71 protein-coding genes (2 of these 71 running past the window's edge) are annotated in these 52,475 nt (G+C 55.9%); 44 read left to right on the top strand and 27 right to left on the bottom strand.

What is annotated here, in order from left to right; genetic code table 11:
• Positions 1–346 carry the 5' portion of a type IV pilin gene (locus WCX19_RS04585; protein ID WP_373005601.1) on the bottom strand. 47 nt of this gene lie to the left of the window's left edge, so 346 of the gene's 393 nt are visible here — the first part of the coding sequence; it begins with the start codon at positions 344–346; its stop codon lies off the left edge, out of view.
• A gap of 15 nt (positions 347–361) precedes the next feature.
• On the bottom strand, positions 362–751 hold the full coding sequence (locus WCX19_RS04580) for a type IV pilin (protein WP_373005599.1): 390 nt from the start codon (positions 749–751) through the stop codon (positions 362–364).
• A gap of 1,155 nt (positions 752–1,906) precedes the next feature.
• Here WCX19_RS04580 and WCX19_RS04575 point away from each other — a divergent pair.
• Positions 1,907–2,269, top strand: coding sequence for a metal-dependent hydrolase (locus WCX19_RS04575; RefSeq protein ID WP_373005597.1), 363 nt, complete (start codon positions 1,907–1,909; stop codon positions 2,267–2,269).
• A gap of 161 nt (positions 2,270–2,430) precedes the next feature.
• On the opposite strand, the gene WCX19_RS04570 is transcribed toward WCX19_RS04575, so the two are convergent.
• From WCX19_RS04570 to fhcD, 10 genes are all read right to left on the bottom strand, one after another.
• Complete coding sequence (locus WCX19_RS04570; RefSeq protein ID WP_373005595.1) at positions 2,431–3,399, bottom strand: isocitrate/isopropylmalate dehydrogenase family protein; 969 nt, start codon at positions 3,397–3,399, stop codon at positions 2,431–2,433.
• Positions 3,396–4,196, bottom strand: a complete 801-nt coding sequence (locus WCX19_RS04565; RefSeq protein ID WP_373005593.1) for a hypothetical protein — start codon at positions 4,194–4,196, stop codon at positions 3,396–3,398. Before WCX19_RS04565 ends, WCX19_RS04570 begins: the two co-directional genes overlap by 4 nt.
• Positions 4,193–4,663 carry a 3-isopropylmalate dehydratase gene (locus tag WCX19_RS04560; RefSeq protein WP_373005591.1) on the bottom strand — a complete coding sequence of 157 codons (471 nt, stop codon included), beginning with the start codon at positions 4,661–4,663 and terminating at the stop codon, positions 4,193–4,195. Before WCX19_RS04560 ends, WCX19_RS04565 begins: the two co-directional genes overlap by 4 nt.
• Positions 4,663–5,874: an aconitase/3-isopropylmalate dehydratase large subunit family protein gene (locus WCX19_RS04555; RefSeq protein WP_373005589.1), complete on the bottom strand. Its 1,212-nt coding sequence runs from the start codon at positions 5,872–5,874 to the stop codon at positions 4,663–4,665. Before WCX19_RS04555 ends, WCX19_RS04560 begins: the two co-directional genes overlap by 1 nt.
• Complete coding sequence (locus tag WCX19_RS04550; RefSeq protein ID WP_373005587.1) at positions 5,871–7,001, bottom strand: homocitrate synthase family protein; 1,131 nt, start codon at positions 6,999–7,001, stop codon at positions 5,871–5,873. The genes WCX19_RS04555 and WCX19_RS04550 overlap by 4 nt, the downstream gene beginning before the upstream one ends.
• The gene (locus tag WCX19_RS04545) at positions 6,982–8,253 is read right to left on the bottom strand and encodes a thiamine pyrophosphate-dependent enzyme (RefSeq protein WP_373005585.1); all 1,272 of its coding nucleotides are present in this window, start codon (positions 8,251–8,253) and stop codon (positions 6,982–6,984) included. Before WCX19_RS04545 ends, WCX19_RS04550 begins: the two co-directional genes overlap by 20 nt.
• Entirely contained in the window at positions 8,250–9,218 is a 969-nt protein-coding gene (locus tag WCX19_RS04540; protein WP_373005583.1) for a radical SAM protein, read from the bottom strand. The genes WCX19_RS04545 and WCX19_RS04540 overlap by 4 nt, the downstream gene beginning before the upstream one ends.
• Positions 9,200–10,096, bottom strand: a complete 897-nt coding sequence (mmp11, locus tag WCX19_RS04535) for a methanogenesis marker protein 11 (RefSeq protein ID WP_373005581.1) — start codon at positions 10,094–10,096, stop codon at positions 9,200–9,202. Before mmp11 ends, WCX19_RS04540 begins: the two co-directional genes overlap by 19 nt.
• Positions 10,080–11,036: a tRNA(Ile)(2)-agmatinylcytidine synthase gene (locus tag WCX19_RS04530; protein WP_373005579.1), complete on the bottom strand. Its 957-nt coding sequence runs from the start codon at positions 11,034–11,036 to the stop codon at positions 10,080–10,082. The genes mmp11 and WCX19_RS04530 overlap by 17 nt, the downstream gene beginning before the upstream one ends.
• 94 nt (positions 11,037–11,130) lie before the next feature.
• On the bottom strand, positions 11,131–12,015 hold the full coding sequence (fhcD, locus tag WCX19_RS04525) for a formylmethanofuran--tetrahydromethanopterin N-formyltransferase (RefSeq protein WP_373005577.1): 885 nt from the start codon (positions 12,013–12,015) through the stop codon (positions 11,131–11,133).
• 279 nt (positions 12,016–12,294) lie between these two features.
• Here fhcD and WCX19_RS04520 point away from each other — a divergent pair, with 279 nt between their 5' ends.
• The 12 genes from WCX19_RS04520 to WCX19_RS04465 all read left to right on the top strand — a co-directional run bounded on the left by WCX19_RS04520 (position 12,295) and on the right by WCX19_RS04465 (position 23,953).
• Complete coding sequence (locus WCX19_RS04520; RefSeq protein WP_373005575.1) at positions 12,295–12,561, top strand: indolepyruvate ferredoxin oxidoreductase subunit alpha; 267 nt, start codon at positions 12,295–12,297, stop codon at positions 12,559–12,561.
• 23 nt (positions 12,562–12,584) lie between these two features.
• Positions 12,585–13,757, top strand: coding sequence for a 4Fe-4S binding protein (locus WCX19_RS04515; RefSeq protein ID WP_373005573.1), 1,173 nt, complete (start codon positions 12,585–12,587; stop codon positions 13,755–13,757).
• 9 nt (positions 13,758–13,766) lie between these two features.
• On the top strand, positions 13,767–14,348 hold the full coding sequence (hdrC, locus tag WCX19_RS04510) for a CoB--CoM heterodisulfide reductase subunit C (protein WP_373005571.1): 582 nt from the start codon (positions 13,767–13,769) through the stop codon (positions 14,346–14,348).
• A 6-nt stretch (positions 14,349–14,354) separates the two neighbouring features.
• Positions 14,355–15,278: a CoB--CoM heterodisulfide reductase subunit B gene (gene hdrB / locus WCX19_RS04505; RefSeq protein ID WP_373005569.1), complete on the top strand. Its 924-nt coding sequence runs from the start codon at positions 14,355–14,357 to the stop codon at positions 15,276–15,278.
• A gap of 10 nt (positions 15,279–15,288) precedes the next feature.
• Positions 15,289–17,412 carry a 4Fe-4S dicluster domain-containing protein gene (locus tag WCX19_RS04500; protein ID WP_373005567.1) on the top strand — a complete coding sequence of 708 codons (2,124 nt, stop codon included), beginning with the start codon at positions 15,289–15,291 and terminating at the stop codon, positions 17,410–17,412.
• Positions 17,413–17,832 (top strand): hydrogenase iron-sulfur subunit, encoded by a 420-nt coding sequence (locus WCX19_RS04495; RefSeq protein WP_373005565.1) that lies wholly within the window; start codon positions 17,413–17,415, stop codon positions 17,830–17,832.
• Between the two features lie 390 nt (positions 17,833–18,222).
• The gene (gene mcrB, locus WCX19_RS04490) at positions 18,223–19,536 is read left to right on the top strand and encodes a coenzyme-B sulfoethylthiotransferase subunit beta (protein WP_373005563.1); all 1,314 of its coding nucleotides are present in this window, start codon (positions 18,223–18,225) and stop codon (positions 19,534–19,536) included.
• Between the two features lie 18 nt (positions 19,537–19,554).
• Positions 19,555–20,025, top strand: a complete 471-nt coding sequence (mcrD, locus tag WCX19_RS04485; protein WP_373005561.1) for a methyl-coenzyme M reductase operon protein D — start codon at positions 19,555–19,557, stop codon at positions 20,023–20,025.
• A 2-nt stretch (positions 20,026–20,027) separates the two neighbouring features.
• Positions 20,028–20,663 carry a methyl-coenzyme M reductase I operon protein C gene (gene mcrC / locus WCX19_RS04480; protein ID WP_373005559.1) on the top strand — a complete coding sequence of 212 codons (636 nt, stop codon included), beginning with the start codon at positions 20,028–20,030 and terminating at the stop codon, positions 20,661–20,663.
• Positions 20,664–20,670: 7 nt separating this feature from the next.
• A complete protein-coding gene (mcrG, locus tag WCX19_RS04475; RefSeq protein ID WP_373005557.1) occupies positions 20,671–21,438 on the top strand; it encodes a coenzyme-B sulfoethylthiotransferase subunit gamma in 768 nt (255 codons plus the stop codon).
• Positions 21,439–21,440: 2 nt separating this feature from the next.
• Positions 21,441–23,126, top strand: a complete 1,686-nt coding sequence (gene mcrA / locus WCX19_RS04470) for a coenzyme-B sulfoethylthiotransferase subunit alpha (protein ID WP_373005555.1) — start codon at positions 21,441–21,443, stop codon at positions 23,124–23,126.
• Between the two features lie 509 nt (positions 23,127–23,635).
• The gene (locus WCX19_RS04465) at positions 23,636–23,953 is read left to right on the top strand and encodes a NifB/NifX family molybdenum-iron cluster-binding protein (RefSeq protein WP_373005553.1); all 318 of its coding nucleotides are present in this window, start codon (positions 23,636–23,638) and stop codon (positions 23,951–23,953) included.
• A gap of 292 nt (positions 23,954–24,245) precedes the next feature.
• On the opposite strand, the gene WCX19_RS04460 is transcribed toward WCX19_RS04465, so the two are convergent.
• The 3 genes from WCX19_RS04460 to WCX19_RS04450 form a co-directional block, all read right to left on the bottom strand.
• A complete protein-coding gene (locus WCX19_RS04460) occupies positions 24,246–24,791 on the bottom strand; it encodes a pyruvoyl-dependent arginine decarboxylase (protein ID WP_373005551.1) in 546 nt (181 codons plus the stop codon).
• A gap of 78 nt (positions 24,792–24,869) precedes the next feature.
• Entirely contained in the window at positions 24,870–25,325 is a 456-nt protein-coding gene (locus WCX19_RS04455; RefSeq protein WP_373005549.1) for an HIT family protein, read from the bottom strand.
• A complete protein-coding gene (locus WCX19_RS04450) occupies positions 25,322–26,074 on the bottom strand; it encodes a Rossmann-like domain-containing protein (protein WP_373005547.1) in 753 nt (250 codons plus the stop codon). Before WCX19_RS04450 ends, WCX19_RS04455 begins: the two co-directional genes overlap by 4 nt.
• Before the next feature lie 150 nt (positions 26,075–26,224).
• Here WCX19_RS04450 and WCX19_RS04445 point away from each other — a divergent pair, with 150 nt between their 5' ends.
• The 8 genes from WCX19_RS04445 to thiC all read left to right on the top strand — a co-directional run bounded on the left by WCX19_RS04445 (position 26,225) and on the right by thiC (position 32,637).
• Complete coding sequence (locus WCX19_RS04445) at positions 26,225–26,560, top strand: NifB/NifX family molybdenum-iron cluster-binding protein (protein ID WP_373005545.1); 336 nt, start codon at positions 26,225–26,227, stop codon at positions 26,558–26,560.
• 62 nt (positions 26,561–26,622) lie between these two features.
• Entirely contained in the window at positions 26,623–27,474 is an 852-nt protein-coding gene (locus WCX19_RS04440) for a P-loop NTPase (protein ID WP_373005543.1), read from the top strand.
• Positions 27,471–28,355, top strand: coding sequence for an ATP-binding protein (locus tag WCX19_RS04435; RefSeq protein ID WP_373005541.1), 885 nt, complete (start codon positions 27,471–27,473; stop codon positions 28,353–28,355). The genes WCX19_RS04440 and WCX19_RS04435 overlap by 4 nt, the downstream gene beginning before the upstream one ends.
• Complete coding sequence (locus WCX19_RS04430; RefSeq protein ID WP_373005539.1) at positions 28,339–28,767, top strand: DUF134 domain-containing protein; 429 nt, start codon at positions 28,339–28,341, stop codon at positions 28,765–28,767. The genes WCX19_RS04435 and WCX19_RS04430 overlap by 17 nt, the downstream gene beginning before the upstream one ends.
• Positions 28,768–28,789: 22 nt before the next feature.
• Entirely contained in the window at positions 28,790–29,755 is a 966-nt protein-coding gene (locus WCX19_RS04425) for a radical SAM protein (protein ID WP_373005537.1), read from the top strand.
• Positions 29,756–30,604 carry an MBL fold metallo-hydrolase gene (locus WCX19_RS04420; protein ID WP_373005535.1) on the top strand — a complete coding sequence of 283 codons (849 nt, stop codon included), beginning with the start codon at positions 29,756–29,758 and terminating at the stop codon, positions 30,602–30,604.
• Positions 30,605–30,621: 17 nt separating this feature from the next.
• The gene (locus tag WCX19_RS04415) at positions 30,622–31,200 is read left to right on the top strand and encodes a class I SAM-dependent methyltransferase (protein ID WP_373005533.1); all 579 of its coding nucleotides are present in this window, start codon (positions 30,622–30,624) and stop codon (positions 31,198–31,200) included.
• Positions 31,201–31,359: 159 nt separating this feature from the next.
• Positions 31,360–32,637, top strand: a complete 1,278-nt coding sequence (gene thiC, locus WCX19_RS04410; RefSeq protein WP_373005531.1) for a phosphomethylpyrimidine synthase ThiC — start codon at positions 31,360–31,362, stop codon at positions 32,635–32,637.
• Positions 32,638–32,915: 278 nt separating this feature from the next.
• On the opposite strand, the gene modD is transcribed toward thiC, so the two are convergent.
• The 4 genes from modD to WCX19_RS04390 all read right to left on the bottom strand — a co-directional run bounded on the left by modD (position 32,916) and on the right by WCX19_RS04390 (position 35,676).
• Positions 32,916–33,773, bottom strand: coding sequence for a ModD protein (gene modD, locus WCX19_RS04405; protein ID WP_373005529.1), 858 nt, complete (start codon positions 33,771–33,773; stop codon positions 32,916–32,918).
• 476 nt (positions 33,774–34,249) lie between these two features.
• Positions 34,250–34,891 (bottom strand): FmdE family protein, encoded by a 642-nt coding sequence (locus tag WCX19_RS04400; RefSeq protein ID WP_373005527.1) that lies wholly within the window; start codon positions 34,889–34,891, stop codon positions 34,250–34,252.
• A gap of 225 nt (positions 34,892–35,116) precedes the next feature.
• Positions 35,117–35,407: a DUF134 domain-containing protein gene (locus tag WCX19_RS04395; RefSeq protein ID WP_373005525.1), complete on the bottom strand. Its 291-nt coding sequence runs from the start codon at positions 35,405–35,407 to the stop codon at positions 35,117–35,119.
• Positions 35,407–35,676 carry a DUF5320 domain-containing protein gene (locus WCX19_RS04390; RefSeq protein WP_373005523.1) on the bottom strand — a complete coding sequence of 90 codons (270 nt, stop codon included), beginning with the start codon at positions 35,674–35,676 and terminating at the stop codon, positions 35,407–35,409. Before WCX19_RS04390 ends, WCX19_RS04395 begins: the two co-directional genes overlap by 1 nt.
• A 286-nt stretch (positions 35,677–35,962) precedes the next feature.
• Between WCX19_RS04390 and WCX19_RS04385 the strand changes: the two genes are divergently transcribed.
• The 5 genes from WCX19_RS04385 to WCX19_RS04365 all read left to right on the top strand — a co-directional run bounded on the left by WCX19_RS04385 (position 35,963) and on the right by WCX19_RS04365 (position 38,589).
• The gene (locus tag WCX19_RS04385) at positions 35,963–36,277 is read left to right on the top strand and encodes a J domain-containing protein (RefSeq protein WP_373005521.1); all 315 of its coding nucleotides are present in this window, start codon (positions 35,963–35,965) and stop codon (positions 36,275–36,277) included.
• 195 nt (positions 36,278–36,472) lie between these two features.
• Positions 36,473–36,853, top strand: coding sequence for a NifB/NifX family molybdenum-iron cluster-binding protein (locus tag WCX19_RS04380; protein WP_373005519.1), 381 nt, complete (start codon positions 36,473–36,475; stop codon positions 36,851–36,853).
• Between the two features lie 130 nt (positions 36,854–36,983).
• Positions 36,984–37,826, top strand: coding sequence for an Mrp/NBP35 family ATP-binding protein (locus tag WCX19_RS04375; RefSeq protein ID WP_373005517.1), 843 nt, complete (start codon positions 36,984–36,986; stop codon positions 37,824–37,826).
• A 44-nt stretch (positions 37,827–37,870) separates the two neighbouring features.
• Positions 37,871–38,305 (top strand): hypothetical protein, encoded by a 435-nt coding sequence (locus WCX19_RS04370; protein ID WP_373005515.1) that lies wholly within the window; start codon positions 37,871–37,873, stop codon positions 38,303–38,305.
• Between the two features lie 2 nt (positions 38,306–38,307).
• Positions 38,308–38,589, top strand: coding sequence for a hypothetical protein (locus tag WCX19_RS04365; protein ID WP_373005513.1), 282 nt, complete (start codon positions 38,308–38,310; stop codon positions 38,587–38,589).
• A gap of 485 nt (positions 38,590–39,074) precedes the next feature.
• Here the strand turns inward: WCX19_RS04365 and WCX19_RS04360 are convergent, their stop codons facing one another.
• Together WCX19_RS04360 and WCX19_RS04355 are read right to left on the bottom strand one after the other, a co-directional pair.
• On the bottom strand, positions 39,075–39,296 hold the full coding sequence (locus WCX19_RS04360; RefSeq protein WP_373005511.1) for a hypothetical protein: 222 nt from the start codon (positions 39,294–39,296) through the stop codon (positions 39,075–39,077).
• A 149-nt stretch (positions 39,297–39,445) separates the two neighbouring features.
• Complete coding sequence (locus WCX19_RS04355; RefSeq protein ID WP_373005509.1) at positions 39,446–39,955, bottom strand: hypothetical protein; 510 nt, start codon at positions 39,953–39,955, stop codon at positions 39,446–39,448.
• Between the two features lie 167 nt (positions 39,956–40,122).
• On the opposite strand from WCX19_RS04355, the gene WCX19_RS04350 reads away from it, so the two are divergent.
• The 8 genes from WCX19_RS04350 (at position 40,123) to WCX19_RS04315 (ending at position 43,126) form a co-directional block, all read left to right on the top strand.
• Positions 40,123–40,329 carry a hypothetical protein gene (locus WCX19_RS04350; protein WP_373005507.1) on the top strand — a complete coding sequence of 69 codons (207 nt, stop codon included), beginning with the start codon at positions 40,123–40,125 and terminating at the stop codon, positions 40,327–40,329.
• A complete protein-coding gene (locus tag WCX19_RS04345; RefSeq protein ID WP_373005505.1) occupies positions 40,326–40,691 on the top strand; it encodes a hypothetical protein in 366 nt (121 codons plus the stop codon). The genes WCX19_RS04350 and WCX19_RS04345 overlap by 4 nt, the downstream gene beginning before the upstream one ends.
• Positions 40,688–41,083, top strand: a complete 396-nt coding sequence (locus tag WCX19_RS04340) for a hypothetical protein (protein WP_373005503.1) — start codon at positions 40,688–40,690, stop codon at positions 41,081–41,083. Before WCX19_RS04345 ends, WCX19_RS04340 begins: the two co-directional genes overlap by 4 nt.
• On the top strand, positions 41,080–41,481 hold the full coding sequence (locus tag WCX19_RS04335; protein WP_373005501.1) for a hypothetical protein: 402 nt from the start codon (positions 41,080–41,082) through the stop codon (positions 41,479–41,481). Before WCX19_RS04340 ends, WCX19_RS04335 begins: the two co-directional genes overlap by 4 nt.
• Positions 41,478–41,891 carry a hypothetical protein gene (locus WCX19_RS04330; protein WP_373005499.1) on the top strand — a complete coding sequence of 138 codons (414 nt, stop codon included), beginning with the start codon at positions 41,478–41,480 and terminating at the stop codon, positions 41,889–41,891. The genes WCX19_RS04335 and WCX19_RS04330 overlap by 4 nt, the downstream gene beginning before the upstream one ends.
• Positions 41,888–42,259: a hypothetical protein gene (locus WCX19_RS04325; protein WP_373005497.1), complete on the top strand. Its 372-nt coding sequence runs from the start codon at positions 41,888–41,890 to the stop codon at positions 42,257–42,259. Before WCX19_RS04330 ends, WCX19_RS04325 begins: the two co-directional genes overlap by 4 nt.
• A complete protein-coding gene (locus WCX19_RS04320; protein WP_373005495.1) occupies positions 42,249–42,491 on the top strand; it encodes a hypothetical protein in 243 nt (80 codons plus the stop codon). The genes WCX19_RS04325 and WCX19_RS04320 overlap by 11 nt, the downstream gene beginning before the upstream one ends.
• 125 nt (positions 42,492–42,616) lie before the next feature.
• Positions 42,617–43,126 carry a hypothetical protein gene (locus WCX19_RS04315; protein WP_373005493.1) on the top strand — a complete coding sequence of 170 codons (510 nt, stop codon included), beginning with the start codon at positions 42,617–42,619 and terminating at the stop codon, positions 43,124–43,126.
• Positions 43,127–43,401: 275 nt separating this feature from the next.
• Here the strand turns inward: WCX19_RS04315 and WCX19_RS04310 are convergent, their stop codons facing one another.
• Positions 43,402–44,154, bottom strand: coding sequence for a hypothetical protein (locus WCX19_RS04310; RefSeq protein WP_373005492.1), 753 nt, complete (start codon positions 44,152–44,154; stop codon positions 43,402–43,404).
• The gene (locus tag WCX19_RS04305; RefSeq protein WP_373005490.1) at positions 44,141–45,145 is read right to left on the bottom strand and encodes a hypothetical protein; all 1,005 of its coding nucleotides are present in this window, start codon (positions 45,143–45,145) and stop codon (positions 44,141–44,143) included. Before WCX19_RS04305 ends, WCX19_RS04310 begins: the two co-directional genes overlap by 14 nt.
• A gap of 249 nt (positions 45,146–45,394) precedes the next feature.
• Here WCX19_RS04305 and WCX19_RS04300 point away from each other — a divergent pair, with 249 nt between their 5' ends.
• From WCX19_RS04300 to WCX19_RS04285, 4 genes are all read left to right on the top strand, one after another.
• Positions 45,395–45,898 (top strand): hypothetical protein, encoded by a 504-nt coding sequence (locus tag WCX19_RS04300; RefSeq protein ID WP_373005488.1) that lies wholly within the window; start codon positions 45,395–45,397, stop codon positions 45,896–45,898.
• Between the two features lie 191 nt (positions 45,899–46,089).
• Positions 46,090–46,254 (top strand): hypothetical protein, encoded by a 165-nt coding sequence (locus WCX19_RS04295; RefSeq protein WP_373005486.1) that lies wholly within the window; start codon positions 46,090–46,092, stop codon positions 46,252–46,254.
• Positions 46,244–46,366, top strand: a complete 123-nt coding sequence (locus tag WCX19_RS04290) for a hypothetical protein (protein WP_373005484.1) — start codon at positions 46,244–46,246, stop codon at positions 46,364–46,366. The genes WCX19_RS04295 and WCX19_RS04290 overlap by 11 nt, the downstream gene beginning before the upstream one ends.
• Positions 46,353–46,937 carry a hypothetical protein gene (locus WCX19_RS04285; RefSeq protein WP_373005482.1) on the top strand — a complete coding sequence of 195 codons (585 nt, stop codon included), beginning with the start codon at positions 46,353–46,355 and terminating at the stop codon, positions 46,935–46,937. The genes WCX19_RS04290 and WCX19_RS04285 overlap by 14 nt, the downstream gene beginning before the upstream one ends.
• Positions 46,938–47,262: 325 nt before the next feature.
• On the opposite strand, the gene WCX19_RS04280 is transcribed toward WCX19_RS04285, so the two are convergent.
• On the bottom strand, positions 47,263–47,706 hold the full coding sequence (locus WCX19_RS04280) for a hypothetical protein (protein WP_373005480.1): 444 nt from the start codon (positions 47,704–47,706) through the stop codon (positions 47,263–47,265).
• 199 nt (positions 47,707–47,905) lie between these two features.
• Here WCX19_RS04280 and WCX19_RS04275 point away from each other — a divergent pair, with 199 nt between their 5' ends.
• The 4 genes from WCX19_RS04275 to WCX19_RS04260 are packed head-to-tail and all read left to right on the top strand — an operon-like array spanning position 47,906 to position 50,101.
• A complete protein-coding gene (locus WCX19_RS04275) occupies positions 47,906–48,586 on the top strand; it encodes a DUF169 domain-containing protein (protein ID WP_373005478.1) in 681 nt (226 codons plus the stop codon).
• Between the two features lies 1 nt (position 48,587).
• A complete protein-coding gene (locus WCX19_RS04270; RefSeq protein ID WP_373005476.1) occupies positions 48,588–49,433 on the top strand; it encodes a DsrE family protein in 846 nt (281 codons plus the stop codon).
• A 13-nt stretch (positions 49,434–49,446) separates the two neighbouring features.
• Positions 49,447–49,776, top strand: a complete 330-nt coding sequence (locus WCX19_RS04265; RefSeq protein ID WP_373005474.1) for a DUF5400 family protein — start codon at positions 49,447–49,449, stop codon at positions 49,774–49,776.
• Positions 49,777–49,810: 34 nt separating this feature from the next.
• Entirely contained in the window at positions 49,811–50,101 is a 291-nt protein-coding gene (locus WCX19_RS04260; RefSeq protein WP_373005472.1) for a DUF4405 domain-containing protein, read from the top strand.
• A gap of 6 nt (positions 50,102–50,107) precedes the next feature.
• Here the strand turns inward: WCX19_RS04260 and WCX19_RS04255 are convergent, their stop codons facing one another.
• The 3 genes from WCX19_RS04255 to WCX19_RS04245 form a co-directional block, all read right to left on the bottom strand.
• Positions 50,108–50,881, bottom strand: coding sequence for a sulfite exporter TauE/SafE family protein (locus tag WCX19_RS04255; RefSeq protein ID WP_373005470.1), 774 nt, complete (start codon positions 50,879–50,881; stop codon positions 50,108–50,110).
• 11 nt (positions 50,882–50,892) lie between these two features.
• Positions 50,893–51,531, bottom strand: coding sequence for an FmdE family protein (locus WCX19_RS04250; protein WP_373005468.1), 639 nt, complete (start codon positions 51,529–51,531; stop codon positions 50,893–50,895).
• Positions 51,532–51,675: 144 nt separating this feature from the next.
• Entirely contained in the window at positions 51,676–52,074 is a 399-nt protein-coding gene (locus WCX19_RS04245) for an ArsR/SmtB family transcription factor (RefSeq protein ID WP_373005466.1), read from the bottom strand.
• A gap of 113 nt (positions 52,075–52,187) precedes the next feature.
• Here WCX19_RS04245 and WCX19_RS04240 point away from each other — a divergent pair, with 113 nt between their 5' ends.
• Both WCX19_RS04240 and WCX19_RS04235 read left to right on the top strand, forming a co-directional pair.
• Positions 52,188–52,451: a hypothetical protein gene (locus WCX19_RS04240; RefSeq protein WP_373005464.1), complete on the top strand. Its 264-nt coding sequence runs from the start codon at positions 52,188–52,190 to the stop codon at positions 52,449–52,451.
• Between the two features lie 8 nt (positions 52,452–52,459).
• A protein-coding gene (locus WCX19_RS04235; protein ID WP_373005462.1) for a thioredoxin family protein crosses the window boundary here: on the top strand, positions 52,460–52,475 show its start. 221 nt of this gene lie beyond the right edge of the window; only the first 16 of its 237 coding nucleotides appear in the window; its start codon is at positions 52,460–52,462; the stop codon falls past the right edge of the window.

The following is a 52,475-nucleotide window of genomic DNA, read 5'->3' as shown; positions in this document are numbered from 1 at the left end:
TACCAATGACAAGAGCGCTCGCTCCGGATGTAGTAGAAGTGTTTACGGTATACTGACTTCCAACGGTAGTTCCCAATAGACCATTAAGATTAGTTGAGTTACCCGTAAGGGTTATGTTAAGGCTGTTGAGACTGCCCACATCCTGACCGCCGTTATTTGTAAACTGAACACCGCCAGTTATTCGTTGTGCCGTTATTGAAACGACATGCGACTTCTGGATATTTCCTGCCATGCCGAACACGAATGCAGCGATGACCGCTGCGAGAATCACGGTGATGGCAACCATTAAAATGACGCCGATGACCGGTGAAACTGCCTCTTCATTTTTTCTAGTGGATGCTGTCATTCAGATACACCTCATTTAAACTGTGGTCTGCAGAAGAATTTGCTGGGATCCATCAGCAAACGTACCAATGACAAGAGCGCTCGCTCCGGATGTAGTAGAAGTGTTTACTGTATACTGACTTCCAACTGTCTTTCCCAATAGACCATTAAGATTAGTTGAGTTACCCGTAAGGGTTATGTTAAGGCTGCTGAGACTGCCCACATCCTGACCGCCGTTATTTGTAAACTGAACACCGCCAGTTATTCGTTGTGCCGTTATTGAAACAACATGCGACTTCTGGATGTTCCCTGCCATGCCGAACACGAATGCAGCGATGACCGCTGCGAGAATCACGGTGATCGCCACCATCAGGATGACACCGATGACCGGTGATACTGCTTCTTCATTCTTTTTTGTAAATGCCATTTAGTTTCACTTCCATAAATGTGCCGGTTTCCTGGCACGACACTGTGTGGTGAAACTTCTGTTTTTCTCATATAAATATATTGGTTTAGACAACTGCCATTTTTAAGAGTTTAAATGAATTTCACACAGGTAAATTTTGAATAACCCAACGACCCGCGGATTTCTATGAGAACTTCGAACTGGATGAAGGGAATCTCTTGCCTGATTGCGCGTTACAGGGGCGGTACAATAAAGTCAGAGTGCCCGGAAACGGGTTGGGTGAACTGGCAACGCTCCTTCTATGGGGTAACCATTTCGGAAAATTGGAGTGCTGGTGAATAGATGATGAAGGAAAAGGATAAACTAATGGAAAAATAGTTCGGGGGGTTGCGTATTGGTACCCTGCCGGAAGTGGAAAAACAGATACCCGGCTATGCTCAGAATACGGTGTTTTTTTATTATCGGCAAAACCGCACATTCTTTTTACCCGGCAATTATTCCCTAACAGAAACACCGGAAAGCCAACCTCAGTATTTCTCTGAATTTTCCTTCACAAACAGGGCAGAATTTTTAATGGGACTTCCCAAAGTGATCCCGTCCCTCGGGGGGGTACCCCTCTGCCAGACCGGGGTGGCACCCCACCCTCACCCAAAAATGAAAGGTACCCTGACCCCCGACCTGCCTTTTTAAAGTGTTACCCCCCCACCCCCTCTTGACAATAAATAACAAGCCTGCTCCGACGAAGGCTCCACGCGAAACACTCGATTGTGGAGATAGACCCCCGGGGAGGGTACCCCCATCCCGGGCCGGTACCTGGGGTGGGGGTGATCCCCAAAACATTGTGGGGGGTTGGGACCTCCTCACGGGTCATGGGGGATACCCCTGCCCCTACAGGCCCGGATGTTTTTAAAAAGTTCTCCATTTTTCAACATTGCCATGACCCTCAAACTCTTGCTTGAAGGTTATCAGCCGGGGATTTTTATCCCGCCGAAAGTGGGGAATTTCATACCGCCATTGACACGGCACAGTAGTCGAATCTTTCAAAAACTGTCAGGTCACGATGAATCTGCATGGAAGCACATGCAGCAGACGTTTTTTTTCCGGGCCGGGCGGAGAATACTTTCACCATGCACGGCCGGAACTTATCCCCCGGCTCCAATCAAGAGAGTACCTGAAATGAGGAAAGGTGCACACCTCATCATCGGGGTACTGGCATTTTTGGGGTACGCGTACCTGCTCGGCCTCCTGCGTGAGACCACGAATGTGTTGTTTCTTCTCGGACTTTTCGCAGTCGTCACCGGCTCAATCATGCCGGACATCCTAGAAGCACCGACCAGCTGGCGACACCGGGGGATATTCCACAGCAAACAAGCGCTGAAATGCATGGTGGGAACATTTGGTATAACTGCGGCAATCGGTTTACTGCCATCGCCACTTATTCCCCATGCATCCATTGTCTATGGCCTGTCCTGCTTTGCCCTCGGATATCTCTTCCATCTCCTGGCCGATTCCACAACAAAAAGAGGACTGCCGGAATAGCACGGATCGATACCGATGCAGCCCGGATAATCGCGATGCACAGAACGGGAGATCAGGACAGGAGCCGTAACAATCCCTCTTGAAACGGCTTCCTGAAAAAATGAGTGAACAGGCCGTGCCGAATCCGCACAGTACAACCGGCTTTTAAAAAAAATCGGGATTCATCCCTGCCTGCCGAGAACCCGGAGAACCGCATCGCCAAACTCACGGGTCCCGGCCGATCCGCCGAGGTCCCGGGTCCGGACACCGGACGCCAGAACCTGCTGAATGGCGGATTCTATCCGCACAGACCCCCCGTTATCACCCAGATGCTCAAGGAGCATTGCAGCACTCCGCAGGGTGGCGATCGGGTTTGCAATGTTTTTCCCTGCGATATCCGGGGCACTGCCATGCACCGGCTCAAAGAGGGCATACCGGTCACCGATGTTTGCACTTGGCACAAGGCCGAGACCCCCGACAAGGTACGAGGCAACATCGGAGAGGATATCGCCAAAGATGTTCGTCGTCACGATCACGTCGTAGGCCTGCGGGTGCTGGAGGACGTCAAGACCGAGGGCATCGATGAACTTCTCGTTATACGACACCCCGGCCTTTTTTGCTTCTGCAATGCAGATGTCGCGGAAGAGGACATCGGATTTGAGCACGTTTGCCTTGTGCCCGATCGTGAGTTTCCCCTGCCGCTGCTGCGCAAGCCGGATCGCCGCTCTCACGATCCGTTCGGTTCCCGCCCGGGTCACCACCCGGAGCGTCGTCGCACGATCCGGCCCGGTCTCCTCGATGCCCGAGTACAGGCCCTCGGTGTTCTCCCGCACGATCATGATATCGAACCCGTCGCCTTTGACCGGCCGCAGGTTCGCATACAGGTCGAGCGCTTTCCTGATCCGCAGGACAACGCTCTGGTAATCCTTCATCGGCGGGGTCGTGACCGCCCCGAACAGGACGGCGTCCGCAGTTTTGAGCTCCGCAATATCATGGTCTGCACACGGGCAGCCGGTCTGCTCCCAGCGCCCGTACCCCACCCCGACCGGGAAGAACTCGTAATCTGGGTGAAGTAATGCGAGAACGTTTTGTGCGACCGGGATCACCTCGTGACCGATCCCGTCGCCTTCAACGATTGCGATCCGTGTCATCTCTTCCTCCACTGGCTGACCAGTTCCTGTACCGACCGGGCGATTTTTGAGGGACTTGCACCCCAGTGGACGATTGCCCCGAACTTCCCGTTCCAGGTTCCGACCCCTTCACGCTCGGACCGGCAGCACCGGGCAATAAACGGCTCTTTTTGGACCTGCTCCAGGGGACAGATGTTCTCCAGGGTGAAATTTGTCCCGTAGCATTCCGTACAGAACTGTTTTGCCGTCAGGCATCCGGCCACCCGTTCGCCACCCTGCATCGGGTCGGCGTCCAGCGTCCGCGTATACCCGGCGGCCCGGCAGGGATAGACATCGGCAGGAACCGTGGTAATGTCCCGCACGTGGTGATCGAAGATCACCGAGAGTTCCCCAAAGAGCCCGATCGCTTCCATCTCTTTTAAGCTCGCCGAGAGGGTAGGCCGGGGCGGGATGACATCGTAGACATGCACGGTAAGGAATCCCGAAAGGTCGGGATCGAGCACAAACGTCATGTTCTCTTCAACCCCGGTAAAGACCGTGCACCGGTACCCTCTCACCAGTGCAAGTCGTACGAGCCGGGCCCGGTCGTTGAGCTGCACCTTCTTCGGGTAATTGTAGACCTCATCCGGTGTCGCAATGACACGGGACGAGACGATATCCCGCATGACGGTTTTCTTCGCGGGATCAAGGGAGACCTCGACAAGTTCATACCCGGCCCCTGTCTCCCGCAGGAGGTACCGACTGATGGCATAGACCTTGTCACCGCAGGGTTTTGTCGAGGCAAGCCCCACGACTTTGCAGTGCTCCGGGAAGATCACCGGTGAGCCCTCCAGTATTCCACGAGGCCGCCGGCCATGAGGATATCCTGCATCCGGGGGGACAACGGGCGGATCGTGTGCCGGTTTCCTCCGGTCTCGACCCAGCCTTCTGATATATCAAACGCGACCGTGCTTCCTTCCTCGCAGGTCAGGTCTGACTCGATAAGCAGAAGACCGAGGTTGATCGCGTTCCTGAAGAATATCCGGGCAAACGACGGGGCAATGATAGCGACCACCCCGGCCTCACGGAGTGCGATGGGCGCCTGTTCACGGGATGACCCGCACCCGAAGTTCTTGCCGGCAACGAGCACGGCCCCTTTGAGACGGGCGGCAAGCGAGGGGTCAAGATCCTCGAAAACATGGGTCGCCCAGATACTCCGGTCCTTGGTCCGCAGGTACCGGCCGGCGATAACCATATCGGTGTCAATGTCGGCCGGCAGGCAGACCGCTGTACCTTTGCCCTGCATCAGGCCGCCTCCGGGGACGTGATCTCGCCGGCGAGAGCTCCTGCCGCGGCAGTAGCGACAGACCCAAGATAGATCTCCCCGCCGACACCCATCCGGTTCTTGAAGTTCCGGTTCGCCGTCGAGAGACAGACCTCCCCCTCCCCGAGCACGCCCATATGGTAGCCGAGGCAGGGTCCGCAGCCGGGCGTCCCGATGGTGCAGCCCGCTTCGACGATATCGGCAAGCACCCCGGTCCGGATCGCTTTTTTGAAGATCTCCTCCGAGGCAGGGACCACGATCGTCCGGACCGCCACTTTCCTGCCTTTGACAAGCCGGGCAAAACGGGCGAGATCGGAGTACCTCCCGTTCGTGCAGGTGCCGACAAACACCTGATCGAGGGGAATACCCGCCAGGTCTTCGACGGGCTTAACGGTGTCCACCCGGGGAGGAACTGCAAGCAGCGGAACGATATCGGCGAGGTCAAGGTCAATTTCATTTGTGTACGAACAGGCTTCCGGCTCCTGTGGCAGGACCGCATGACCCCGCTCCTTCAGGTAGCGCACCGTTACATCGTCCGCATAAAAGAGCCCGGCCTTTGCCCCGGCTTCCATCGAGAGATTGGAGAGGACAAGACGTTCGTCAATGGTGAGATGGTGTGCTCCCTCGCCGACAAACTCAAGTGCCTGGTAGGTAGCGCCGTCCATACCGAGTTTTGCCACACAGGAAAGAGCGAGGTCTTTTGCCTCGGCCGCACCGCTCAGCCTCCCGGTGAGGCTGATGCCCACCGACTCGGGGACCCGGAACCAGGTTTCCCCGGTCAGCCAGATCGCAGCCATGTCGGTCGCACCGACGCCCGTCGCAAACGCTCCGAATGCCCCGGGCGTGACGCTGTGGGAGTCGGCACCGACCACAATCTCCCCGGGCAGGACGACACCTTCGCTCATCAGCTGGTGGCAGATACCGCAGCCGATGTCGGAGAAGTGCATCGAGGTTTTTTGGGCAAATGCCCTGAGTTCGTGCTGGAGGCCGGCCGTCGTGCTGTTGTTGGCCGGCGCGATATGATCGAACTGGAGGTAGTACTCAGTCTCTTTTCCCAGCCGGTCGCCGCCCATCTGTTTCCAGGCTTCAAGGGCTAGGACACCGGTCCCGTCATGGGCATAGGCCCGGTCAACTTTCCGGTCGACATATGCCCCTGCTTCAGCCCCGAGGATCCGCTCCGAGAGCGTACTCATGCGGGGGTCTCCTGCTGTGCCCGCCGGATCAGGTTTTGCAGGATCTCAGGCGTAATGCTGCATTTCTGCTCGGAATTTTCCTTTACCAGATCAAGCACGTGGCAGATCTGGGGTTCGGTGAGGGTGTACCCGAGCGATGCCACGACATGTTCGAGCGCTTTTCGCCCGGTGTGTTTGCCGAGGATGAAGTGCCGCTCGCCGCCCACGAGTTCCGGGGGGAAATATTCGTACGAGACCGGATCATGAAGGATGGCTGCAATATGGATGCCACTCTCGTGCGAGAATGCGAGCTCGCCGGTCACCGGCTTGTTCTTCGGGAGCGCTATTCCCGAATACTTTTCTACTTTGTGGGAAAGTGCGGAGAGGTGTGAGAGATCGTACCGGTCGATACCACCCTTCTGCCGCAGGATGACGAGCACCTCCTCAAGCGAGGCATTGCCCGACCGCTCTCCGATGCCGTTTACCGTGGTATGGAGCTGGAAGGCTCCGGCCTGTGCCGCGGTGATCGTGTTTGCAACGGCACAGCCCATGTCATTGTGGCAGTGAGCGCAGAACGGGGTGTCGACAGATGCCACGAGATCGGTCATGATCGTGCGCATCTCGTCTGGGATCAGGCAGCCCACCGTGTCGGCAAAGCTGAGCAGGACGGCCCCGTGTTCAGCGGCCCGCCGGTAGACTTCCTTTAAGAACGTCAGGTCAGTCCGGGAGGCGTCCTCAGCGGCAAACCGTACCCTGACACCATGATCCCGGGCAAAATCGATCATGGCAAGGGCATCGTCGAGCACCTGTTCGCGGGGTTTCTTGAACTTGAGCCGGATGTGGAGATCCGAGGTCGGGATAAAGATGGAGACCATGTCGACACCGCAGTCGATGGCGTCCATGATATCCGGTTCCCGTGCCCGGGCAAAACCGCAGATCCGTGCATCGAGCCCGAGATGTGCGATGGCTTTTACGCACTTTTTTTCGTTCTCGGATACTGCCGGGAACCCGGCCTCGATCACCTCGACACCGATGGCATCCAGGGTCCGGGCGATATCCACTTTCTCTTCGCAGGAGAACGACACGCCGGGTGTCTGCTCCCCGTCTCTCAACGTTACATCACAGATCTCAACATTCCACGGTTTCATGACGGGCCCCCTTTGGGCATTCTGCTTCTACGACCACGGTGAGCGGTGCATCCGGGTGACGGATGACCTCGCGGAGTCGGCGTTCATCTTCCGCACGGCAGATAACCGGGTCAGCCCAGGCAAGGTAGGGGACGGGATCGAAGGCAGGCTGCGCACCGGTCAGTGCGGTGCAGTGATTCTTCAGCACGACACACAGGAGCGGAAGTCTCTTTTCATACACGTCGATCAGGGCGTTTAACCCGGAGTGGAGCAGCGCATAATCCCCGATAAGCGCCACCTGCGTGCTCCGGGCGGCGACCGCGATGCTCGACCCCATACCGTAACTGGCAATGCCCATCTCATACGGGGGGGTCATCCCGAAGATCGAGCACCCCGCATCGCAGATCAACCGCAGATCCCGGGTTTTGAGAAGGTCCAGCAGGGGCTTGAACGGACATTCTTTACAGAAGGTCTTGTAGAACCCCCGCCCATCCCGTGATTCAGGCCCTTCCTGCGGGTCGGGGGGCATGACCCCCCGGTGATCCCGGACAAACGGTCTGCCAATCTCATGAACCTCGTGCAGCTCAGCGGCGCGGGCCGGGAGGGGATTTGCGGTAATAATCCGGGAGCGTCCCGGCGCCGGCCCGACGCCGAGCGGTTCCTCATCCCACCGGTTTAAAGCGGATGCATCGGACCAGGCAAACATCGTCCGGTACAGTGCCTCCGAGGCAGTTACCCGCCCGTTCATCGTCCAGCTCCGGTCGGATAACCGGCCCTTTCGGTCTTTCCGGGGGACAACCGTACCGCTGGCATCGCTATCCAGAAGCGGTGGAGTAAGCCGGAGCATGGCGACCCTTGAGAACAGTTCCGAAGCCTGAAGCGCTGCTTCGACCCCGGTGTAGCAGGTCATAGAGTCAGGCTCTATAACTGGGATCTCCGCCAGTTCCCCGTAATACCGGGAGTCCTGAGCAGTCTGGGAGCCTTTTGCCTCGGGATCGTCACCGACGACAAGGAGTACCCCGCCGATAAGGCCCTGTGCTGAGGCCTGGAGCAGGGGATCGGCGCAGGCATTCACGCCCACATTCTTTATGATCACCGCTGCCCGTTTCCCGGCAAGGGAGTCGCCAAGCGCATATTCAAGCGCCGTCTTCTCGTTGATGACCATCTTGGCCCGGGTGAGTTCCCCCAGTTCCGTGACCGGGTAACCCGGGACCGTGTACTGCCGGTCGGTACCGGCACAGATCGCCTTTGCAATCGCTTCCACACCTTTCATTCGTCCCTCCCGGGCACGAGATCGCACCCTGCACAGTTCGTGCACATCGTCCGGGCAAGAGAGGGGTCAAGTCCTGCGGCAGCAATTGCCCGGGCATGCATGGCATAGACGGTGTTGAGCCGTTCCGCTGACGGGCGGGGCGTGCCCGCAAAACCGGCAACCGGGTTGAGCGGGCGCAGGACCGGGATCACACCGTGGGACGTAAGCCTGTTGATACAGGTCTCCAGTTCGGCATCGGTCTCCCCAAGCCCGATAATGACATTGGAGAAGACCCGGTTCTTACCGAAGAGTTCGACAGATCGGTCGAGCACCCGCCAGAGCCGGTCATAATCAAGACCGGGACACTGCTGTGCAAACAGTTCCGGGGTCGCGGCCTCGATATTGAATTTTACCTCGGCCACACCAAGGGCAAACAGTTTGTCCGGGGTCGTCTCGGTCGGGTAGATGGAGACACCGATTGGCAGGTCAAAGAAGGCCAGGTGCCGGATCACTTCGCAGACATATGCCTCTTCCTCCTCGATGCTCCCGGCAACGCCGCTCGTAAGAGAGATTGCACTGATCCGGTGCCTGACTGATTCGACGAGATTCATGATCTCTTCAACCGTCTTGCGTTTCCCGGAGAGACGGGGGACCGGGCAATAGCGGCAGGCGAATATGCAGCTCGCGGTTACCGTGATAAACGCCTGGTCCGGGCAGTGAAGCCCCGGCTGAATGAGCCGGCCCGGGATCTGCTGGTCCTCGAAATACAGGTCGGCGACACCACCGCCCCGGTGGGCAATCTCGACAGGTGATGAGGGATTGATCGCCAGCTTGACCCGGTGGCTTCCCATGGCAAAGAAAACCGAGCCTTTTCCCCCGGCACCCGGGCCTGCGGTGGACTTTGCAATAAAATCATCCGCCGGTTCTCCGCTGAGCCGGGCTGAACCGGCCGACAGCAGGCGGGCCTTTAGGTCTTTCCATTGCATAACTCAAGCGCCTCCTCGTACTGTGTGTAAAAGGGCAGGGCCGCCACTGCCCCGGTAATCCCTCTCCCGTTCAGGATCACGCGGAGAGCGGGATCGGCAAGGTTCCGGACGATGTCGGGACCAACTTCACCCCGCTTCACTTTCCGGCCATACTCAAGGAGGGCAGCAGACGGCGCAAAACCGGTATATACTGCCATCCCGGTCTTGTCTGAAAGGGTGTATTTTTCCAGCAGCTCGCGGAACCGTTCCGTGAGGCGTTCCGGCTCGGTCGTTGCAAACTCAGCGACGAGACTGACGCAGTTCTTCGTCCGGTACGCGACCGGGAAGAGCTGGACAATCGTATGCGAGAGGTAGACCGATTGCTCGTCCTCTACGGCTTTTGCAATGTTGTGGACAAGCGTCCATGTCGCCCCCTCCTCGCTCGTGTCCGTATCATCGACGCCGATAAGCACGCGCTGGCGTCGGGGAAGCCAGAGGGTGGCACTGGCTACTTTTCCCCCACCGGCGGGATCAGAGCGCTCCCGCAGCACACCTTTAGCCGCTGCACGGCAGGACGTGGCACCCACGCCGCCGCCGCCCATACCAATATAGGTGATCGCAATCTCGTGCTCTGTGACGGATACCCCGGAGATCCCGGCAGGGAACCGGGACCCTTCGAGTGCCAGATCCACGGTACCGGGCCGGAGCAGGAACCGGGTGGTCGCTCCCACGCACCGGACATTCTCAACCAGCGGACTCTGTGCGTAATGGTGCTGCGTCCACATCGCCCCGCCCACGCAGTCGAAGAATTCTATGAGCTCGACACGATCGCCGGTTTTGTCGGCAACCGCAACGATCTGCGGGTACTTGATCACGTACGGATCAGAGATGCTCGCCATAGAGACCTGCTGCCTCGATGCCCCTGTTCGCCCACAGCACAGCGCCAAGCGCCCCGATCCGCCCCTTCCGCCCGTTGTGGTCGAGGTACTCGATGCCGAGACGCTTTGCCTCTTGTTCCGCTTTCCCGACAGTAAGGATCTCGGTTTTGATCGCCTTTAAAAACGGAGAATCCTTTTCCGTCCCGATCCCCCGGGAAAACGCGATGCCGGTATCCTTTGAGAACGTGTGCTCCTCAACAAATGAGCATACAAACTCCCGGAGCGCTCCGATGCTGCCGGGACGGACGGCAAAGTTGAGGGCGGAACCGACACAGTTTGTCGTCTTGTTCGGAACCGCCGGGTTGAGCTGGACAAGGCGCATGTTTAAGAATTCCACTCCTTCGATATGGCAGGCCTCTGCGCACTTGAGCACCATCACCCACGTAGCGCCTTCCTGTTTGGTGTCCGTATCATCGATGCCAAACGAGATCTTCTCATATTTGGGAGATATAATCCGGACATGGTTCGTCCGGGCTCCACCGACCTTGAGATCATCTTCTGAAGGGTACTCAGACCGGATGACTCCCGGCGCCTGCGGGAGGCAGGCGGCTACACCGACACCGGCACCGGCAATACCGGCCCAGCTCGTGATAACCTCGTCGCCGTTCACTTCGACGCCTGCAAGAGCCTGCCCGCCAATCGTATCGCTGGCAGCCCCGAAGTTGACCGTGTGCTGGCCAAGACGGGCACGGATGGTCATCGTGCTCCCTTCGACGGCACAAGTGGAGACTGCCCCCCCGGCCCGGCGCCGGTTCATCGCGTCCCACTCGATCGTCCCCCGGGCATGACACTGCTCGATGATCTCTGCAAGACCTGCCTTTTCGTCAACCATTACCAGGAATTTCTTTGAGAAGAGCGGGCCGAACCGCTTCTTCACGTCATCGGGTGTTAAGGTGATCATGTTATCGCCGAAATTTTCGTTAACAACTTATTCGGCAATAACTGTATTTATAGAATATGATGACTGCAGAAATTTTTTCATAAAAAAAGAGAATTTAAAGAACCTTTTCAAGATCCAGCTTGAAGGGTCCGAGACTGCCGCCAAAGTTACCGGCTGAGATAAACTTCACGCCAGGTACCTGCACTGCAGCCTTAATACCGGCTCCCATTGCAGCGGCAACGCTCTTCTCGTCCACACCGTCGATGACGATCTCGTAGACCGCCTTGATGCCGGCCGGAACCTTGCTGTCTGCCACTTTCTCGCGGAGCGTCGGGCAGTACTTCTCGTTTGTGGTTGCAACCATGAACTTGTATTTCAGGCTGCCAACCTTCGAACCGCTCGCCACAACCCCGCCCGGGAAACTCGTGATAACGCCCTTTACTTCCGCGATCGCATCCGATGCGGCCTGGGCAGCTACGAGCGCTGCCATCTGGTTCTCACCCATGATAAAGAAGTTGCCACCGGCAACGCCCTTGACAATACCGAACTCCTCTTCGCCGATGTACTCGCCATTCATGATCGGGATCGCCCAGCACTTCCTGCCGCCAACTTCCTTCTGGTACTCATACCCGTCGCCGAAGAAGTGAAGTTTCACCGGTATCTTCTCTTCTGCTTCGGTGATACCATTGAAGACTGCGGTTGTCGGTGCCGTAAGGACGCATTCGGCAAGCCGTTCTACGACCTGCTCTTTGAGTTTCTTCTTGCTTGCGCAGATCAGGATCGCAACGCCCGGCCTTCCGTCAGGTGTCTCGCTGCCGGAAAGGACAGACTCGATCCCTGCTTCACAGGGACAGCCGATAGCAGAGGTCGCAAACCCGGTTGCCTCGGTTGCTGCCTTGATTGCCCAGTCTTTTGTCACTGCTGTAATAATCACCCGGCAGACCCAGGTTGGGAATGCTTCTGCGTAGGTGTTGTCGATTGTAACGCCGTTGATTTCCATTATAACATAACCTCCGGTATAACAACAGTACCTTAATTATTACTGAATAAATTTTCCCATTTAATCCTGTGATATCAGAGCGCAATCAGAGCGCACAGGAACATGACAGAAAAGTACACTATATATATTTAACACCGCGGAGGAGCATATAAACAAACATGGGAAAAAATGAATAAAATTGCCGTTTTACCGCGATAAATTTCAGAACATTTATCTAGATTCTTCCACCACTCTTTTGATAATCGATTTTGGAATCGATCATAGCTGGTGCATGAACTCATGGCATTTGCAGTGCATATTAACAGAGAACATTGTACCGGCTGTAACAATTGTGTTGTTGCATGTCCTGTGGACGCATTGGAACTTCACACGGTAGATCCTGTCTTAAACAGAAAGATCTACATGGTCCGTGATGGTAAATCGATCATCCTTGACTTCAAGGGTGAACTCTGTGCCGGTTGCGGTGTATGTGTTCAGGTGTGTCCACATGATGTTATCAGGCTGACAGGGCCCTGGGAAACCAGAGCAGAGGCAAAGGTGCAATAGAAGAACAGCGTGAGGGTTATTTCATGGCATTGTTTCCAAAGTTTTCCAAAAAGAGGGATGGTGTCAACGTTGTGATGGAGCAGCGCCTCCTTCAGAGCGTGAACAACCTGATTCTTAATTCAGAGACCTGCACGGGATGCGGGATCTGTGCCGAAGCATGTCCGGAGGAAGCTATCGTCCTCGGGCTTGTCGGTGCATCCCGCCGTGGGGCCATCAACTACGCTACACCCATCGATGTAGACGAGACCAAGTGCTCGTACTGCGGTGTCTGCGTAATAATGTGCCCGTTCAATGCATTGACTCTGAAGGTCGACAATCAGGAGCGGCTCCCCATTCTTGAAAAAGAAGGATTCCCGCAGTATGACATGAAGGCAGAGATTAATGACGAAAAGTGTGTCAAGTGCACGATCTGCGAAGAGGTCTGCCCGCGTGACGCCATTGATCGAAATGTCCCTGCCTTTGAAGGAACCTACAAGAGCCCGGTTGCTGGCGCAAAAGAACGCCACACCGCGATCAAGACCAAGACGACATTTACCGTAGACAAGGAGAAATGTTCGCTCTGCGGCCTGTGTGGGGCACTCTGCCCGGCGCTCACGGTGAAACACAAGGAGTTCACTGCTGAAGTCGGTAAGATCGAGGGTGAGGTTGTCTGGGACGAGGCCAAATGCAATGCCTGCAAGGTGTGCGTGGAAGTCTGCCCCGAAGAGTGTATCACCGTCGAACGCGAAGTTATCTCCGACAAGGTTGACGGCAAGGTCACAATTGAGAAGGACAACTGCTGCACCTGTACCTGGTGCTCGAAGAACTGCCCGACCGAGGCAATTACCGTTGAGAAGATCTTCGAAGGCGATATTGAATTCCACGCCGAGAAATGCCCCGGCGGCTGTTCGACCTGCGCAGAAATCTGCCCGGCAAATGCGATCTATCTCCCCAGTGAGAAGCCCGCAGCCGAGATGGGACACAATATCGAAGCCACCATCGCAGTCAACAAGGATTACTGTATTCTCTGCGGTGCCTGCGTGAATGCCTGCCCCGGTGAGGATATCATTGTCCTCCAGCGGAAAGGCATCCGGATGAAAGGCACGGAGACGGACCTTTATAAGAAGATAAAGGCGAAACTCTGCACGAAGAGAACCTCGAAGGTAAAGGAAGATATTGCCGGACAGGTTGGACTGAAAATGATGGAGAAGGCGTGAGGGAGCAGTATGGCAAAAACAAAAGGTTACCCGGAAGCGCTGGAAAAGAAACTCAAAGACCAGCGGTTTTACCGTGAAGACTCGACACCCGACTTTACAAAAAGGGTTGAGGGCATTTCACGCACCATCGCCCACATGTGCTACCAGTGCGGTACCTGCACCGGCTCGTGTCCGTCGGCACCCAGAAGCACCTACCGCATCCGCAAATTTATGCGGAGGGCAGTACTCGGACTCGAGAACGAGGCACTGACCGACCCGGATCTCTGGCTCTGCACTACCTGTTATAGCTGCACCGACCGGTGCCCGCGTGACATTGCACCCACGGATGTTATCATGGCCATGAGGAACATGGCATTCACCCACGATATCGTGCCAGTGAACTTCCTCAAGACCGTTACGGCAATCTATGCTTCAGGCCACGGTGTGCCAAACAATGATGTCAACCGTGCAGCCCGGGAGAAACTCGGACTCACCCGTGACCCGCCGACCACCCACATGTACCCTGAATATATGCCGGGCATCAGGAAGATCCTTGATCATTACCATCTCAAGGAAAATGCAGACCGGATCATCAAGGAACGGGAGGGATAAGAGAGCATGTCAGAATCAACAGCAAACCACACGTTCGCATTCTACCTTGGTTGTATTGCACCGAACCGTTATCCCGGTGTTGAATCGGCAGCAATCAAGGGATGCAAAAAGCTCGGCATCGACCTTGTTCCCCTCAAGGGAGCCAGCTGCTGCCCTGCACCCGGTGCATTCGGTTCCATCGACATGAATGTTTTCTATGCGATGGCGGCCCGTAACATTGTCCTTGCAGAACAGATGAAGATGGACATTGCACTGGTCTGCAACGGCTGCTACAAGTCGATCTGGGAAGTCAACCACAAACTCAAACACAACCAGGATCTCCGCGATGGCGTCAACGAAGTACTCAAGGAAGTAGACATGGAGTCCAAGGGTACCATCAACGTCTACCACCTTGCAGAACTTCTTTATAACGATAAGTTCGTCGGTGTTGACAAGATCAAGAACACGGTTGTAAGCCCCCTTACCGGTGCACGAATTGCTGTCCACTATGGCTGCCACCTGACCAAGCCCCACAAGGACCGGGAGTTTGAGAAGGAAGTCATGTTAAACACCGAGCACCCGATGTGGATGGAAGAACTGGTCGCTGCACTCGGTGCAACGCCGGTCGAATACCGCAACAAGATGCAGTGCTGCGGAGCCGGCGGTGGTGTCCGCGGATACGATATCGTCCACTCACTGGATATCACCAATGAGAAGCTGATCAACGTCAAGGAAGTAAAAGCAGATGCACTTACCGATATCTGCCCGTTCTGTCAGCTTCAGTTTGACCGTGGCCAGATCGAGATCAAGGAAAAGTTCGGTGTCGAGTACAACTTACCGGTGCTGCACTTTGCCGAACTACTCGGACTGGCACAGGGAATGAGCCCGCAGGACCTCGGGCTTGACCTCCATGCGATCAGCTGTGAACCGTTCCTGCAGAAGGTGCTGTGAGGTGGGAAACATGGTTGAAAAGAAGAAAGCAACTACCAAAAAGACCGAACCCAAGAAGCAGGAAGCAAAGAAGCAAGCTCCCGCCCCGGCAGCAAAGGCTGTCGCAGCACCCGGTGTCACCACCAAAAAGGAAGAAGCCCGTATCGGTGTTTTCATCTGTCACTGCGGTACCAACATTGCCGGGTCAATGGATATCCCTGCCGTGCAGGAATATGCAAAAACCATCCCGAATGTGGCCTATGTTGACAACTACAAGTATATGTGCTCAATGCCCGGGCAGGCTGTGATTCGCAAGGCAGTCAAGGACCACAACCTGACAGGTGTCGTTGTCTCTGCATGCTCGCCCCGTCTCCACGAGCCGACATTCAGGACGGCAACAAAGGAATCTGGCCTGAACCCGTTCCGGTTCGAGATGGCAAACATCCGTGAGCAGAACTCATGGGTGCACATGCACGACCGCGTGGGTTCAACCGAAAAGGCAAAGGATGCGATCAGGATCGCAGTAGCAAAAGCTGCACTTCTCCAGGACCTCTACCCGAAGACCGTCCCCGTAGAACAGGCCGCCATGGTCGTCGGTGCCGGTGTTGCCGGTATGCAGGCAGCCCTTGACCTTGCAGCAGCAGGGATCAAGACCTACCTTGTTGAGTCCGATACCAGTATCGGCGGGCGTATGTCCCAGCTCGACAAGACCTTCCCGACCCTCGACTGTTCGCAGTGTATCTTAACACCCAAGATGGTGGATGTCGGCAGGGCCCAGTTGATTGAGCTCATGACCTGGTCTGAGGTTCATGAAGTGGAAGGTTACATCGGCAACTTCGATGTTACGATCCGCAAGAAAGCCCGAGGCGTGATCACTCCCGCGGAAGCGGAAGCCCGGGGTATTGTCGGAGGCGGCTGCAATGGCTGCGGTGACTGTGAGACTGCCTGCCCGGTTATCAAGCCCAACCAATTTGAAGTGGGCATGAAGCCACGGAAGGCAATCTACATCAACCACCCGCAGGTCGTCCCGCTTCTTTATACGATCGATTTCAATGCCTGCGTCAAGTGCGGCATCTGTGTTACCGCCTGCGGTTCCGAGAAGAAGGCAATCGACCTCGAATCCAAGGACGAATTTGTCAAAGTCAAGGTCGGAACGGTCATTCTCGCAACCGGCTTTGACATCTTCCCCATCGAGAAGAAAGAAGAGTGGGGATACAAGCGGTACGAGAACGTTATTACCAGCCTTGAGTTCGAGCGGCTCATCTGCGCATCAGGTCCGACCGGTGGTTATCCAGTCCGCCCGAGTGATGGAGAGAGACCGAAAAGAGTCGCGTTCGTGCTCTGTGCCGGCTCTCGTGACAACACCGGTGTCGGCAAACCGTACTGTTCGCGGTTCTGCTGCATGTATTCACTGAAACATGCCCACCAGCTTGTTGAAAAGTTGCCCGGCTGCATCCCGTATATCTTCTACATGGATATCCGATCATTCGGCAAGGCGTACGAGGAGTTCTACTACCGCATCCAGGATGAAGGTGCAAAGTTCATCCGCGGGCGCGTGGCAAACATTCTCGAAGACCCCAAGACCAAGAATCTCCATGTGTATGCAGATGACACGCTGCTTGACCGTCCGGTTGACATGGAAGTCGATCTTGTCGTTCTGGCAGCAGCGGTCCAGCCAAAGACAGACACAGAAAGGACACGGAGATTATTCGGTGTTTCCTGCACTGGCGACGGCTGGCTCCAGGAAGCCCACCCGAAGTTAAACCCGTGTGGAACAACCACTGCCGGTGTCTTCCTCGCCGGTGTCTGTCAGGGCCCGAAGGATATCCCGGACACGGTAGCCTCTGCAGAAGGCGCAGCATCTGCGGCCAGCATCCCGATCCACAAGGGAGAAGTCGAACTCGAGCCGTACTTCGCCACCTGTATCGAAGAGAAATGTGCCGGATGCGGCATGTGCGTGAACCTCTGCCCCTACACCGCCCTTGCTCTCGTAGAGAAAGATGGACGCATGGTCATGCAGGTTACGGAAGCAAAATGCAAAGGCTGTGGTACCTGCGGTGGGTTCTGCCCCGGTGGCGCAATCTGGATGAACCACTTTGCAACCCCGCAGATTGTTGCTCAGATCGATGCGTTCCTGCTCGGAGGTGAGCAGTAAATGGCTGAAGAGTGGAAACCCAAGATCCTCGGTATGGTCTGCAACTGGTGTTCCTACGCAGGAGCCGACCTTGCCGGTGGGGGCCGTATCCAGTACCCCCCGGACATCCGGATTATCCGTGTAATGTGCACCGGTCGTTTCGACTCCCTCTTTGTCCTCAAGGCGTTTGCCGACGGGGCGGATGGTGTCCTCATCTCCGGGTGTCACTTCGGAGACTGCCACTACCTTGAAGGCAACTTCAAGTCGGCAAAGAGAATGTTCATGGTAAAAAGGCTCATGAAGAGCATTGGCCTTGACGACCGCCGGTTCCGGATGACGTTTGTCTCTGCATCGGAAGGTGCAAAATGGGCAAATGTGGTAACAGACGTCGTTAACACCATTAAAGAACTCGGGCCAAGCCCGCTCAAGGAAAACAAGTAAACTCCTGTCAGGGGTTCCCTCACAAAGACCCTGTCACAACCCAATATTTTTTATAAAAGAGCGCACAGGAAATTAAACGATTTTTAAATATAGTGTGCGACATTGTAATACTTTTCAAAAATTTTGTCACACTGCGTAAAACAATAAAAGGGCAGATATATGTAATATTTGAACATTGCTTCGTTTTTATGTAATATTTTTGGAATTCTATAATGAAGTGTTCCGAGATAAAATCGGAACGCTTATAAGGGGAAATTGGGAATTAATCAATGTCCCGATCTAGGGGACGTGCAATAGCGACTTTCAATCATTACCAGTGTTCTGTTAGTCACCACCAGCGTTCAGTTCTCGTACGGTACAGCAGTTAAAAGTCAATTTGGAGGAAATTACATGGCAAAATATAAAGATGCAATCGACCTCTACGACGATGAGGGTAAGCTCTTAAAGAGCAACGTCACCATTGACAAGATCAGCCCGCTGACCAACAAGGGTGCACTCGAGCTCATCGACCTCACCAAGAGGACCGTGGCAGTCAACCTCGGCGGTATTGAGGAAGCACTCAAGACCGGTAAGATGGGCGGCAAGTCCAACCAGATCCTCGGCCGCAGCATGAGCTGCAGCTGTGTCAAGGACTGCGATGCACTCGCAGCCAAGATCAAGGAAATGGTGCAGGTTGCCGAAGGCGACGACACCAAGATCACCAAGGTCGCCGGCGGCAAGATGCTCCTTGTGGAAATTCCATCTGCACGTATAAAAGCAGCAGCAACCTACGATGCGACATCCACATCCGTTGCAGCAGCGACCACCTACGCGCTGATCGACCAGTACAAGGTCGGCATGTTCGACGGTTCCTACATCAAGGGTGCAGTCTGGGGAACCTACCCGCAGACAATGGACATGCAGGGCGGCAATGTCGTCTCGATCCTGTCCATCCCGCAGAACAACGAAGGTCTCGGCTACGCACTCCGTAACATCCCCGCGAACCACGCGGTCATGATGACCCACCGGAATGCAATCCAGGGTGCAGCACTCTCGGCAACCTTCGAGCAGGCCGGCGAGTTCGAAATGGGTGCAGCAATCGGCCCATTCGAGCGTGCACAGCTCCTGCTTTACGGGTACCAGGGCCTGAATGCAAACAACATCGTCTACGACCTCGTCAAGCAGAACGGCAAGACCGGCACTGTCGGTACTGTCGTGCAGAGCCTCGTCGAGCGTGCCATTGAGGACAAGATCATCAAGGCAGGCAAGAAGGGCAAGAGCGGCTACATCTTCTACGACACCAAGGACCCGATGCTCTGGAACGCCTACGCATCCGCAGGCACCCTTGCAGCGACCATGGTAAACTGCGGTGCAGGACGTTTCGCACAGGCAGTTTCCGCAACCCTGCTCTACTTCAACGATCTGCTTGAGCACGAGACCGGCCTCCCAGGCTCCGACTTCGGTCGTACCATGGGTGTCGCAGTCGGGTTCTCGTTCTTCAGCCACTCGATCTACGGTGGCGGCGGCCCCGGCGGATTCAACGGTAACCACGTCGTTACCCGTCACGCAGCCGGTGTCGGTATGCCCTGTATCGTCGCAGCATGCGCACTGGATGCAGGCACCCAGATGTTCGGCCCCGAAGCAACCTCAAAGGTATACCAGGACACCTTCGGGCAGATCGAAGCATTCAAGAAGCCAATGCAGACGATCGCAAAGGGTGTATAAACCCTCATAAGGATACGAATGACTGAAGCCACGTTCCCGCAGTGCAGGGTTGTCACCGAACGGCTGATGAACCCGGAAACAGTAGAACGGCTCCTCAACAACCTGCTGAAGGCCGGTGGAATACGGCGCATGGTCTTAAACGGCCCGCGCCTTCCCTCCACCGTAACCTACGGGCCCGCCAAAGGAATGGCCAATCCCCATGTCATGAGGAAGACCATCCATGTCGGAACCGAGGAGATTGAACTACAGGTTCACGTAGGAACCATTCTCCTGGAACTGGAAAACCGCGAGGCCATTCCCGCACTGCAAACTGCGTGTGATGAGACCATCACCGCATTCACCTGCCGCATTCAGGAAGGCAAGTTCATGAAAACTTCCCCGTCCCTTGTAGATTACGCAAAGTACGGCCCGAATGCGGACAAGGATATCCTCGGATTATCAGATCCAAAGAGCCATACAGGCCCGACAATCATTCAGGGAATCAAGTAACTATGCCGATAGGACGAGTAACCCAGGTTGTTGACTGCCGCGAGGCGATGGGCATGGGTAAAGGAGGCGGGATAGCCCAGCGGGGCACCATCTCCGAATGCCGGTACCCGGACGTGATCGTGGTCGGAATGTCCCCAGGACGCCGCCACGTCACAAAACCGGTGTGCGATATCACCTCGGGGTTAAGGCAGCAGGGCGTCGAATACAGCATCAGTACTCTCGTACTGAACGCCGGCAGCGGCGTCCCTCCGGACGCCCCCAATATTGCCGGCGGCGTGATTGGCGCCTACTTCGGGCTTACCGAGAAGGAAGTTACCCAGATTGAGAAACACAAGGTTGCCATACTTCACCATGGGAACGTCCGATCCCATGTTGTCGCCAAGGTCCGATACATTCTTGAGGCCTGTGACGTGAAGGCGATTGTCGTTTCCCAGTCCCCGATTGATTATGAGGATCTCGCAAAGGAGGGCGTGAAGACCGCCGTGGTGATGCCTCCGGCCGACAAGATCCGTACGAAAGGTACGGTGATGGCGATCGTGAGCGGCGTGACCCGGGGTCAGACCCCGACCCGCGAGAAGATGGCGGAAGTCATTTCGTCTGTCATGAGAATCGTGAAAAAGAAGGAAACATTGGAGTGATAAAACAATGGCATACAAACCCCAATATTGTCCCGGACAGACTGCAATCGCCGAGAACAGGCGCAAGCAGCTGGACCCGACCCACAAGCTGGAAAAGCTTCGCGATGTAACCGACAAGGACCTCGTCCTCGTTATGGGACACCGTGCACCCGGCTCAGCCTACAAGAGTGCACACCCGCCACTTGCAGAGCAGCAGGAACCCGCATGCCCGATCCGCAAGCTCGTAACCCCGACCGACGGCGCAAAGGCCGGCGACCGTGTCCGTTACATCCAGTTTGCCGACTCGATGTACAACGCACCCTGCCAGCCCTACCAGAGATCCTGGCTCGAGATGTACAGATTCCGTGGCATTGACCCCGGCACGCTGTCAGGCCGTCAGATCATCGAATGCCGTGAGAGAGATCTCGAAAAGTATGCAAAGGAACTCGTCAACACCGAGCTCTTCGATGCAGCACTTACCGGCATCCGTGGCTGCACAGTGCACGGACACTCCCTCCGTCTCGATGAGAACGGTATGATGTTCGATATGCTCCAGCGTGTTGTTCTCGACAAGAAGTCCGGCGTCATCAAGTACGTCAAGGACCAGGTCGGTGTCCCCCTGGACTCCGAGGTCAAGATCGGCAAGGCAATGGACGCAAAGTGGCTCAAAAGCCACACCACCATGTACCACTCCCTCGTCGGCACTGGATTCCGCGACGACCCAGAATACGTTGAATACATCCAGCGCATCCACGCACTGAGAGTCAAGTACGGCTTCATGCCAAAGGAGGCATAATTATGGCAAAAGCAAAGATCGAAAGAACCCAGAAGCTCTTCCTGAAGGCAATGAAGGAGAAATTCGCAGAAGACCCGACGGCAACCTCAACGGTGTTTGGCCGCAAGGGTCTCGAGCAGTCTCCCAGAAAGATGGAGTTCTTAAAGGAAGGCCAGAAAGCCGCAATGGAGCGCGGCATCTCGATGTACGACCCCAAGCGCTGCCACTGTGGTGGTATCCCGCTCGGTCAGCGCCAGCTGATGACCTACGAGGTCAGCGGAACCGGCGTCTTTGTCGAGGGCGATGACCTTCACTTTGTGAACAACGCTGCAATGCAGCAGATGTGGGACGACATCCGCCGGACGATCATCGTCGGCCTCGACCTCGCCCACGGCACCCTCCAGAAGCGTCTCGGCAAGGAAGTTACCCCTGAGACCATCAACGAGTACCTCCACGTCCTCAACCACGCCATGCCCGGCGCAGCTGTCGTTCAGGAACACATGGTCGAGACCCACCCGGCACTCGTCGACGACTGCTACGTCAAAGTCTTTACCGGCGATGACGAGATGGCAGACGACCTCGAGCCCCAGTTCGTCTTAAACCTCGACAAGCTCTTCCCGGCAAAGCAGGCAGCCGCCCTCAAGGCCGCAGTCGGCAAGTCCATGTGGCAGGCAGTCCACATCCCGACAACCGTCAGCAGGACCTGCGACGGTGGAACGACCTCCCGGTGGTCTGCAATGCAGATCGGTATGTCCTTTATCGGTGCGTACAAGATGTGCGCCGGTGAAGCGGCAGTCGCCGACCTTGCATTCGCAGCAAAGCACGCTGGTGTCATCCAGATGGCAGATATCCTGCCCGCCCGCCGTGCACGTGGCCCGAACGAGCCAGGTGGCATCAAGTTCGGTCACTTCGCCGACATGATCCAGGCAGACCGCAAGTACCCCAACGACCCCGTCAAGGCATCCCTTGAAGTCGTCGGTGCAGGTACCATGCTCTTCGACCAGATCTGGCTCGGATCTTATATGTCCGGCGGTGTCGGATTCACCCAGTATGCAACCGCTGCATACACCGACAACATCCTCGACGACTACTGCTACTATGGTCTTGACTATGTCAAGAAAAACCACGGCGGTCTCGGAAAGGCAAAGGCGACCCAGGAAGCAGTCAGCGACATTGCCTCCGAAGTCACGCTCTATGGTATGGAGCAGTACGAGCAGTACCCGACCACACTCGAGGACCACTTCGGCGGTTCCCAGCGTGCGTCCGTCCTTGCGGCAGCATCTGGTATCACCTCTTCACTTGCAACGGCAAACTCCAATGCAGGTCTGAACGGCTGGTACATGTCGATGCTCCTGCACAAGGAAGGCTGGTCACGTCTCGGCTTCTTCGGCTACGATCTGCAGGACCAGTGCGGTTCCGCAAACTGTATGTCCGTCCGGCCAGACGAGGGCTGCCTCGGAGAACTCCGTGGCCCCAACTACCCGAACTACGCAATGAACGTCGGACACCAGGGAGAGTACGCAGCAATTGCCGCGGCCGCTCACTATGGACGCCAGGATGCCTGGACCCTGTCCCCGCTCATGAAGATCTGTTTCGCAGACCCGTCGCTCAAGTTCGACTTCTCCGAACCACGCCGCGAGTTCGCAAAGGGTGCAATCCGCGAGTTCATGCCCGCTGGCGAGCGCTCGCTGATCATCCCTGCAAGGTAAGCACGATCTTCCCTAATCCAAATTTTTTTTCTTTTTTGTAATTTTTCCTGATACGAGCGTAGCCGCCGTACTTCGCAGGCAACTACCTGGAGCGGTTGATCTGGCAATATCCACCGTAAATTATCCTGATTGAAGGGAGGACACACCCTTACCATGAGACGACTCTCCGGACAAGGAAAATAAGCCCGAATCAGGCTCCTTTTCCCCTTTCCCAATTTGGGCCAAACCGGGATATCCCCGTAAAATCAACGGTTTCTGTTCCAGTGGAGAATACACCCGAATAGCGCCCCGTTTGCCGAAATACGACTGATTTCGACCTCGCCAAATGGCCATTACTGGCCTTTGGACAGCCCCGGTTTCTGCCACGTATTTCAGTCCATCCGGCACCCGGAAAAGCCGCAGGAACGCGAATATGAGGATCATTTTTTCCGGGGTGCCGGTCTCCGGGCAGGTCACACCCGTAGATTTATATGATTTTCGCGCATATGAGTAATAATAAGAGGTACGTCATGAAAGTCTGTATCACGGCGCAGGGCCCGTCGCTGGAAAGTGCATTCGAACACCATTTCGCACGGGCACCGTACTTCATTTTCTACGACACCCGGACCGGCAAACTGGACGCGGTACGGAACGGTTTTGTTGTCAGCGATGCCAAGATCGGCCAGAATGCAGTAAAGTTACTGAAAATGAACGGACTTGAGGCCGTTATCACCGGGGAGATTGGCGAGAATGCCGCGGATCTCCTGAAAGGCGCGGGGATCCCGATCCATATATTTTCCGGCACCGGCACCGTCAAAGACGCGCTTGGTGCAACGGCGACGGAATAGTCAACAGACAGGACCGGTGCCGTCTTTTGGAATCCGATAAGACACCTTGTCGTCATTCCGATTTCGATCCCTGCGGAAATTGCCCTGTTCATAAGGCATACCGGAAAAAACCCGCTGCAAAAAAACGCAAACCGGCTTTTGTTAAAATCCTCAAAACAAGTTTCACACATCGCTACTTTTCCTGAAACCAAACGTAAATCCTGTAATTGAGGAAGGATTTCAACAGAGCCCGCAAATCACAAAAAAAGTGCCCCGGGAAAAGATTGGATACGAAAACGAAATTAAAAAAAAATCACGGCAGGAAGACCGCAACAGCAATCACGGTCGTCCAGTTCCCGTCTTTATTCCCCTGGGCAGACTGGCAGGTATGCGTGGTCCTGATGATCCTGCCGCTGGCTTTATAGATCTGTTCCCGCTCCTGCCAGGCCTTGTCGGTATCGAACTCGATCCCGAGCGTGGTCGCAAGCATCGTTGCCGCAAGGTCCTCGGCATATTCCCCGGTCTTCTCGGCGGTATCGCCATAGGCATGGTGCTCCGAAAGATACCCGTATTCGTTGATGTCTTTGGGGAGTGCGAGACCGATCGCTGCTGAAATCAGGCGGTTGGGTTCTTTTGTATCGTTCCTCGCCATGACACAGTACGTAATCCCCCCGGATTTGAGCTGCCTGAGTCCGGATTCTGCGGAGATCTGTTTACAGTACGGGGGAAAAATGCTGGAGACGTACACCAGATTACAGCGCTCGATACCTGCCTTCCTGAGTGCCAGCTCATATGATGCGAGCTGGTCCTTGTGAATACCAACTCCTTTTGTGAAGAATATCTTTGAGGGAACAAACATAGTTCATCAGCTTTTGTGTATGATGGTTTACGTTTGGGATCGGCAGGGAACGGGGGCTCCTTACAGAGGAGGCCACGGTCAGGCCAGGGGATTCATGCAAACCCGTTCGCACCGGTCCATGACAAACCCGCGGATACCGCCCGGGGGATGATCCGGGTCACCGGCATACCGGGGAATAAGGTGGACGTGGCAGTGCATGACGGCCTGGTCTGCCGCCGACCCGCAGTTGATCACGATGTTGTAGCCCGATGGTGAAAACCGGTGATCGAGAATTCTCTTTCCTTCCGTGAGCATTTCCGATAACGAGGCTTTCTCTTCCGGCGAGGTCTCGAAATAACCGGCCACATGGCGGAAGGGGATCACGAGCAGGTGACCGCGACTGGCCGGGAACGCATCCCACCGGGCATACCAGAGCGCAGTACAGAAAACCACCGCATCTTTTTCCGGCGAACAAAACGGGCACGGCTCACGATCCCTGCCTGTCACTAGGGTAACCGGGGGATTCGTCCCGGCACTCCCCGACCCCCGGGTCATACCGGGGCATCACCCGGCCGGGTAAACGCCAGCAGCCTCACCCCGGTGACCTGCTGGAAGATGGCGCCCTGGCCGATCGCGTGCAGCACAGCGGACTCATCGGCAACGCGGGAGCCGGCGATGATGGTTGCCCCGTGTTCGAACAGGACCGGCGAGAGGGGCGTGCTCGGCCCGAGGATGAGCACATCGACACCCGGCCGGCAGAGTCCGAGCAGGTCGTCGAGGGTATGGTTGATCAGCGCGCTTGCCGTGATGGCGACAATGTCCGCCCTGGGGATGAGATCGGCGGCAGACGCCGCCGGGTAATCGTCCCCGGTGGGGTGCAGCTCAAGCACCCACAGGTTCCCGACAGCGGTGCGGAGCCGGGGGATGAAGGGGAAATGCCCGACAAGCGCAACATTCTTTCCGGCACCCTTCTTCATCAGTACCTCGGACGCATTCAGGAGCACTGCCCTGCTCTCGTCCGGTACCAGGAGCGAGTTGATTGCCGCGACACCGATACCCGCCTCGATGGGATTATCCGAGAGGGCAAACGCCGCAAGTTCCTGTGCGCTTTTTTCATGGAGGTGGCCGACATTGCGCACAACGTTCTCGTGGTTGTGGCATCCCCCGCCCATGACCGTTGTCGCAAGGCCGCAGGCGGTGCTGCACACGGCCGTCCAGTGGGCACCGACAAGGACCGAACGGACGGGAACGGGTTTCTCCGGCAGGCGGGCGATCAGATCGTCAAGGATGGTATGGCTGCTCATGGTAACGTCCCGGACCGCCGGCGGGTATGGTTCCCTGTATCCCGGATCTTACCGGTAGCAGGCCGGGCCGGCGGATCGTACATGAAAGGGTAGGGTGCGATGGTTTATATGATTTATGCGCGTATGAGTAAAAAAGAACGCAGGGGTATCATGAAAGTCTGTATTACCGCTCAGGGCGCGACACCGGATGCAAAGGTCGAGGAGCGATTCGGGAGAGCCCCGTATTTCATTCTCATGGACAGCGAGACGGAAGCCTTTGAGGCCGTGGCAAACCCGTTTGCCGATGGTGCCGGGGGAGTGGGGCCGAAAGCCGCCCAGCTGATCTTAAACCACCAGGTGGCGGTGCTCATAAGCGGTCTTCTGGGGGGAAACGCCAAAGCAGTCTTTGAGTCTGCGGGCGTCAGCATGTACATATACCGCTCCGGCGGCTCGGTGCTGGATGCGCTGAAGGAGTTTAAGAACAATACTCTCGAACGAGCGAAATAAGGATCGCACCGCTCAGGTATTCGGGGAAATGGTTATTTGAGGAAAAATAACGGAGCACGGGAATGAAACTTGCAGTTGCAAGCGGGAAAGGCGGCACCGGCAAGACGATGGTAGCCGCAAATCTCGCCTTCACACTTTCCCGGACCGAACCCGTTACCCTCGTCGACTGCGATGTCGAGGAGCCAGACCTCAACCTCTTCTTTTCAGGTTCCGCCACGACAACGGATGTCACCGTACCGGTGCCGGTAATCGACGATGCTTCGTGCGATCGCTGCGGGAAGTGCGGGGAGTTCTGCCAGTATGGGGCGCTCACCGTGCTGCGCGACCGGGTCCTCTTCTTCCCCGAGCTCTGCCACTCCTGCGGCGGGTGCACGCTGGTCTGCCCGAAAAGGGCCATCCACGAAGAGCCAAAACGGATCGGGACCCTGTCGGTCTCTGCTCCGCTGCCCGGCCTTAACCTTATTTCCGGCCTGCTGGATACGGGGAGTTCCCGGACCGTCCCCATCATCAGAGCCATCAAAGAGAGGGCAAATAACGATCCGCTGGTAATCTGCGACTCTGCACCCGGCACATCGTGCCCCGTGGTCGAGACCCTTGACGGGTGCGACGCCTGCATCCTTGTCACGGAATCGACCCCGTTCGGCCTGCACGACCTGCGGCTTGCGGTGGACGTGACCGCCCGGCTGGGTGTACCCGCCGGCATCGTCATCAACCGGAGCGACGGGAAGGATGAGGCGACCGTCCGGTTCTGCATTGACCACGATCTTGAGATCCTGATGACCATTCCCTTCAGTCGGGAGATTGCCGCCATCCAGAGCCGGGGCGATCTTCTCTGTCAGGTACGGCCGGAGTGGCAGAAGGACTTCTCTGCCCTCGCGGCCAAATGCAAGTCGCTTGCCGGGGTGGAAGAATGATCCGGCTTGCGGTCATCAGCGGCAAGGGCGGGACGGGAAAGACCATGGTCACCGCCGCGCTCTCCCGGCTGCTGAAAGGATCCCTCGTGCTTGCGGACTGCGACGTGGACGCGGCAAACCTGGAACTCGTCCTTCGCCCAAACCTGATCCGGACAGAACCCTTCATGGGGATGAAGACGGCCGTCATCGATCCCGCTCTCTGCGTACAGTGCGGGGAGTGCAGGGAGCACTGCCGGTTTGACGCGGTCGAACGGGACGGCGATGCATACAAGGTGAGCCCGCTCCGCTGTGAAGGGTGTGCAGTCTGCACGGTTGTCTGTCCTGCCGCCGCTGTCGCCATGCAGCCGCGACAGACCGGCGAGATCCTGTATTCGGAAACGGACCGGGGGCATCTCGTGCACGCGCAGCTGGTGCCGGGCGCGGACAACTCCGGGCTGCTGGTACATGCGGTCAAGAAAACCGCAATGGAGCGCGACGGCTCCTGTGATCTCTTCCTTATCGACGGCCCGCCAGGGACCGGGTGCCCGCTTATCTCCACGATCAGCGGCGTGGATGTCGTGCTTGTGGTTACCGAGCCCAGCGTATCAGGTCTCCATGATCTCAAGCGGGTGGTAACGGTCTGCCGCCAGTTCCGCCCCCGGATCCTTGTTGCCATCAACCGCTTCGATCTGGACGCGTACCAGGCAGGAGAGATCGAGGACTGGTGCCGCAGGGAGAATATTCTCCTGATCGGGAAGATCCCCTTCGATCCGGCAGTCATTGAGTCGGTGAGGGCCGGAGTTCCCGTGACGGATACGGGCGCATCCCCGGCAGCGCAAGCCATTCAAATACTGGCAGCCAATCTTGAACAGGAGCTGACACACCTTGACAACCAGCGGTGAGAACAACGAGTGCTGCCGGCGGAGGGGCCGGCCCCGGTTGAACCGGTCGCTCAAAGGCGGGCCGTCCGCGCGGTGCTATGCGCCACAGTGCAACTCGGACAAACAGGAGGGGGTTGTCTCGCTGCTGCCGGAAGAGATGGCGGCACTGACCCTGATCGATTTCCAGGAACTTGAACAGGAAGAGGCCGCAACCGTGCTCGGCGTTTCCAGAAAGACCGTCTGGAGAGACATCCACGAGGCGCGGCACAAGATCGCCGATGCCCTCATCAACGGTAAAACGATCCAGATGGCTGAGTGCATCCGCAGGCTCGAAGGACACTGCCCGAAACATAACGAGAACCTCTGCCCGAAGGTCGGGGGTGGACTGTGCCCCCGGATGACCGAACGCGATCAGGACGATTCTATCGGATAACCACGAGGGGATGGGGACTGCCATGACCCAAAAGCACATCTTCTGGCCGGTCCTCTCCCGCAGGCTCGGGCTCTCGCTCGGCATCGACCTTGTCCCGTTCAAGACCTGCTCGTACGACTGTGCTTATTGTGAGTGCGGGCACACCACGGATAAGACCATAACATGGCAGGACTTTTTTCCCGCCGGCGGGGTGATTGCCGAACTCCGCGAGGTGCTCGCATCCCGTCCTCACCTCGATTCGATTACGCTTGCCGGTTCCGGCGAGCCGACACTGGCCCGCTCGCTGGGGCCGGTGATCGCATTCGTGAAACGCGAGTATCCGGAATACCTCATGAGCGTTCTGACCAACGGGAGTCTCCTGACCCGTCGGGATGTACAGGACGAACTCCTTCCTGCCGACCGGGTCATCCCGACGCTGACCTCGGTATCCCAACAGACGTTTGAGCGCATTCATAACCCCCACCCATCACTGAAGATAGATGCAATTATCAACGGGATTGTGCAGTTCCGTTCACGGTATGAGGGTGCAATCTGGCTCGAAGTGTTCGTCATCCCCGGTCTGAACACTACTGATGAGGAACTGGCCGGGCTCAAGATGGCCATCGACCGGATCGATCCTGATCGGGTCCAGCTCAACACGCTCGACCGGCCTGCCGCAGAGGGATGGGTCCGGGCCGCATCCGGCGCTGAACTGGAATCAGTCAAAAGGGCTCTCGGACGGCCGGGCATCGAGATATCAGGCCATCAGCGTTCAGTCTCCCGGGCTGTGCTGGCAAACACCGGCTCAGTAGACCTGATCCGTGCAACGCTCAGCCGCAGGCCCTCTACGGTAGAAGACCTGGTGCAAACCACCGGCCTGAGCGGCGGTGAAGTGGCAAAGATACTCGGGGCCCTCGAACGGGGTGGAGAGGTCATCCCGCAGCGGGGGACACGCGGGGTTTTTTACGCGATGTGCCAGGAACCTGAAGAAAGGAGGGAGGGAGCGTAAATGAAGGTCACAATCCTCATGGACAATACCGCGCTCTTCGACCGGATGTTTGTTGCAGAGCACGGCTTTTCTGCGTATATCGAGGCGGAAGGAAAACGCATCCTGTTCGATACGGGTTACTCCGGTGCATTTTTACAGAATGCCGAGAAGATGAAGATCGATCTCTTCGATCTTGATTACATCGTCCTCTCCCATGGGCACTTCGACCACACCGGGGGGCTCTGGCACCTGATCCACCGGTTCATGGAAGCAGCGATCGAGGAGACACCCCACCGGCTCCCCCGGCTCATCGCCCACCCCTGCTGTTTTCTCCCCCGCCCCAAACCGCCCCTTGGCGATATAGGTCCGGTCTTCACCGCAGATGAAGTGCAGCGGGCCATGCCCCTTGAACTGTCGGAGAGCCCGGTCAGTCTCACGCCCAACCTGTTCTTCCTTGGCGAGATCGAGCGGAAGTTCCCCTTCGAGGATGCCGCACCCGGGTCCCGGCGAATCGTGATGCCGGACGGAAGCTTACAGGAGGACCGGATCCTCGACGACACTTCCCTCGCGTTCCGGGGCCGCGACGGGCTGGTGGTGATCACGGGATGCGCCCATGCCGGTATCTGCAACACCGTGGAGTATGCAAAGAAGATCTGCGGGGAGGAGCGGGTGAACGACATTGTCGGCGGCCTTCACCTCCGGACGGCCGGGCCGCAGCTCGACGGGACACTTGCGTACCTTAAAGATCGGTGCCCTGACGCACTCCACGCCTGCCACTGTACGTCGCTCGCAGCCAAGGTCGCCCTTGCGCAGGTGACTCCCCTGCAGGAGACCGGCGTGGGGCTGCGACTAGAGTACGCGGACCGGTAAAAACCGGAGGTGATCCCATGAGCGGCAGTCACGAAGTCTTCCCGGTATCCCGCGCCGGTTACCTTGACGGGTGGTGGCGACGGTTCAAGTACCAGCCGGGCCGGCTTGTTGACCGGTATGTCCGCCCGGGCGATACGGTCCTCGATATCGGGTGCGGGCCGGGCCTCTTTACCCTGCCCATTGCGCGGCGTGTCGGCGAGAACGGGCAGGTGATCGCAGTGGATCTCCAGGAAGGGATGCTCGCGATCCTCAAAGAAAAGGCCACGAGGGAAGGACTTGGTGCCCGCATCCGGCTCCACAAGGCCGGACCGCACTCGCTGGCGCTCGAATATCCGGGGCGTATCGATGTGGCATTCGGATTATGTGTTATCCATGAAGTCTCCGATCCGGCCCGGCTCGTGCAGGAGGTGTATTCCCTTCTCGCACCGGGCGGGACATTCCTCATCGCTGAACCGAAGCATGAGGTTTCCCGTGATGAGTTTGAAACGGATCTTTCGATGGCAGCATCGGCCGGATTCCGCAGGGTCGGTACCCCGTTTGTTTTACGGAGCCGAACCGCGCTCTTCAGAAAGGATGGGGCCGGGTATCCCCGATAACGGTAAATAATCCCCTCCGTATTTTCTTCTTTTGGAGGTTCTCGGGAAGCAGGATTTTGTTATCTGAAAATCAACTTTACTTGCCCGTTCAACAACCCATATTTCGTGAGAAAACCAAAAACCGAGCCTTTATCTGCTCTTTTAGGAAACGGGATAGGCATGAGTATTGTTGCGGATGCAAAACGCGGCATCGTCACTGACGAGATGAAGCAGGTCGCGGCACAGGAAGGCGTCACCGAAGACTTTGTCCGGCGCAGCGTTGCCGAAGGTCACATCGTAATCCCGGTCTCCCCGTACCGCAAGGTGAAGATCTGCGGTATCGGCGAGGGCCTCCGCACGAAAGTGAATGCCTCCATCGGGACCTCCACCGACATTGTCAATATCCCGGAGGAGATCGAGAAGGCAAAACAGGCAGAACGTGCCGGTGCCGACACCCTCATGGAACTCTCGACCGGCGGCGATTTTACCGAGATCAGGAAACAGGTCATTGCCAATACCACGCTCTCTGTCGGGAGCGTCCCGCTCTACCAGGCGTTCATTGAAGCGGTGAAAAAAGACGGAGCAATTATCCACATGAAAGAGGACGACCTCTTCCGGATCACGGCCGAGCAGGCAAAACTCGGCACGAACTTCATGGCGATCCACACCGGCATCAACTGGGAGACGGTAAAACGCCTCCGCAACCAGGGCCGGCATGCAGGGCTTGTCTCCCGGGGCGGGGCGCTCATGACCGCCTGGATGCTCCACAACGAGAAGGAGAACCCGCTCTATTCAGAGTTTGACTACCTGCTCGAAATCATGAAGGAGCACGAAGTCACCCTCTCGATGGGAAACGGTATGCGGGCAGGAGCCATCCACGATGCGACAGACCGGGCCGGCATCCAGGAACTCTTAATCAACGCGGAACTCGCAGATAAGGCGCACGACAAGGACGTGCAGGTGATTGTCGAAGGCCCGGGCCACGTGCCGATCGACGAGATCGCAACAAACGTCCAGCTCATGAAGCGGGTCACCAACAACAAGCCGTTCTACATGCTCGGGCCCATCGTGACCGATATTGCCCCGGGTTATGACGACCGGGTCTCCGCAATCGGCGCAGCGATCTCCTCGTCCCTTGGTGCCGACTTCATCTGTTACGTCACCCCGGCCGAACACCTGGCACTCCCGACTCCTGAAGAGGTCTATGAAGGTGTCATCAGCTCCCGTATCGCCGCCCATGTCGGCGACATGGTAAAACTCAGGAAGACCCGGGCTGCCGATCTGGAGATGGGCCACGCCCGCCGCGATCTCGACTGGGAGCGCCAGTTTGCGGTCGCCATGAACCCGGCCCGGGCCCGGAAGATCCGCGAGGAGCGGATGCCGGCCGATACCGATGGATGCACGATGTGCGGGGACTACTGCGCCCTCAAAATTGTAAACCGGTATTTCAAGTTCTGATCCGGAGATAACACTTTTTTTTGAGATTTCGTGGATTTTTTGGTCTGGAGAGATCCTGATCCAAAACCCGGCGGCCAGGCGACCGAAGAGATCTAAGAATGTGTGTCCCCTTACCACGCGGTGAGCCCGAAAAACCGGGATTGCACAACCCGTAAACATTGCCAGCCATAAAAAGGATCCTGCACGTAAAATGATTGGCTGGATCCTTCACACGTACAGACTTCTTGTGAGGTTTTCTCCGGGGTGCGAAGATTTCTTTAACAAGATCCCGCTTTCGCTCAGGGACAGGTACGTATGGGCAAAATTTCTGCTTTGATATCGGCGGGCGGAGCAAAATACATCCATGAAGTAACCAGCACGTCGGCCCCGGCTTTGGCATAGGCTGCCGCGTTGGTATCGTTAACATTCCCGGCCGCTATCATGCAGATATTTGGGTCGATGGCACGGCACTGACCGGCATATCCGGCAAACTTTTCAAGGGGTATTTTATCCAGCTGGATGGCATCGGCTCCGGCGTTAGCTGCCATCAGGGCTTCCTCCAGGGAATGGGCTTCTACGACAATTTTCCGCTCTTTCTGTTTCTGCTTAACAGAACGCACCACACCGGGCAACTCTTCATAGCCGCCGGTAAACAAAAGATGTTCGCGGAAGATAAGGATTGTATCGGAAAGCCCGGTGCGGTGCGGCACCCCGCCACCTGCAATCAGGGCTTTCAATGCCAGTTTTTTTACAAACGGAGGGTGTTTACGGGTTCCGGCTACCGAAACCAGGGGGTTTTCTGCCCGGGCAGAATCGACCAGGTGCCGTGTGCGCCCTGCAATGCCCGATGCAAATTCGATCATGGCACTCCCTGTCCGCCAGATCAGGTGAATGGCACTGGCATCGCCCCTGGCTTCAAGCAGTTTCTCACCGGCCTGCAACCGGGTTCCCGAAGCGACAGAATAACTGACTTCGAGTCCGACTTTTTTATAAAGCCGTACTGCCTCTTCGGTGCAGCACGCGATCATCCCGTTTCTGGCGATCAATGAGATCGAACCCTGCTTTCCGGACAGGTCCAGCAATGTGCTTGTCATATCCCCTGCCGGAACGTCGTCTTCGATCAGCCGGTCAATATCGTTTTCGGTAAAATAGATCATGTTCAGGTTCCCTCAAACACTCGTACACTTTCAGGTATGTCACCTTATGGATCAGAGCCCCATCGACGCGGGATTTGACCATGCAAACACTGGCGCCCGTATTTTAATCGCAAGAGATCTTCTCCCCAAAAAAGGGGCATAACTGTTCACGTGAGTGATTCGTACTGTTAGGATTTTTAGGTTTCTCATCTGCACTTTTATGACGACAGGAAGTATTTGTGTCCGGCGTTATTTTACGATTTTGTTCACTTTTCTATAAAGTATCGGAAATGAACAAAACCCTGGCATGTAACGAAAAACGACGCCCGGAGTTATAGTTTATCTAAACGAATGAAAAGATATGACACGTTCTGCTGATGAAGAGGCTCTTGCTTCAGGAGAGACAGGGTGTAGAGGATACCGAAGCCGAACGACAGGCCAGCGATCGGATATCGTTTCGGCACCTTCCCCGTTATCCCCATTCCAGCCCGGCTCGGTCAAAAAACCCTCTCATAATATTTCATCGAACCGCAGGCCCCGCACCGGTCTCCTTCGATCAGGTAATCGGGAACGGTCTCGCCGCAGCAGGGACAGGTGACCGAGGACCATTTCTCCTTTTTCTTCACGGTGACCCGGACCCTTTCTGATGAGAGAATGTTTTGCCCGGCACGGAAGATCTCATCGAAGAGCTGGCCTTTCATGGTCTTCTTGTCAAATGCCGGGCTGTTGGCATACCATATATCGACCGTGGGATATTTTTTCAGTTTCTTCTGGTCCACGTACACCCGGACGGCATCAGCAGTCTCACCTTCGGATGGCAGGTTCATGGTGATCGCAAATTTCCCGATGGGCACGATCCTGAGCCGGTTATTCCCGATAGTGATGTGGGCCAGGACCTGCAGGGCATCGGGAAGGCACTTGGGGGTTTCGCAGACCCCGTAGAGTTTCTGGCCTTTTTTGACCCCGAGAAGTTCCATTGCATAGTCAACCATAAACGCCCCGATGAGAACCCCGGGTGCCGGGTAGGTATGGAACTCTGCGAGTTTGAGGATCTCCTGCTGAAGCTCTGGCCTTACACGGCCTCTCTCCATACTGGCTCTCAGCGCATCGGGCATCTCTTCAGGGCGGACTGCTTGCATGAATCAACAGTTGTCCATCCAGCGATAAACATGTTATGAAAAGAAACAAGGCATAATAACCACCGGCCCGGGGCATCGTTCCCGGAGAAACAGAACAGGGGGTTTCGGGGGATTATCGGGTGCACTTTTCACAGGAATAGTTACACAGGGAGCACAAGGACGAAGGGTATATCTTTCGGATCGAAAAAGGGCCTTATCCGAAAGGAATACTGTCCCCATTCCCGTTCAGATCCGGTAGTTCCCGCCTTCAATCTTAATGGTCTTCCCGTGGGTCAGCGCATCGGCAATCTTTCTCCGTGCAGATACCACGAGCCGGTGAAACGTGGGCTGCGAGATCTCCATCATGGCAGCGCATTCGTTCTGGTCGAGACCTTCCAGGTCTTTGAGCCGGACCGCTTCAAACTCGTCGACAGAGAGGATCGCCTCTTCAGGTTCAGTATTCCCTGCGGTCACAGGTCCAAATGAGGTGAAGGAAGGCTGACACCCCACCCTCCTGCACCGTCGTCTTCCCGGCATTACTCAAAAGTAGTGAGCCGTTTTTCGATTTCAGTCTTTTCTGCCCCGATGCGTTTGAGCTCTGCTTCGAGGAGTTGTTTCTGTGCTTCCCTGCTTACGGGCCCGGGTTCGGGAAACGAATTCCGGCAGAACCCCCGGCCCCTGCCAAAGCCCCGGCCACATCTCTGCGCAGTGCCTCTTCCCAAAGCCATTCCCTGTCCACAGGGGCCCATGCCCCTTCCCGTACCAGCACCGTAGCCGGCAGAGCCTGTCTGATCCAATCCTGGCATTATTGTTGCCTCGCAATATGAATATACATTCACATCTTTTTATGGGTATTGGATCGGGTAACCCCGATCACAAGGAGTGACGGGAGCCGCAAGAAAGAGAACTGCACGCGGTCATGCATTCATCTTTCAATTTTAAGCAGTTCTTATGGCAGTTCGATCCGTCAGTTTCATCGGTCTGGATCCTGCAGGGAATCCGGAAAAACGGGAAAACGGTGATTTTTGGGAAGAGCCCCATCACTGAAGGAGCAGGGTATTTTTATCATATGCACCCACCTACACTCCCCCGATGACAACCCGATCCACGCTAACTATCCCCGAAGCAGCGGGAGTGCTCGGGATTACCGGTGCGGCGAGCCTGAATACCGTCCATACCCGCTTCCGCGAGCTGGCTAAAGAGTGGCATCCCGATGTTTCCTGTCACGCTCCCGCTCTTTCCCACGATACGTTCATCCGGATCAAGGGTGCGTATGATGTCCTGGTGAACTACTGCATGAACTATGAGATCTCGTTTAAGCAGGAAGATATCCGGAAAGGCACGGACTACGATGACTCAAAGGAATTCTGGATGAGCAGGTTTGGCGACGACCCGATCTGGAACTGAATATTTTCCCGGGATCCCCGCACACCGTCGTTCCGGTAACTGATCCTGCCTCGGGCTCTTCAGGTATCTCATCCGCTGCGATCGCAGGAGATGTCAGGCTTACAAAATATGCATTTTCCGGGAACTGTACAATCAGAAGGTTTTAACCATTTATGCGCATATGAGTAAATATGGCATCCGGCAGTCTGCCGGGAAATGAACCATAAGAGGATTGACATGAAAGTCGCTATTGCAAAAGAAGGAGACATGGTGTCCGGGCATTTCGGCCACTGCACTGAATACGCGGTGTTCACGGTTGAAAACAAAAAAATTACCCGTAAGGAAATACTGGAGAGCCCCGGCCACGAACCGGGAAAGTTGCCGGTATTCCTTGCCGGGCATAAGGTTACGCACGTCCTCGCAGGCGGCATGGGCCCACGGGCCGTGGACCTGTTCTGCGAAAACAAAATCGAAGTTTTCCTTGGTGTACAGGGCAAGATCGAGGAAGTCATCAAGGATTTCATAGAAGGAAAAATTACACAGGGCGAGAGCAGCTGTACCCACGGTGAAGAAGGGCACGAGTGCAGCGGCCATTAACCCCAGAGAAATCCCCGTATATTTAAAAAAACGATGAAGATCCCCCCGGGGCACCCGGCATACGGGGTCATGCATCCGGGCAACAGCCCGGGCATGACCCGTTTTCGGGTACCTCACCCTACTGATTATCATGACGCCACATTCTGATGAGCACCCGGAAACGAAGGGTACATCCCATACCCCTAAAGGGCTCCCACCCAAAGCAACGATCGATGTGAAACACGTAATCCTTGTCCTCTCCGGTAAGGGGGGCGTGGGTAAATCAACCGTATCCGTCAACCTTGCCTCAGCTCTCGCAGCTCATGGCAGGCAGGTCGGACTGCTCGACCTCGATATCCACGGTCCCAATATCCCCAAGATGCTGGGGATCGAGAACGAGCGGCCGGCCGTGCTGGAGAATCACATGGAACCGGTCCATGTCTTGGGAAACCTCTCGGTCATGTCGATGGCGTTCCTGCTGCCGGATACAAGTTCGCCGGTTATCTGGCGCGGGCCGATGAAGATGGCGGTGATCGAGCAGTTCCTCGCCGACGTGAACTGGGGGACGCTGGACTACCTGATCGTAGACCTTCCCCCGGGAACCGGGGACGAGGCACTCTCCATTGTCCAGCTCGCACCCAATGTCCAGGGCGCCGTTATTGTCACCACGCCCCAGGACGTGGCAGTGCTCGACGCGGTAAAAGCAATAAAGTTTATCGGGAAACTGGAACTGCCCGTCATCGGGATCATCGAGAACATGAGCGGCATGGTCTGCCCCCACTGCGGGAAGACCGTAGACCTGTTCGGACGCGGCGGCGGAGAGAAGGCGGCACAGGAACTGGGCGTTCCCTACCTCGGCTCGATCCCGCTCGATCCCGAGATGGTAAAAGCAGGAGACGAGGGGCGCCCGTACGTCCTCCGCCATGCCGATACACCCACGTGGAAGGCAGTGGACGAGGTCATGGAAAACCTGGTAAAACGGGTCGAATCCTGATTGGATTTATTGAATCATGCAACAAAATCACGGACGGTACTGATATGAGGAAATATCCCGGCATTCCCGAACTGCTCGAAGCATACATGAAGGAGAGCGCGGCAGACAAACGCTGGGTCACCGTGCAGGAAATCCGCGACCGGTTCGGCCTGACCCGGTACCAGAGTGTAACGGTCTCCGCGTTTTTACGGCGCCTGGAGCAGGGGCCGTTTGTCCGGTTTCCCTACATCGTTCTTAAAATCGAACGCATACCGGCCATGCCGTCCGAAAACATTCGCGGGGACCGTTACCTTGTGACCCTGCGGGAATGCGGCACGGTACACAAGAGAGGGAAGCGGGAGCCCGGATATTCAGGGACTGCCGGTGAAATCGTGCCCGCTCGAACGCTAATCCCCCCATGTATGACGGAGTGCTACGATACCCGGGCTGCATCGGGGCGGGCAGGTTTGCAGGATTACCAAATACCCGTAACCACATAACCATGGATCACACTCACGAAATTCCGGAACTTCTGGACGCATTTATGGCGGCATCGGGGGATTCGGAGCGGTGGATCACTGTATACGAACTCAGGATGTACTTCCATCTTGACGAATCCTGTGCAACGGTAATTTCGGGATACCTGCGCAGGATCTACCGGAATCCTTCCCGCACCGGCCTGTATTCCGTGGAGAAAATCGAGAGAATACCGGTCAAAATCCCCCAGCGCAGGATCTCGACACGGTACCTGGTAAAAAGGAGACCGTCTTCCCGACGATGGTGATGGGGGAGACACATCCTTACGATGAGACTACTCTCAGGATATGGAAAATAACCCCAAATCGGGCTTTGTTTCCCCTTTTCCTGTTCAGGCCATGCCGGGATATCCCCGTAAAATCAACGGTTTCTGTTCCAGTGGAGAATACACCCGAATAGCGCCCCGTTTGCCGAAATACGACTGATTTCGACCTCGCCGAATGACCCTTAATGGCCTTTGGACGGCCCCGGTTTTTGCCACGTATTTTAGTCCATCTGACCCAGAAAAAGACCGCCAGAACGCGAATATAAGGGTCATTTTTTCGACGGGACGGGGAAAAAAGAGGTTGGCCGCCTGCATAACCTGCCATTGCCAGAAGGAGATGCATTGCAAGACGTGAAGACAAGTGGCAAATGGCGGGATTGTCGCGAGTGGATTGCATCAGACCCGCTACCATGAACGAACAGCACGTTCCGGTATAATGAAGAGAGGAATTTGTTTGCCGGTATATTTTAGTAATATCCCAATTTCGATTTAACAAAATAAATAAATCCGGCAATGGGCCCCCACGCTTTTTTCAAACGCCGGGTTTCGTTATTCCGGAAATTGGTTTTTGCCTTTGTTAACGCGATATCCACGTCCCACTCAACTTTTTTCATTCGTTTGTTAAACTCCTCCAGATCGATCGTGAACAGGTGGACCTTGAGCATATGTTCCGCCATTTCAAAATCCATTTTTTTTGATACTGCCTCGCGGGGAGATAATTCAATCCCATCCAGATCTTTGCACCTTTTGGACCATTCGGCCTCAAATTCTACCAGGTCAGATCCCATTTCGCCAAGCACGATCCTCAATCCTCATGACAACTCACCGTTCGTGAACATTAAGATTCTGAATACTGCGGCACCCCCCGCCCCCCAACACCTCCAACCACAAAATTGATGATAGTCCATGCATTTTCCCGGATTTTCAGCCGCGCCCCGGGAATTTTCTCATACAAATCCGGCAAAAACCTCATATCTGAGCCGGTTTTTCGTAAAAATGGCGCGTATAACCTCCGGGTTACATTTATTTTAAATACGTGTATAGGCTTGATTCTATTATTACAATGATCCGAAAAATCGTAACGCACCTGAAAATGAAGTTCAAAATGGCGGTAAAGGCCATCAGGGCCGGATTCATGTCCGCCGCGTACCCTCAGGTGCCACTGCCCGCAGCCGCGTGCCTTCCGTTTTTCGGATTCGTTGTCCCGACCGTTGCAGAAAATGCATTGAACGCGGGGCTGCGGTACAGAAAGACGAGCGGCCACGCCCCCATCTTTTCGCTCTTCTCTTTCTTTGGTGATCGACCGGTATTGTAACACCGGTGCCCGGGCAGAATGAATCGTTTTCATCCGACAGGGGACCTGCCGAATCTAAAAACAGGTCACGATCGATCGGCGTGTCAACCTTCATCCTCCCCGGAACCACCGGCCCGGTAAGTATTTCATAAACGGGGGTCCCGGTGTCACCCGTTTTTTTTAGTATGGCAGGTTGAATTTAAAAAAAAACGGTGGAAACTATGCAGAACATAACTGCCGGCACATCCCTGAAGGTGATTCAGGGGGCAGTCAAAGCACAGGAAAAGCGGACGGGCTTTTCTGGCAGGGAAACGATCAGGGAAAACAACGGGCACGGGATCAGCGGCACGGGAGATGATCCCGCACGGTCCCGGGTCCGGGAAGAGGACAACCGCATCGCGGTACTGCGGGAAACGGGGGCAGCATGATTCCCGTAGCCGCAGGGCAGGTCCGGGGCGGAAGCGAGGGCTGCGTCCACGTCACGATCAACGGGCAGGCGCATTTCATCTGCCCGGAAGATCTGGGATTGCTCGTATTCATCGGGGAATCGGTACCGCTCCTGGCAAAACGGGCAGGCGCGAACGAAACCCCGATGGTGTCGGGCAGGGTCCGGCTCAATCCCTCGGGGCGGTCCGTGATCATTGAGAACGGCCGGGAGCGGTTCATGGTTCCCCGCGACCGGTTCCTCGCGGTCGCATTCGGTGAGGATATCTCGACCCTTATCTTCGAGATTCCGTCGGACCGGGCCGAACGGGAAATCATTTCGCCCTGCAAGGGAGGCACCGCATGACCCCAAGCCCGCTGCACGCAATCTCGCGCAAAGCCCAGAGGATCTTAAACCGCCGTGGCTACGCGGTGGTCTGGTCCGTTACACTGACGGATCACAATGCCCCGGAGACATTTGTCTGCACCCGTGGCGAGAAAGAACGGCTCCATGTCAAACTGAAAATCTGCCCCAACACGCTTGTCCATGGGGCGGATGTCGCGCGGTATTGCGACGATGAGATCCGCATCCTCCGCAGGCAAATGAAAAACAATCCCGGAACAACCGACCCGTACGAGTGCTGGGTTGCGCTGCCCTTCGGTAAATATTACCTTATCAGGATCCTGCCGGAGACGCTCGTCGATATGAGGTCCGGGGAAAAGATCACCCCGCTGCCTGCCTGGGGTGTACCGGTATGACCAGCCGGCGCGGAACGGTCATCGAGCAGGGGGCAAGCGAACTGCTCCAGACGCACGGGTACGCTGTTCGGGTCATCCCCTGCGGGTTTGACAAGCGGGCCCCTCCGGCCCATCTCGTCGCGTCAAAAGCGGGCGGGACCCGGTTTATCCGGATCCGGAAGATCTCCCGCCTGCCCGTCTCGGCCGTGACGGTCGAAAGCCGGTTCAACCGCGATATCGTGCTGTTCCGGAAATATCTCGCACGGCACCCCGGACAGGCCGGGCTTTCCTGCGAGATCTGGACCTATTCCCTCACCCACGGATTCAGATCCTTTGGGGTATCTCCGGATGCCGTCCGGGAAATCCCGAAGTTTGCAGTCAGCCAGTCGCCCTCATCCGACATCGCGGGGATCGTATGAGCCCCGGACGGCGTATGGCGGTCCTTGAACGCGAGGCGGGACGCCTGCTCCATAAACGGGGCTACGATTCCATCAGCGTCAGCGATGCATTCCAGGACCGGCATTATATTCCCTACAACCTGATCGCCCACCGGCTCCGGGACGACGGGAGCGACGACACCCTGGTAGTGAAGATCAAAGTCGCGCTCCACCGGTTCGACGCAAAGGATGCAGACATCTTCTGCCGGGCCGAAATCACGCAGGTAAAGAACGTGTGGGCCGGTCTCCCGGCGGAACTGGAGGGAGCCCGGTACGAGTGCTGGGTCTCGATCCCCCCGGATGTGTTCCAGCAGTTCGAAATTACTGCACGGGGACTCCGGGAGATCCCCCCGGATCAGAAGCAGGATGCCCCCGCCGGAGGTGCAGGATGATCCGGAAGTGCGCTTTTGCCGCTTACCGGCAGCGGGCAACGGCACTGCTCGTGTCCCGGGGCTACGAGCCGGTCCTGCCGGTGGAGAGCAGTTACCTCTCGCGCTACATCCCGCTCCACCTCGTGGGGATGCGGGGCGACTACGAGGCGCTCTGCGTGAAACTCCGTATGGCGTATGGGGCGGTGAGCGTCCGGTATGTCGAGTCGTTCTGCAGGTACGAGATCTGCCAGTTCCGTTCCCTGCTGATGATGGACCCGGGCAACGCCTTTGTCCGCTGCGAGGTCTGGGTGGTATCGCCGAACGGTTCGATCCACTGCTACGATGTGCAGACGACCGGTATCCGCGAGGTGGCCGCCTATGCCCGGTGAGGTTGCCTGCCCGCCGGTAGTGACCGAGAAGATCGAGGGAATCCCGCTCTACCTGATCCCAAAGGCAATCGCAGAGCAGATCAAACTGAAACGCGAGTCGGTCTTTCTCATCAGGGTCGAGCGCCGGTTTAATCACCGGTACGCCGTTATCGTCGAATCACGCGACGAGCACGAAGAGCGGGTGAAGCAGGAGGACGGGGCCGGACCCGGGGGCGCGGAGCATCTGGGTTGACTGCTGCCGGAACAAAACATATGAGCAGGGAAGGAGGTACGGAAAGATGTGCAAAGGGCCGGGTATGCCACCAAAAGATGCAACGCATGTACAGGTATGCGGCGGGAATGAAATGAGGGAAACCTATGCCGGAAGAACCTTTTGAGATACTGCCCGTGATAAAATACCGTCCGGAGATTACCGAGATGACGGAGGAGGACGCCAGAAGGGCGCTCCTTGAGGGAGAGGCGTTTATGGTCCTTGAGATCCAGGCGGTCGGAATGGTGGACACAGAAGACGGGCAGGAATCGCTTGCTGTCGATTTTCTCGCTGCATGTAACATAAAGGCGCTCGCATCGCCGTGGATGAAGGAGAAAATGCATCTCCTTTCCGATATCTGCGAGAATACCGTTATGGTTCTGGGCAACCGGGTACGAACCCGGCTCTTCTCCAGAATCCGGAAAGAAAAGGATCGGGAACTGTGCCTGTACCGGCTCTCCGCATGGCTGTCGATGGGTGATGACGGTTCGGAACGCTGGAGCATCAGGGACAGGATCGACCCGGTGTTTGAAGAGGAGGATCCCGGTGTAGGAGCGCGGGCCGCGGAGGCACGGAGACTCGCGGGGATGGCGATGGGACAGAAGGCGGGATTATGAGGGTCATCGCGGGTGTGAAGTTCTGCGGGTATTGTTACAGGGGTGGTATTCGGGATGAGGCACGGGAGATGGATATGGTGTGAATAAGAAAAGTAGGTCCTGTGAACCGGACGATCATAAGATCGTCCGGTTCACATGGTTATTAATCACTCTTTTGTGGGGTGAAAATGAATAGGCCCCTCTCCTCCGGGAGAGACTGGCTTTTTTAGACCCTTATAAAGCCCTTCTCTTGCCCTTATGCGTTCAGGATTATTATTTGGGAATATGCGTGGATTTTATTCAATCAAACGGAGCACATTCTCGATAGCGTCTTGTGCAACATTTCGGTTCATACGGGTGTACATCTGAAGTGCATCCCGATCATCGGGAATTATCACAAGAGTTTCTCTGAGAAACGGGTACCGGTGCAGCATTTCCTCCAGGAACATGAAATCAAGTTCTGTCCCTCCGGCCTGTGGATCGATGAGAGATAAAATATCCGCACGGTCTTTCCTGAGTTTGCCTTTCTCCCAATCCTCCCTGTCGGAGGTGTGCTCCTCTATCCGGTATGCCCTGTCCCATGCAGCTTTTAATTTCAGGATCATCAGGAGTGAGCGCTCAGGGAGGGTGACGGAAAATCCTGGTGAAATTTCTTTTTGAATCGTCCTGCCATTCAGGAGATTCATAGGGCAGGGTTCATCCCTGCCCTCGAAACAATTTCTCTCGTTACGGCGAATGAAATCGATGATGATCTCGCCGTTAAGAGGGATGACCTTCACAACACTGTTCTTAAACGGGGGATTGCGCCTCCGGATGAAACCCCGACTCGTCAGCAGATGGCGCATGAGATGCTGTCGCGTTCCGGCATTAGTCACCAGATCGATATCGATAGACCCGTACCACGGGTTATAGCAGTACACTGCCCATCCTCCGATCAGGACCGTGACAGGACTCTCCGGACTTTCCCGCTCATGAACCCAGCGATATATTTCTACCAGTTCTTCTAACGAGGCATCAATGACAGATCGGGGAACCTCATAAGCGGGCATAGTCCTCCACGAGTTTTAAGGTTAGGTCCCGGCCACTATAGCCCTGCCCTGCCAGATCGAGAAGGGCCTGCGCCGGCGATACGAGCCGGATATCTTCGATTATCCGCGTATCTGAGAATATGTCCCGGTCCGGTTTGTATACCCGGACTTTTAGCCCCTGCGTGTCCGAAGCATCAAAGCACGCAAGGAACGGATCGAGGCTCTCCTTACGGATATAGACATACACCGTGTCGTGGCGGAACCCATAATTGGTATACATCCCCCCTGCCGTGAAACTTGTGAACCCACAGGCAATATTTTGCTTGTCGCACATCATTGTTATAGTCCGGGCCACTGACATTGCGTCATTCTCCGGGAGGATAACCTCGTTATAATATAATTTTTCAAACGGGCGTTCCCATGCGATTCCATTCAACAGTTTTGGGATATCGTTAAGTTTTACATAATTGTTAACTTCGATGACAATCCCCTTTGCTACCAGGCTCTTCACGGTTGCATGGGCCCACCCGTACGAGACATTCGCTTTCATGGCGATATGCCGGATGGAGGTCTCTTTTTCGGTGAGGAGCGCTATCACGATCTTCCATGATTTTGCCGAACTGATCTTTTCGATACGGCGTACATCGGACTTTTCGTTTTCCGGGATGTTCGACCGGTATGGTAATGCGATTATCCGAATATCGCAGGAATGGGCGATTTTCTCGGTCTGTGGGGATATGAGCTTGCTTGCGATGACGAATTCCGCATATTTATTCCGGGATTCTGTAGTGCGGAGAAGATTTTTCAGGACTAGCTGGCGCCCGATGGTATCGATGGTCAGTCGCGACTTGATCTCAATGATGTATTTTTTTGAATAATCTTCGATAACCAGATCAGCCCTGAACGGGAATTCCTCCGAGACCGGTACTTCCCAGGACACGGATGCGTTGTCGCTGATATCCAGTTCGCGCTTTATGGAATCCAGTATCAAATTCTCTTCGCCGTTAATCATCCTGTTACTCTATCACTATAATGCGATACTATAATAAATGTATCAGTGATAATTGAAAATTTTGCACTTATCGCATTTTAGTGATAATATGATAAAGATATCAGTGATAATTTCTGCCACAAATTAAATGAGGATTTAAACGGCCGTGAGGTTTCCTGTTTTTCCCCTCCCTTCAGCAAAACCTAAAACCCCCGTCTTATAGAGGAATATTTTAGCCCAAGGGCGCCCGAGGGCGGGAGAAAAGAAAAAATGGCAGATTTCGTACAGAATACCAATGTCAAGAGTGCGGTACGCACCCTTGCAGAACCCATTGCAGACATTGCGGCGTTCAACACGATCGTCCAGTCGGTCATCACCGACAACCCGTTTGCATGTGTAGCGTATATGACTGCCGGTGAAAGCCACCTGCCGGTCGAGAAGACCAGGGAGGCATACACCGCGAAGCTCGTCTACCAGGACACCGATGCCAAGAGCGTTGGCACGGGCAGCCACCGGTTCGACACGCTCGCCAAGTTCAATGCCGGGGTGACTGCGCTGCTTGCCGCTGCTGCGGTCAGCACGGCACACGGTGGTACCGTGGCTCATGATACCGATCAGGACACATTTTCCGTGACCCTGAAGTGCCACGACGCAAACGGCGAGATTTATATGGTGAACTTCAGCCGGGACCGCGTCACTATCACCTCGTACGAGGACGATGCGATCCGGACACGGGTCGAGACCTGGGCGGACACCGTTACCGCTCTTGCCTAAAGACACCGGCATTCCAGAACGGGAGGCCGGATGAGAGGGACGCACGTTCCCTGACCGGTCATCGGACCGGAAACGTCAGGAGGACATGCCCCTCCCCGGCTTTTCTAAAAGAGAACAAAGGCCGGCAGGAGGGCAAACCTCCTTTTTAGTCCCCCTCCCGTCTGGATCGCCACTTTCGGTTAAGGAGCGTTATGGACACGGAACTTCTGGGGATTGTGCTCGGGGCCGTGCTCCCGCTGTATCCCCTGCTGTTTGCCATCTACCAGAAAATTGGTAAATACGATGAGGTAGTCGAGGAGTTCAAAAAACTCCGGGACGAACACGAACATCACAGGGAGGAATATCATGGACAATGAGAATGTGCAGCCGGTCGCAACGGTGACCGGGCTGTACCGGGGCACGTTTGGCAGATACACGAGCCCGGTCTTCGGGATCCGTATTGCGGAGGATGCCGATGTTCGAGAATGAAGTGCTGACCCGGTGCGCCATCTGCGGGACCGGGCTCCTGCTCGGCCTTGTCATGGCGCTGGCCGGCCTTCCCCTTCTCCTGCTTATCGTGCCGGTTGCAATCTTCTTCCTCGGTCTCGTCGCAGACCCGGAGGAAACGCACGCAGTCTGGTACGGGATGCTCTCCACGCTCGGCATCTTCGATCTTTCCGTGCTGACCGATACAGAACGGGAAAACTATGCCGAGAAGCGGCACTACTTCTGGTTCGGCGAGGTCGGGATGGCTGCGATCCTCGCCGGAGTGTTTGCCGTTCCGCTTGGGATCTTCATTGCGGGCCGGGCGGAGATGACCTTAGCGTTCATAGGGGCGGCGGTCCTGTTCCTTCCGCTGTTTGTGTTCCTGCCCAAGGTCATCCGCCGGGCGATGAAGGCGGATGGGGATAGCGTGATAGAGGCGTTCGGGAAGAACGAGCAGGTGAAAAAAGTGTTCTGGGCGCTGTTCGCCGCGATGGCGGGGCTGGTGCTGGCGCAGTTTGTGGACCCGGTGACGGCGCAGCAGATTGTCGGGATGATTACGGGGATGGGGGGATAAATCACCCCTGTTTATCCCACGTCGGAGACACCTGAAAAAAGAGGAGTATGATCACTCAGGTAAAACAAGCCCCATACGGGCTCCGTTTCCCGGTTTTATATCCCAGCCTCCCCCGGAAACGCCTGTACAGCCCGCCGTTTCTGTTCCTGTGGAGAATACGCCCAATTTTAACCCCGTTTGTAAAAATACGGCAGGATTACCCCTCGCCAAACGGCTGCTAATGGCCTTTAAACAGCCCCGGTTTTTGCCATGTATTTTAGTCCATCCAGCCCGGAAAAAGGCCGCCAGAACGCGAATATGAGGGTCGTTTTTTCCGGGGGCCGGATCACCGCTGGTATCCCGGGTCCCCCTGCTGGACCATCCGAACGGCCACGATCCCGGGAATATCCGCTCCCCCCAGTGCCGCAACAATTGCCTGGACATAGGGCTCCTGCCGTGTCATGCTTGGTGAGGCACGTTTGTCCAGCCGCTCCCCTTTCCTGCCCATCTGTGCAGAACCGGTTGCAATGAAGTGAAGAAAATCTTCTTTCGGGAGACCCCATTTCGTGTTGATCTTCAGGTGAACGATATTTTTGTTTTTGGGATTGGGATACATCACGGCCCGGGTCCCGGGCAGCCGGACCGCCTCACCCCCGTTTGACTGTGACAGTGCAACGACCAGCGACCACAGGGGGTCACACGCGGTCTTTGCCATGGGGCAGTCCCGGCAAAACCGGTTCGTCGGGGGCAGTGCATCACCCCGGTAATGAGCGCAGAATGTGATGTCCATACTATGGGGGTATTCAGAAACGCACGGTTTTTAATGTATTGATCGTGCTCCCGCACTTTTATCTTTTGAATATGAAGGGATGAGATGTAGGTAATCTCCCTTGCAGCAATAACACCCTATTTATAGGTTCGACTATACAGCAGGGTTAGACCATACAGTCTGGTGCCCGGGCAGGACCCGGGAGAACAGGTGAACAAGAATGACCTACGAGACGATAGGAAAGGAGCTCATTGAGATTCTGGGGCTAAAAGGGAGCCCGGTTGCAGTAAAACTTGCCAGGACTCCGGCGGATGTGCCGGCAGGTTATGAAAAAATGGCCAAGAAAGAACGGCACTGCCAGTTTGTGCAGGATGCCCGGCTTAAGGGAGTGACCGGGTATGCCACGCAGGCAGAACACCTCTGCAAGGGAGGGGCTGCCGTGATGGGAATCGAACCCTCCCCGGACCTCGTGGCTGATGGCACAACCTACCAGAAACTCGGGAACTTCAAGACGGTCGAAGGAGCCGTGGAGACGGTCCATGCAATCCCGAAACTTGACGAGACCTATTATGCCTCGGTGTATGCGCCCCTCGATAAGGCGGAGTTCGAACCCGATGTTGTGGTGTTCGTTGTGACGCCACGGCAGGCGCTTCGGCTGTCGCAGGCATACCTCCATACATCAGGAGGCCGGATCTCAAGCGATTATTCCGGGATCCAGTCGCTCTGCGCCGATGCAGTTGTCGCAGTGCGGCAGCGGGGAGTCCCGAACATGACGCTCGGGTGCAACGGGTCCCGGAAGTATTCCGGGATTGCGGAGGATGAAGTGATCCTTGGGTTCCCGCCAAAAGAACTTGAAGCGATGGTGGAAGCACTTAAGACATTCAGGCAGAAGTGGGGATAATATGGTAAAAACCGTGAAGGCTCTCGGTATCAGGGCCCCGAACGCAGGTATTCTGGCAGGAAACGTCCTCCGGAGCCTGGAAGATCCAAAAGAAGAAGTCCGGTTCATCGTCAGCCCGGGTGCTGAAGCCGGCATGGATGCCGTTGCACGGAAATACGGTTATTCGATGGAAGTAAGCCGGCTTGAGAAAGATCTTGAAATCCGAATGATCCCCTCGGGGAAAACTTTGGAAGAGATCGATGTAACCGGGGAAACCTGCCCCGGCCCGGTAATTATCGTGGGGGAACGGCTCTCTGCCCTTGCAGTTGGCGAGCGGCTGAAAGTCAAAAGCACCAGTCCCGATACCCTTGCTGACGTTACGGTTGCCATCACTGCATCCGGTTCGCGGATTCTGGGAGAAGGAACAGAAGGGGACCGGCATGTTATCACTATCGAGAAAGGTGAGAAAAAGGAGAAGACCGGGGATACCCTTTCTGCGGCGAACCGGGACCGCGTCCTTGTTGTCCAGAGCAACGGCACCGGGAATGCCGAACGGGCGTATGCAACCTTCATCTTCTCGAAAGTGGCCGTGAGCATGGGCAAGAAGGTGACCATCTTCCTTCTCATGGACGGGGTCAGTATTGCACGGAAAGGGAGCGCTGCCGGCGTGAAACACCCGGCGTTTGCCCCCCTTGACCAGTTGATGGACGAGATGATCAAGGCAGGTGTCACCATGTATGCCTGCGAACTCTCGGCAAAGTTCCGGGGAATGACGCAAGAGGATCTCGCTTCCGGCGTGAAACTTGCCGGGGCTGCGACCTATATCCAGCTCTTAAGTGACCCCTCATATGCGGTTGTGAATTTTTAAAAAGGTGACAAAAATGGACATGACCTACCAGGTGATCGCTCTTGCGATCCTGTTTGGCAGCATAGTAACCGGTTTCATTGCATTCCGGATGCAGGGCATGAAGCTCGCACCGCATTTCGGGGCGATTATCCTTGCGCTGATCGTAACGCTCGCTGCATTGATAACCGGGATTTCGGCAATCGCAGTTGTTGCAGCATTCCTCCAGGTGATTGTAACATTCACCGCATACACCCAGATCTATAAGATCCTGCGGGACAACTTCCAGACCGCTCCGGGATATAGTGCACATCTTGCACTGGTAACCATGCTTCCGGTGCTTGCAATTGCCGGGCTGCTGATGTGAGGGGGAGATATTCACACAATCATAAAAGATTCTCATGAACCGCATCACCGTTAACGCACTAGTCGATCTCGGCTGTCTGGTCACCCTCATCCCGACACTCATCACCGGGCTTGTACTGTACGTCTACCTGCCCTCGGGGAGCGGGAAGGGCGGAACCTCATGGATGGGAATCACCCGGCACGACTGGGTCCTGTACCATGATATTGCAGGCTTTGCCTTTGCCGCCCTGATCATCCTCCACCTGATCCTGCACTGGATGTACTTCTGGAATATCCGGAACTGTCTCACGCCGGGTTCGAAAAAAGCGGATGCAGGTGAAACGTAATTATTTTTAAAAAATATGCACCAGCTTGAAAATAAGCTGGATCGCAAACACCAGGAGTATCACCCCAAAACCCGCCTTGATGTAGCCGCTCGATATTTTCACCATACTCCGCGCTCCGATGGTCGCCCCAATAACGACAGCGACCGCACAGCCAATAATCAGGGGAATGTCAAAACCGCCGCTCGTCAGGTGCCCGAATACCCCGAACAAGGACGAGAAGATGACGATAAAACTCACCACACCGGCAGAATTTTTCGTCGGGTAGCGGCAGAGGAATATCAGGAAGGGCACGATCAGGATCCCGCCGCCCACTCCCAGAAGGCCGGAGATTATCCCGACAAAAAAACTGAACGCCACGATGAGGGCATACATCCCCGTGGAATAGTGCACCGGGCAGGCACCTTCGGGTACCGACTTCTCCCAGTACGTGTAGATCATCCTCCCCCCCGCACCGATGAGGAAGATGACGAACAGCCACATCAGGAGCACGGGGTTGATGTACGCAGCAGCGACCCCGCCGAGAAACGCACCGAGGCAGATGCCCGGCACAAACCAGAGCGCGAACCGGATATCGATAAGGTTTGACCGGTAATAGACGATCGATGCGGCCAGTGCCGTGATGAGATTGAGCACGAGCGAGGTGGAGATCGAGGTCAGGGTCGCGTAGCCGAGCAGGAAGAGGATTGGAGTATAGAGCGATCCACCACCCTGCCCGAACATCGAGAAAATGATGGAGACGATAAAGACCGCAGCGATCGCAATCAGGAGGGTGCTGTCCATTCTGCACCGGTTTACTGCACGCCGTTCAGGACATTCACCCAGGTCTGGTCATACCCCGAACAGGGGATACACTCGGGCTTGCCGTCGACCATCCGCACGTAGCGCTCGAAGACGTACTCGCCGCATTTGCTGCACTTGATCTTGTTAAAGGAACCTTTCGGCCGGCTGAACGTGAAGTCCGGCAGTTTTGTGACCGAAAACATCTCCGACTCCGGTGCGGTCAGGACCATATCCACAACCTTCGTCACCACATCGGCCGGGACCTGCGATGGCTCGATGCCTTTCTTCCGGTAGACAAAGAATTCCTGCTTGCCAAGCGCGTCCTGGAACTCCGATTTCAGGTACACGCGGACGGCGCCCTTCCCCGGGACAACGAGAAGGCAGGCGACTTTTCCATAGTTGAGCCGCTCCATCATGAGCTTCCCGTACGTGCAGCCGGTGACTGCCATGAACCCGTCGATCATGCAGGTCTGCGGGTGCCCGACACCCATCTCCGAGAGGCCGAATGCGCCGTGATCCCCGATGTGCGAAACGCCCAGTTCCCGCATGGCGACCTGTCCCATCCGGTACCCGATCGGCATGAACGGGCAGATGTGGCCGTGGAAGTCCCAGACTCCCTGAGGGATTTCAACTTTTTTTGAAGTTGTCATGAGCGTTACCTTGTTGCAGGGGTTATATATAATTTGCCGGGACTGCATTTTCCCATGCGTGAAGGGGAGGAAGGGTCAGTTTCTGTTCATCACCAAAAAAAATTTAATGACTGGACTGTGCTGGTTGCCGGGAAGTGGGGCAGGTCACGCGGTATCCACGGCGTACTGCTTTCCCAGATCCGTAAGCCGGTAAATAAGCCAGTTGCCCTGCTGTTCACAACCGATAAGTCCGGCCTCTTTCATAATATTGAGATGATAGGATAACTTTGAGCCGGCGATCCCGATACAGGCCTTGATGACGCAGACGCAGAGAGGCTGGTCACGGAGAAGGTACAGGATCGTGAGCCGAAGCGGATCGGAGAGCGCATGATGCGTTTTGCTCTTCTCTATGAGCTCTCCCTGCGGGGGAATGCTCTTGGCAAGGGCATCGAATCCTCCAATATCATCGAGTTCCTTCCGGATCTGCCCGGGGATCTCCATCTCCTTTTCCCCGGAGTCATTCTTACTTTTTGTCCCGCAACAAGACAGGGTCACACGCTTCACTTCAAATTAATTTGAAATGACAAGATATATAATCTTGCCCTGTTTATTATGATTCAATAAAATTTGAATTGCTTATCAAGAGAGAACCACACAGCTACTTCATGTGACATGATATGGAAAACAACGACAGACCGTGCTGCCCTGCCGATGCCCTTCGGCGTATCCGGCAGGTGAAGATCAACGGGATCATGACCGGTATCACGATGCTTGACGAGTGCATCGCGTACGTGCAGGATCAGGGCTGCGGGTGCGAACCGGAGATCCGGGCGGCGCTCGTGAAACGGATACGGATCTACAATTACATCCCGAAGAGTGTCGAGGATCAGTATGCCGATGCCCTGATGGAAGAATACCGGAAAACAATTAAAAAAACGTGAGGGAAACCATGACAAAAATCGAGA

Source organism: Methanoregula sp. (assembly GCF_041663825.1).
In the GTDB taxonomy this organism is placed as follows: Archaea; Halobacteriota; Methanomicrobia; order Methanomicrobiales; family Methanospirillaceae; genus Methanoregula.
This window is presented reverse-complemented; position numbering and strand designations above follow the sequence as displayed.

What these genes read in the sequence shown, in the direction of transcription:
- WCX19_RS04500 (WP_373005567.1), top strand. Translation starts at nt 15,289, where the DNA reads ATGGTTGAAAAGAAGAAAGCAACTACCAAAAAGACCGAACCCAAGAAG.
- WCX19_RS04580 (WP_373005599.1), bottom strand. Translation starts at nt 751, where the DNA reads ATGGCATTTACAAAAAAGAATGAAGAAGCAGTATCACCGGTCATCGGT.
- WCX19_RS04345 (WP_373005505.1), top strand. Translation starts at nt 40,326, where the DNA reads ATGATTCCCGTAGCCGCAGGGCAGGTCCGGGGCGGAAGCGAGGGCTGC.
- fhcD (WP_373005577.1), bottom strand. Translation starts at nt 12,015, where the DNA reads ATGGAAATCAACGGCGTTACAATCGACAACACCTACGCAGAAGCATTC.
- WCX19_RS04375 (WP_373005517.1), top strand. Translation starts at nt 36,984, where the DNA reads ATGACGCCACATTCTGATGAGCACCCGGAAACGAAGGGTACATCCCAT.
- mcrB (WP_373005563.1), top strand. Translation starts at nt 18,223, where the DNA reads ATGGCAAAATATAAAGATGCAATCGACCTCTACGACGATGAGGGTAAG.
- WCX19_RS04305 (WP_373005490.1), bottom strand. Translation starts at nt 45,145, where the DNA reads ATGATTAACGGCGAAGAGAATTTGATACTGGATTCCATAAAGCGCGAA.
- WCX19_RS04280 (WP_373005480.1), bottom strand. Translation starts at nt 47,706, where the DNA reads ATGGACATCACATTCTGCGCTCATTACCGGGGTGATGCACTGCCCCCG.
- WCX19_RS04495 (WP_373005565.1), top strand. Translation starts at nt 17,413, where the DNA reads ATGGCTGAAGAGTGGAAACCCAAGATCCTCGGTATGGTCTGCAACTGG.
- WCX19_RS04355 (WP_373005509.1), bottom strand. Translation starts at nt 39,955, where the DNA reads ATGAAAACGATTCATTCTGCCCGGGCACCGGTGTTACAATACCGGTCG.
- WCX19_RS04330 (WP_373005499.1), top strand. Translation starts at nt 41,478, where the DNA reads ATGAGCCCCGGACGGCGTATGGCGGTCCTTGAACGCGAGGCGGGACGC.
- WCX19_RS04400 (WP_373005527.1), bottom strand. Translation starts at nt 34,891, where the DNA reads ATGCAAGCAGTCCGCCCTGAAGAGATGCCCGATGCGCTGAGAGCCAGT.
- WCX19_RS04380 (WP_373005519.1), top strand. Translation starts at nt 36,473, where the DNA reads ATGAACCATAAGAGGATTGACATGAAAGTCGCTATTGCAAAAGAAGGA.
- mcrC (WP_373005559.1), top strand. Translation starts at nt 20,028, where the DNA reads ATGCCGATAGGACGAGTAACCCAGGTTGTTGACTGCCGCGAGGCGATG.
- WCX19_RS04540 (WP_373005583.1), bottom strand. Translation starts at nt 9,218, where the DNA reads ATGCAATGGAAAGACCTAAAGGCCCGCCTGCTGTCGGCCGGTTCAGCC.
- mcrA (WP_373005555.1), top strand. Translation starts at nt 21,441, where the DNA reads ATGGCAAAAGCAAAGATCGAAAGAACCCAGAAGCTCTTCCTGAAGGCA.
- WCX19_RS04575 (WP_373005597.1), top strand. Translation starts at nt 1,907, where the DNA reads ATGAGGAAAGGTGCACACCTCATCATCGGGGTACTGGCATTTTTGGGG.
- WCX19_RS04255 (WP_373005470.1), bottom strand. Translation starts at nt 50,881, where the DNA reads ATGGACAGCACCCTCCTGATTGCGATCGCTGCGGTCTTTATCGTCTCC.
- WCX19_RS04520 (WP_373005575.1), top strand. Translation starts at nt 12,295, where the DNA reads ATGGCATTTGCAGTGCATATTAACAGAGAACATTGTACCGGCTGTAAC.
- WCX19_RS04270 (WP_373005476.1), top strand. Translation starts at nt 48,588, where the DNA reads ATGGTAAAAACCGTGAAGGCTCTCGGTATCAGGGCCCCGAACGCAGGT.
- mcrG (WP_373005557.1), top strand. Translation starts at nt 20,671, where the DNA reads ATGGCATACAAACCCCAATATTGTCCCGGACAGACTGCAATCGCCGAG.
- WCX19_RS04250 (WP_373005468.1), bottom strand. Translation starts at nt 51,531, where the DNA reads ATGACAACTTCAAAAAAAGTTGAAATCCCTCAGGGAGTCTGGGACTTC.
- WCX19_RS04450 (WP_373005547.1), bottom strand. Translation starts at nt 26,074, where the DNA reads ATGAGCAGCCATACCATCCTTGACGATCTGATCGCCCGCCTGCCGGAG.
- WCX19_RS04395 (WP_373005525.1), bottom strand. Translation starts at nt 35,407, where the DNA reads ATGCCGGGAAGACGACGGTGCAGGAGGGTGGGGTGTCAGCCTTCCTTC.
- WCX19_RS04415 (WP_373005533.1), top strand. Translation starts at nt 30,622, where the DNA reads ATGAGCGGCAGTCACGAAGTCTTCCCGGTATCCCGCGCCGGTTACCTT.
- WCX19_RS04310 (WP_373005492.1), bottom strand. Translation starts at nt 44,154, where the DNA reads ATGCCCGCTTATGAGGTTCCCCGATCTGTCATTGATGCCTCGTTAGAA.
- WCX19_RS04315 (WP_373005493.1), top strand. Translation starts at nt 42,617, where the DNA reads ATGCCGGAAGAACCTTTTGAGATACTGCCCGTGATAAAATACCGTCCG.
- WCX19_RS04370 (WP_373005515.1), top strand. Translation starts at nt 37,871, where the DNA reads ATGAGGAAATATCCCGGCATTCCCGAACTGCTCGAAGCATACATGAAG.
- WCX19_RS04365 (WP_373005513.1), top strand. Translation starts at nt 38,308, where the DNA reads ATGGATCACACTCACGAAATTCCGGAACTTCTGGACGCATTTATGGCG.
- WCX19_RS04440 (WP_373005543.1), top strand. Translation starts at nt 26,623, where the DNA reads ATGAAACTTGCAGTTGCAAGCGGGAAAGGCGGCACCGGCAAGACGATG.
- WCX19_RS04290 (WP_373005484.1), top strand. Translation starts at nt 46,244, where the DNA reads ATGGACAATGAGAATGTGCAGCCGGTCGCAACGGTGACCGGGCTGTAC.
- WCX19_RS04285 (WP_373005482.1), top strand. Translation starts at nt 46,353, where the DNA reads ATGTTCGAGAATGAAGTGCTGACCCGGTGCGCCATCTGCGGGACCGGG.
- WCX19_RS04460 (WP_373005551.1), bottom strand. Translation starts at nt 24,791, where the DNA reads ATGTTTGTTCCCTCAAAGATATTCTTCACAAAAGGAGTTGGTATTCAC.
- mcrD (WP_373005561.1), top strand. Translation starts at nt 19,555, where the DNA reads ATGACTGAAGCCACGTTCCCGCAGTGCAGGGTTGTCACCGAACGGCTG.
- hdrC (WP_373005571.1), top strand. Translation starts at nt 13,767, where the DNA reads ATGGCAAAAACAAAAGGTTACCCGGAAGCGCTGGAAAAGAAACTCAAA.
- WCX19_RS04465 (WP_373005553.1), top strand. Translation starts at nt 23,636, where the DNA reads ATGAAAGTCTGTATCACGGCGCAGGGCCCGTCGCTGGAAAGTGCATTC.
- WCX19_RS04260 (WP_373005472.1), top strand. Translation starts at nt 49,811, where the DNA reads ATGAACCGCATCACCGTTAACGCACTAGTCGATCTCGGCTGTCTGGTC.
- WCX19_RS04325 (WP_373005497.1), top strand. Translation starts at nt 41,888, where the DNA reads ATGATCCGGAAGTGCGCTTTTGCCGCTTACCGGCAGCGGGCAACGGCA.
- WCX19_RS04265 (WP_373005474.1), top strand. Translation starts at nt 49,447, where the DNA reads ATGGACATGACCTACCAGGTGATCGCTCTTGCGATCCTGTTTGGCAGC.
- WCX19_RS04385 (WP_373005521.1), top strand. Translation starts at nt 35,963, where the DNA reads ATGACAACCCGATCCACGCTAACTATCCCCGAAGCAGCGGGAGTGCTC.
- WCX19_RS04555 (WP_373005589.1), bottom strand. Translation starts at nt 5,874, where the DNA reads ATGAGTACGCTCTCGGAGCGGATCCTCGGGGCTGAAGCAGGGGCATAT.
- WCX19_RS04445 (WP_373005545.1), top strand. Translation starts at nt 26,225, where the DNA reads ATGAAAGTCTGTATTACCGCTCAGGGCGCGACACCGGATGCAAAGGTC.
- WCX19_RS04335 (WP_373005501.1), top strand. Translation starts at nt 41,080, where the DNA reads ATGACCAGCCGGCGCGGAACGGTCATCGAGCAGGGGGCAAGCGAACTG.
- WCX19_RS04570 (WP_373005595.1), bottom strand. Translation starts at nt 3,399, where the DNA reads ATGACACGGATCGCAATCGTTGAAGGCGACGGGATCGGTCACGAGGTG.
- WCX19_RS04560 (WP_373005591.1), bottom strand. Translation starts at nt 4,663, where the DNA reads ATGCAGGGCAAAGGTACAGCGGTCTGCCTGCCGGCCGACATTGACACC.
- WCX19_RS04515 (WP_373005573.1), top strand. Translation starts at nt 12,585, where the DNA reads ATGGCATTGTTTCCAAAGTTTTCCAAAAAGAGGGATGGTGTCAACGTT.
- WCX19_RS04425 (WP_373005537.1), top strand. Translation starts at nt 28,790, where the DNA reads ATGACCCAAAAGCACATCTTCTGGCCGGTCCTCTCCCGCAGGCTCGGG.
- modD (WP_373005529.1), bottom strand. Translation starts at nt 33,773, where the DNA reads ATGATCTATTTTACCGAAAACGATATTGACCGGCTGATCGAAGACGAC.
- WCX19_RS04340 (WP_373005503.1), top strand. Translation starts at nt 40,688, where the DNA reads ATGACCCCAAGCCCGCTGCACGCAATCTCGCGCAAAGCCCAGAGGATC.
- WCX19_RS04275 (WP_373005478.1), top strand. Translation starts at nt 47,906, where the DNA reads ATGACCTACGAGACGATAGGAAAGGAGCTCATTGAGATTCTGGGGCTA.
- WCX19_RS04455 (WP_373005549.1), bottom strand. Translation starts at nt 25,325, where the DNA reads ATGACCCGGGGGTCGGGGAGTGCCGGGACGAATCCCCCGGTTACCCTA.
- WCX19_RS04300 (WP_373005488.1), top strand. Translation starts at nt 45,395, where the DNA reads ATGGCAGATTTCGTACAGAATACCAATGTCAAGAGTGCGGTACGCACC.
- WCX19_RS04420 (WP_373005535.1), top strand. Translation starts at nt 29,756, where the DNA reads ATGAAGGTCACAATCCTCATGGACAATACCGCGCTCTTCGACCGGATG.
- mmp11 (WP_373005581.1), bottom strand. Translation starts at nt 10,096, where the DNA reads ATGGCGAGCATCTCTGATCCGTACGTGATCAAGTACCCGCAGATCGTT.
- WCX19_RS04360 (WP_373005511.1), bottom strand. Translation starts at nt 39,296, where the DNA reads ATGGATTTTGAAATGGCGGAACATATGCTCAAGGTCCACCTGTTCACG.
- hdrB (WP_373005569.1), top strand. Translation starts at nt 14,355, where the DNA reads ATGTCAGAATCAACAGCAAACCACACGTTCGCATTCTACCTTGGTTGT.
- WCX19_RS04295 (WP_373005486.1), top strand. Translation starts at nt 46,090, where the DNA reads ATGGACACGGAACTTCTGGGGATTGTGCTCGGGGCCGTGCTCCCGCTG.
- WCX19_RS04240 (WP_373005464.1), top strand. Translation starts at nt 52,188, where the DNA reads ATGGAAAACAACGACAGACCGTGCTGCCCTGCCGATGCCCTTCGGCGT.
- thiC (WP_373005531.1), top strand. Translation starts at nt 31,360, where the DNA reads ATGAGTATTGTTGCGGATGCAAAACGCGGCATCGTCACTGACGAGATG.
- WCX19_RS04550 (WP_373005587.1), bottom strand. Translation starts at nt 7,001, where the DNA reads ATGAAACCGTGGAATGTTGAGATCTGTGATGTAACGTTGAGAGACGGG.
- WCX19_RS04390 (WP_373005523.1), bottom strand. Translation starts at nt 35,676, where the DNA reads ATGCCAGGATTGGATCAGACAGGCTCTGCCGGCTACGGTGCTGGTACG.
- WCX19_RS04545 (WP_373005585.1), bottom strand. Translation starts at nt 8,253, where the DNA reads ATGAAAGGTGTGGAAGCGATTGCAAAGGCGATCTGTGCCGGTACCGAC.
- WCX19_RS04530 (WP_373005579.1), bottom strand. Translation starts at nt 11,036, where the DNA reads ATGATCACCTTAACACCCGATGACGTGAAGAAGCGGTTCGGCCCGCTC.
- WCX19_RS04350 (WP_373005507.1), top strand. Translation starts at nt 40,123, where the DNA reads ATGCAGAACATAACTGCCGGCACATCCCTGAAGGTGATTCAGGGGGCA.
- WCX19_RS04320 (WP_373005495.1), top strand. Translation starts at nt 42,249, where the DNA reads ATGCCCGGTGAGGTTGCCTGCCCGCCGGTAGTGACCGAGAAGATCGAG.
- WCX19_RS04435 (WP_373005541.1), top strand. Translation starts at nt 27,471, where the DNA reads ATGATCCGGCTTGCGGTCATCAGCGGCAAGGGCGGGACGGGAAAGACC.